At 71.3% G+C, this 57,671-nt stretch carries 52 protein-coding genes and 1 tRNA gene (1 of these 53 only partly in view); 17 read left to right on the top strand and 36 right to left on the bottom strand.

What is annotated here, in order from left to right; genetic code table 11:
* The 3 genes from LEL83_RS04690 to deoC all read right to left on the bottom strand — a co-directional run.
* Window positions 1–489 carry the 5' portion of a type IV toxin-antitoxin system AbiEi family antitoxin gene (locus LEL83_RS04690; RefSeq protein ID WP_225557950.1) on the bottom strand. Its footprint begins 90 nt before the window's first position, so only the first 489 of its 579 coding nucleotides appear in the window; the start codon lies at window positions 487–489; its stop codon lies beyond the left edge, outside the window.
* 149 nt (window positions 490–638) lie between these two features.
* Entirely contained in the window at window positions 639–1,592 is a 954-nt protein-coding gene (locus LEL83_RS04685; protein ID WP_225557949.1) for an ROK family protein, read from the bottom strand.
* 98 nt (window positions 1,593–1,690) lie between these two features.
* The gene (gene deoC / locus LEL83_RS04680) at window positions 1,691–2,422 is read right to left on the bottom strand and encodes a deoxyribose-phosphate aldolase (protein WP_198655867.1); all 732 of its coding nucleotides are present in this window, start codon (window positions 2,420–2,422) and stop codon (window positions 1,691–1,693) included.
* A 43-nt stretch (window positions 2,423–2,465) separates the two neighbouring features.
* On the opposite strand from deoC, the gene LEL83_RS04675 reads away from it, so the two are divergent.
* From LEL83_RS04675 to LEL83_RS04660, 4 genes are all read left to right on the top strand, one after another.
* Complete coding sequence (locus LEL83_RS04675; protein ID WP_225557948.1) at window positions 2,466–3,998, top strand: SDR family oxidoreductase; 1,533 nt, start codon at window positions 2,466–2,468, stop codon at window positions 3,996–3,998.
* Window positions 3,995–4,579, top strand: coding sequence for a GDSL-type esterase/lipase family protein (locus LEL83_RS04670; RefSeq protein ID WP_198655869.1), 585 nt, complete (start codon window positions 3,995–3,997; stop codon window positions 4,577–4,579). The genes LEL83_RS04675 and LEL83_RS04670 overlap by 4 nt, the downstream gene beginning before the upstream one ends.
* A gap of 47 nt (window positions 4,580–4,626) precedes the next feature.
* Window positions 4,627–5,016 (top strand): DUF6804 family protein, encoded by a 390-nt coding sequence (locus LEL83_RS04665; RefSeq protein WP_225557947.1) that lies wholly within the window; start codon window positions 4,627–4,629, stop codon window positions 5,014–5,016.
* Between the two features lie 115 nt (window positions 5,017–5,131).
* A complete protein-coding gene (locus LEL83_RS04660; RefSeq protein ID WP_225557946.1) occupies window positions 5,132–6,685 on the top strand; it encodes a stealth family protein in 1,554 nt (517 codons plus the stop codon).
* A 274-nt stretch (window positions 6,686–6,959) separates the two neighbouring features.
* Here the strand turns inward: LEL83_RS04660 and LEL83_RS04655 are convergent, their stop codons facing one another.
* The 5 genes from LEL83_RS04655 to ctaE all read right to left on the bottom strand — a co-directional run bounded on the left by LEL83_RS04655 (window position 6,960) and on the right by ctaE (window position 12,354).
* Window positions 6,960–7,919: a phosphodiesterase gene (locus tag LEL83_RS04655; protein ID WP_225557945.1), complete on the bottom strand. Its 960-nt coding sequence runs from the start codon at window positions 7,917–7,919 to the stop codon at window positions 6,960–6,962.
* Window positions 7,920–8,095: 176 nt separating this feature from the next.
* Entirely contained in the window at window positions 8,096–9,784 is a 1,689-nt protein-coding gene (gene qcrB, locus LEL83_RS04650) for a cytochrome bc1 complex cytochrome b subunit (protein WP_198655873.1), read from the bottom strand.
* Window positions 9,784–10,848, bottom strand: a complete 1,065-nt coding sequence (gene qcrA / locus LEL83_RS04645; RefSeq protein WP_198655874.1) for a cytochrome bc1 complex Rieske iron-sulfur subunit — start codon at window positions 10,846–10,848, stop codon at window positions 9,784–9,786. The genes qcrB and qcrA overlap by 1 nt, the downstream gene beginning before the upstream one ends.
* 33 nt (window positions 10,849–10,881) lie before the next feature.
* Entirely contained in the window at window positions 10,882–11,691 is an 810-nt protein-coding gene (gene qcrC / locus LEL83_RS04640) for a cytochrome bc1 complex diheme cytochrome c subunit (RefSeq protein WP_198655875.1), read from the bottom strand.
* A gap of 21 nt (window positions 11,692–11,712) precedes the next feature.
* The gene (gene ctaE / locus LEL83_RS04635; RefSeq protein WP_269802240.1) at window positions 11,713–12,354 is read right to left on the bottom strand and encodes an aa3-type cytochrome oxidase subunit III; all 642 of its coding nucleotides are present in this window, start codon (window positions 12,352–12,354) and stop codon (window positions 11,713–11,715) included.
* A 67-nt stretch (window positions 12,355–12,421) separates the two neighbouring features.
* Between ctaE and trpD the strand changes: the two genes are divergently transcribed.
* Complete coding sequence (gene trpD / locus LEL83_RS04630; RefSeq protein WP_225557944.1) at window positions 12,422–13,477, top strand: anthranilate phosphoribosyltransferase; 1,056 nt, start codon at window positions 12,422–12,424, stop codon at window positions 13,475–13,477.
* Window positions 13,478–13,969: 492 nt separating this feature from the next.
* Here trpD and glpK read toward each other — a convergent pair whose 3' ends face one another.
* Window positions 13,970–15,481, bottom strand: coding sequence for a glycerol kinase GlpK (gene glpK / locus LEL83_RS04625; RefSeq protein ID WP_198655878.1), 1,512 nt, complete (start codon window positions 15,479–15,481; stop codon window positions 13,970–13,972).
* Window positions 15,482–15,555: 74 nt separating this feature from the next.
* Complete coding sequence (locus tag LEL83_RS04620; RefSeq protein ID WP_225557943.1) at window positions 15,556–16,281, bottom strand: MIP/aquaporin family protein; 726 nt, start codon at window positions 16,279–16,281, stop codon at window positions 15,556–15,558.
* A gap of 315 nt (window positions 16,282–16,596) precedes the next feature.
* Here LEL83_RS04620 and dhaK point away from each other — a divergent pair, with 315 nt between their 5' ends.
* The 7 genes from dhaK to LEL83_RS04585 all read left to right on the top strand — a co-directional run bounded on the left by dhaK (window position 16,597) and on the right by LEL83_RS04585 (window position 24,182).
* On the top strand, window positions 16,597–17,598 hold the full coding sequence (gene dhaK / locus LEL83_RS04615; protein WP_198655880.1) for a dihydroxyacetone kinase subunit DhaK: 1,002 nt from the start codon (window positions 16,597–16,599) through the stop codon (window positions 17,596–17,598).
* Window positions 17,599–17,674: 76 nt separating this feature from the next.
* On the top strand, window positions 17,675–18,301 hold the full coding sequence (gene dhaL, locus LEL83_RS04610; RefSeq protein WP_225557942.1) for a dihydroxyacetone kinase subunit DhaL: 627 nt from the start codon (window positions 17,675–17,677) through the stop codon (window positions 18,299–18,301).
* Window positions 18,298–19,020 (top strand): dihydroxyacetone kinase phosphoryl donor subunit DhaM, encoded by a 723-nt coding sequence (dhaM, locus tag LEL83_RS04605; RefSeq protein ID WP_225557941.1) that lies wholly within the window; start codon window positions 18,298–18,300, stop codon window positions 19,018–19,020. The genes dhaL and dhaM overlap by 4 nt, the downstream gene beginning before the upstream one ends.
* Window positions 19,021–19,059: 39 nt before the next feature.
* Window positions 19,060–20,964: an ABC transporter ATP-binding protein gene (locus LEL83_RS04600; RefSeq protein WP_198655883.1), complete on the top strand. Its 1,905-nt coding sequence runs from the start codon at window positions 19,060–19,062 to the stop codon at window positions 20,962–20,964.
* Between the two features lie 234 nt (window positions 20,965–21,198).
* A complete protein-coding gene (locus LEL83_RS04595; protein ID WP_225557940.1) occupies window positions 21,199–22,230 on the top strand; it encodes an alcohol dehydrogenase catalytic domain-containing protein in 1,032 nt (343 codons plus the stop codon).
* Between the two features lie 105 nt (window positions 22,231–22,335).
* The gene (locus LEL83_RS04590) at window positions 22,336–23,175 is read left to right on the top strand and encodes a helix-turn-helix transcriptional regulator (RefSeq protein ID WP_198655885.1); all 840 of its coding nucleotides are present in this window, start codon (window positions 22,336–22,338) and stop codon (window positions 23,173–23,175) included.
* Between the two features lie 80 nt (window positions 23,176–23,255).
* Window positions 23,256–24,182 (top strand): SDR family oxidoreductase, encoded by a 927-nt coding sequence (locus tag LEL83_RS04585; protein WP_225557939.1) that lies wholly within the window; start codon window positions 23,256–23,258, stop codon window positions 24,180–24,182.
* A 162-nt stretch (window positions 24,183–24,344) separates the two neighbouring features.
* Here the strand turns inward: LEL83_RS04585 and LEL83_RS04580 are convergent, their stop codons facing one another.
* The 5 genes from LEL83_RS04580 to LEL83_RS04560 form a co-directional block, all read right to left on the bottom strand.
* Window positions 24,345–24,500, bottom strand: a complete 156-nt coding sequence (locus LEL83_RS04580) for a hypothetical protein (RefSeq protein WP_225557938.1) — start codon at window positions 24,498–24,500, stop codon at window positions 24,345–24,347.
* 148 nt (window positions 24,501–24,648) lie between these two features.
* Window positions 24,649–24,993 (bottom strand): DUF4190 domain-containing protein, encoded by a 345-nt coding sequence (locus LEL83_RS04575; RefSeq protein ID WP_225557937.1) that lies wholly within the window; start codon window positions 24,991–24,993, stop codon window positions 24,649–24,651.
* A 62-nt stretch (window positions 24,994–25,055) separates the two neighbouring features.
* Window positions 25,056–27,449, bottom strand: coding sequence for an ATP-binding cassette domain-containing protein (locus LEL83_RS04570; protein WP_225557936.1), 2,394 nt, complete (start codon window positions 27,447–27,449; stop codon window positions 25,056–25,058).
* A gap of 91 nt (window positions 27,450–27,540) precedes the next feature.
* Complete coding sequence (locus LEL83_RS04565; protein ID WP_225557935.1) at window positions 27,541–27,993, bottom strand: NUDIX hydrolase; 453 nt, start codon at window positions 27,991–27,993, stop codon at window positions 27,541–27,543.
* A 10-nt stretch (window positions 27,994–28,003) separates the two neighbouring features.
* Entirely contained in the window at window positions 28,004–28,765 is a 762-nt protein-coding gene (locus LEL83_RS04560; RefSeq protein WP_198655891.1) for an SDR family oxidoreductase, read from the bottom strand.
* A gap of 154 nt (window positions 28,766–28,919) precedes the next feature.
* Here LEL83_RS04560 and LEL83_RS04555 point away from each other — a divergent pair, with 154 nt between their 5' ends.
* The gene (locus LEL83_RS04555; protein WP_225557934.1) at window positions 28,920–29,393 is read left to right on the top strand and encodes an NfeD family protein; all 474 of its coding nucleotides are present in this window, start codon (window positions 28,920–28,922) and stop codon (window positions 29,391–29,393) included.
* Window positions 29,390–30,598 (top strand): SPFH domain-containing protein, encoded by a 1,209-nt coding sequence (locus tag LEL83_RS04550; protein ID WP_225557933.1) that lies wholly within the window; start codon window positions 29,390–29,392, stop codon window positions 30,596–30,598. Before LEL83_RS04555 ends, LEL83_RS04550 begins: the two co-directional genes overlap by 4 nt.
* 65 nt (window positions 30,599–30,663) lie before the next feature.
* Here LEL83_RS04550 and LEL83_RS04545 read toward each other — a convergent pair whose 3' ends face one another.
* From LEL83_RS04545 to LEL83_RS04505, 9 genes are all read right to left on the bottom strand, one after another.
* Window positions 30,664–31,014, bottom strand: a complete 351-nt coding sequence (locus tag LEL83_RS04545) for an RNA polymerase-binding protein RbpA (protein ID WP_198655893.1) — start codon at window positions 31,012–31,014, stop codon at window positions 30,664–30,666.
* A gap of 146 nt (window positions 31,015–31,160) precedes the next feature.
* The gene (gene lnt / locus LEL83_RS04540) at window positions 31,161–32,753 is read right to left on the bottom strand and encodes an apolipoprotein N-acyltransferase (RefSeq protein ID WP_225557932.1); all 1,593 of its coding nucleotides are present in this window, start codon (window positions 32,751–32,753) and stop codon (window positions 31,161–31,163) included.
* An 11-nt stretch (window positions 32,754–32,764) separates the two neighbouring features.
* Entirely contained in the window at window positions 32,765–35,203 is a 2,439-nt protein-coding gene (locus LEL83_RS04535; protein ID WP_225557931.1) for a DEAD/DEAH box helicase, read from the bottom strand.
* Complete coding sequence (gene tatC, locus LEL83_RS04530; protein ID WP_198658673.1) at window positions 35,200–35,952, bottom strand: twin-arginine translocase subunit TatC; 753 nt, start codon at window positions 35,950–35,952, stop codon at window positions 35,200–35,202. Before tatC ends, LEL83_RS04535 begins: the two co-directional genes overlap by 4 nt.
* 111 nt (window positions 35,953–36,063) lie before the next feature.
* Window positions 36,064–37,035 (bottom strand): helix-turn-helix transcriptional regulator, encoded by a 972-nt coding sequence (locus tag LEL83_RS04525; protein ID WP_225557930.1) that lies wholly within the window; start codon window positions 37,033–37,035, stop codon window positions 36,064–36,066.
* Window positions 37,028–38,062 (bottom strand): helix-turn-helix transcriptional regulator, encoded by a 1,035-nt coding sequence (locus tag LEL83_RS04520; protein ID WP_198655896.1) that lies wholly within the window; start codon window positions 38,060–38,062, stop codon window positions 37,028–37,030. Before LEL83_RS04520 ends, LEL83_RS04525 begins: the two co-directional genes overlap by 8 nt.
* A 71-nt stretch (window positions 38,063–38,133) precedes the next feature.
* Entirely contained in the window at window positions 38,134–39,060 is a 927-nt protein-coding gene (locus tag LEL83_RS04515) for an FKBP-type peptidyl-prolyl cis-trans isomerase (protein ID WP_198655897.1), read from the bottom strand.
* A gap of 42 nt (window positions 39,061–39,102) precedes the next feature.
* The gene (locus LEL83_RS04510; protein WP_198655898.1) at window positions 39,103–40,278 is read right to left on the bottom strand and encodes a tRNA (adenine-N1)-methyltransferase; all 1,176 of its coding nucleotides are present in this window, start codon (window positions 40,276–40,278) and stop codon (window positions 39,103–39,105) included.
* Complete coding sequence (locus LEL83_RS04505) at window positions 40,275–41,033, bottom strand: HAD family hydrolase (protein WP_225557929.1); 759 nt, start codon at window positions 41,031–41,033, stop codon at window positions 40,275–40,277. The genes LEL83_RS04510 and LEL83_RS04505 overlap by 4 nt, the downstream gene beginning before the upstream one ends.
* Before the next feature lie 147 nt (window positions 41,034–41,180).
* Between LEL83_RS04505 and LEL83_RS04500 the strand changes: the two genes are divergently transcribed.
* Window positions 41,181–42,116: a proteasome assembly chaperone family protein gene (locus LEL83_RS04500; RefSeq protein WP_225557928.1), complete on the top strand. Its 936-nt coding sequence runs from the start codon at window positions 41,181–41,183 to the stop codon at window positions 42,114–42,116.
* 290 nt (window positions 42,117–42,406) lie between these two features.
* Here the strand turns inward: LEL83_RS04500 and mshC are convergent, their stop codons facing one another.
* The 3 genes from mshC to LEL83_RS04485 form a co-directional block, all read right to left on the bottom strand.
* A complete protein-coding gene (gene mshC, locus LEL83_RS04495) occupies window positions 42,407–43,651 on the bottom strand; it encodes a cysteine--1-D-myo-inosityl 2-amino-2-deoxy-alpha-D-glucopyranoside ligase (RefSeq protein ID WP_225557927.1) in 1,245 nt (414 codons plus the stop codon).
* Window positions 43,648–44,478 carry an undecaprenyl-diphosphate phosphatase gene (locus LEL83_RS04490; RefSeq protein ID WP_225557926.1) on the bottom strand — a complete coding sequence of 277 codons (831 nt, stop codon included), beginning with the start codon at window positions 44,476–44,478 and terminating at the stop codon, window positions 43,648–43,650. Before LEL83_RS04490 ends, mshC begins: the two co-directional genes overlap by 4 nt.
* Window positions 44,479–44,540: 62 nt before the next feature.
* On the bottom strand, window positions 44,541–45,857 hold the full coding sequence (locus LEL83_RS04485) for a M20/M25/M40 family metallo-hydrolase (protein ID WP_225557925.1): 1,317 nt from the start codon (window positions 45,855–45,857) through the stop codon (window positions 44,541–44,543).
* A gap of 161 nt (window positions 45,858–46,018) precedes the next feature.
* Here LEL83_RS04485 and LEL83_RS04480 point away from each other — a divergent pair.
* Window positions 46,019–46,104: transfer RNA gene (locus LEL83_RS04480), tRNA-Leu, on the top strand.
* Between the two features lie 261 nt (window positions 46,105–46,365).
* On the opposite strand, the gene LEL83_RS04475 is transcribed toward LEL83_RS04480, so the two are convergent.
* The 7 genes from LEL83_RS04475 to LEL83_RS04445 form a co-directional block, all read right to left on the bottom strand.
* Window positions 46,366–46,950, bottom strand: coding sequence for a hypothetical protein (locus LEL83_RS04475; protein WP_225557924.1), 585 nt, complete (start codon window positions 46,948–46,950; stop codon window positions 46,366–46,368).
* 11 nt (window positions 46,951–46,961) lie between these two features.
* Window positions 46,962–48,101 (bottom strand): zinc-dependent alcohol dehydrogenase, encoded by a 1,140-nt coding sequence (locus LEL83_RS04470; RefSeq protein WP_225557923.1) that lies wholly within the window; start codon window positions 48,099–48,101, stop codon window positions 46,962–46,964.
* Between the two features lie 158 nt (window positions 48,102–48,259).
* Complete coding sequence (locus tag LEL83_RS04465; RefSeq protein WP_225557922.1) at window positions 48,260–49,588, bottom strand: NAD(P)/FAD-dependent oxidoreductase; 1,329 nt, start codon at window positions 49,586–49,588, stop codon at window positions 48,260–48,262.
* Window positions 49,589–49,620: 32 nt separating this feature from the next.
* Window positions 49,621–49,830, bottom strand: coding sequence for a hypothetical protein (locus LEL83_RS04460; RefSeq protein WP_198655905.1), 210 nt, complete (start codon window positions 49,828–49,830; stop codon window positions 49,621–49,623).
* A 7-nt stretch (window positions 49,831–49,837) separates the two neighbouring features.
* Entirely contained in the window at window positions 49,838–51,631 is a 1,794-nt protein-coding gene (locus tag LEL83_RS04455) for a DEAD/DEAH box helicase (RefSeq protein ID WP_225557992.1), read from the bottom strand.
* A gap of 161 nt (window positions 51,632–51,792) precedes the next feature.
* Window positions 51,793–53,037 carry a DNA polymerase IV gene (dinB, locus tag LEL83_RS04450; protein ID WP_198655906.1) on the bottom strand — a complete coding sequence of 415 codons (1,245 nt, stop codon included), beginning with the start codon at window positions 53,035–53,037 and terminating at the stop codon, window positions 51,793–51,795.
* Between the two features lie 79 nt (window positions 53,038–53,116).
* Complete coding sequence (locus LEL83_RS04445) at window positions 53,117–54,280, bottom strand: acyl-CoA dehydrogenase family protein (protein WP_225557921.1); 1,164 nt, start codon at window positions 54,278–54,280, stop codon at window positions 53,117–53,119.
* A 23-nt stretch (window positions 54,281–54,303) separates the two neighbouring features.
* Here LEL83_RS04445 and LEL83_RS04440 point away from each other — a divergent pair, with 23 nt between their 5' ends.
* Window positions 54,304–55,098: an SGNH/GDSL hydrolase family protein gene (locus tag LEL83_RS04440; protein ID WP_198655908.1), complete on the top strand. Its 795-nt coding sequence runs from the start codon at window positions 54,304–54,306 to the stop codon at window positions 55,096–55,098.
* 22 nt (window positions 55,099–55,120) lie between these two features.
* Here LEL83_RS04440 and LEL83_RS04435 read toward each other — a convergent pair whose 3' ends face one another.
* Both LEL83_RS04435 and LEL83_RS04430 read right to left on the bottom strand, forming a co-directional pair.
* Window positions 55,121–56,458, bottom strand: coding sequence for a serine hydrolase domain-containing protein (locus LEL83_RS04435; RefSeq protein ID WP_225557920.1), 1,338 nt, complete (start codon window positions 56,456–56,458; stop codon window positions 55,121–55,123).
* 33 nt (window positions 56,459–56,491) lie between these two features.
* On the bottom strand, window positions 56,492–57,671 hold a 1,180-nt coding region (locus LEL83_RS04430), incomplete at its 5' end, for a D-alanyl-D-alanine carboxypeptidase family protein (RefSeq protein ID WP_225557919.1).

Here is a 57,671-nt window from a genome sequence, read left to right as displayed (position 1 = left end):
GGCCAGGCGGTCCAGCACCTCGGTGAGGGATGCCGCCCCGGTCGCGAGCAGTCCGTGCACGGCGGTGGCCTCGACCCCACCGAAGCCGCCCGCGACGGTGGCCGGGGTGCGGAGCAGGTCGACCACCGTGCGGCCGGGGGACGAGACACGGAGATCCGCCACACGGACCACGTCGACGTCCTCGATCCGCACCTCGCGCAGGCGCACCTCCGCCCGCACTCGCACGCGGAGGCCGGCAGGCGTGCAGACCTCGAGCGGCTCCGGCGGGCGTGACACGGCGCCCCACACCCACGCCGCCGTCACCGTGCACGCGATGAGCCGCGGGTCGCGCAGTGCCCATGCGACCGCCGCCGCACGCAGGGCCACGGTCTGCGGCTCGGACGGCGACGCCCAGCACGGCCCGACGGCGACGAGCTCGCCGGCGAGCACCGCCGCGCGCAGCTCGGCCTCCGGCCAGTCGTCACCGGTGAGCAGTCGCGAGCGGGGCACCCGCACATCCTGCCGGATGCGCAGCCCCGGACCGTAGCCCTGTGGACAGCCCACGGGCGGACGGGAGGCGCGGGTCGGGCCCGACCCGCGCCTCCCGTCCGCCGCGCCGAGCGTCAGCGCCGCGCGGAACGTCAGCGCAGGACGGAACGTCAGCGCAGGACGTCGGCCCGGTGCACGAGTGCGGCGGCGCCGATGAGCGGACCGTCCTGCGAGAGCCCGGTCGGCACGATCCGCACCTTGGTGACGAAGCCGAACTCGACCCGCTCCGCCACGGCCTGGCGGGCGTACTCGAAGAGGTCCGGCGTGACGTGGGAGAAGCCTCCGCCGATCGCCACGACCTCCAGGTCGACCAGGCTCGTCGCGGCGGCGATGGCCTGCCCGAGCGCGCGCCCGCTGCGGCGGACGGCGGCGACGGCGATCTCGTCACCCGCGGCGTAGGCGGCGGAGAGCTCCTCGCCGGTCGTGCCCGCGAAGCCCTGCGCGCGCGCCCAGACCACGGTCTTCGGGCCGCTCGCGATCGCCTCGAGGCACCCGGTGCCCCCGCAGGCGCAGGGGTCGTCGTACCCGCCACACTCGACGTGGCCGATGTGCCCGGCGTTGCCGGTCGGTCCGCTCACGGTGCGGCCGTGCAGGATGAGGCCACCGCCGACACCGGTCGAGACGATCATGCCCATCACGTGGTCGGATCCCTGCGCGGCGCCGACCCAGTGCTCGGCGAGCGTGATGGCCAGGCCGTCCATCCGCAGCGTCGCCCGCACGCCCTCGGGGAGCAGTGCCTGCACCCGGTCGCGCAGCGGGTGCCCACGCCACACCGGCATGTTGAGCGGCGACACCAGGCCGTGCTCCTCGTCGACCGGTCCGGCCGAGCCGATCCCCGCGCCGACCAGGACCGCGTCGGCGGGCAGGGCGCCCAGCGCGGCCGTCACGACCTCGTCGACCGCCGCCTGCAGCTCGTCCGAGGTGCGCTGCGGCCCGGTGGGGCTGCGGAAGCGCGAGGCGGGCAGGACGACGCCCTGGTCGGTCACCAGGGCCGCCTCGACCTTGGTGCCGCCCAGGTCGACTGCCAGGGCGAGGACGGGGGACTGGGGTGCGTTGCTGGACATGCGCGCTCCGATGCGGCGGTCTGGAGGCGCGGCGCCGGTCACGGACGCGTCGTCGCGTCCGGTGGGCGTCGGCCTGGTCGAGGTGGCGGGGGTGGGACTCAGTAGGACGAGGTGTCGTCGCCGAGCGACGCGGCGGAGCCGGTCTCGGCGCGGTGCGCGACGTCGTCGAGGATGCGGGCGGACGCACTCGTCCCGATGCGGTCGGCGCCGGCGTGGACCATCGCGAGCAGGGTGTCGAGGCCGCGCACGCCGCCGGACGCCTTCACGCCGCTGTCCGGGCCGACGGTGCGGCGCATCAGGGCGATGTGCTCCACGGTGGCGCCCCCGCCGGCGAACCCGGTCGACGTCTTCACGAACGCCGCACCGGCACGCTGCGCGGCGCTCGAGGCCGCGACGACCTCGTCGTCGGTCAGGAAGGCGGTCTCGAGGATGACCTTGACGACCGTCGACCCGGCGGCGTCGACGACGGCGCGGACGTCACGCTCGACCCGCTCCCAGTCGCCGGACTTCGCGGCGCCGATGTTCTGCACCATGTCGAGCTCGAAGGCGCCGTCGGCCAGGGCCTGCAGCGACTCGGCGACCTTGGCCTCGGTCGAGGTGGTGCCGTGCGGGAAGCCGATCACGGTGCCGACGCCGACGCCCGTGCCCTGCAGGCGTCCGACCGCGTGCGCGACGTCGCTCGGGCGGACGCACACGCTGAACACGCGGTAGGCGGCGGCCTCGTCGAGCTGGGCGTCGACGTCCGCACGGGTGAGTTCCGGCTTCAGGATCGCGTGGTCGATGAGGCCGCGGACGGCATCGGCGGTGACGGGGAAGGCTGCGTTGTCCACCGGGCAAGCCTACCCGTCAGGCGCGCCGCGTAGCGTTCGACGCATGCAGGTCCTCGTCACCGGCGCCACCGGCTACATCGGCGGTCGTCTCGTCCCTCGTCTCCTCGAAGCCGGCCACTCCGTTCGGGTCTTCGTGCGCAACCCCCGGAAGCTCCAGGACGTCCCGTGGAGCGGTGACGTCGACGTCGCCGAGGGCGACCTCCAGGACGCCGAGGCGGTGCGCACCGCGGTCGACGGCGTCGAGGCGGTCTACTACCTCGCCCACGCGATGGGCGCCGACGGCGACTTCGAGGCCGCCGAGCGCCAGGCCGCCGAGACCATGGCGCACGAAGCGAAGGCCGCCGGGGTCAGCCGCTTCGTGTACCTGGGCGGACTGCACCCCGACGGCGAGTTGTCGAAGCACCTCCGCAGCCGCAAGGAGGTCGGCGAGATCCTGCTCGGGTCCGGGGTGCCGACCATCGCGTACCAGGCCGGTGTCGTCATCGGGTCCGGCAGCACCTCGTTCGAGATGATCCGCCACCTGACCGACGTGCTGCCGTGGATGCCCGCGCCGCGGTGGGTGCGCAACCGCATCCAGCCGATCGCCGTCCGTGACGTCCTGTACTACCTGGTCGCCGCACTCGACATCGCCGACGACGTCAACCGCACCTTCGACATCGGTGGCCCGGACGTGCTCCGCTACGGCCAGATGCTCAACGGGTACGCGGTCGAGGCGAAGCTGCCGCAGCGTCCGATCACGGTCCTGCCGGTGCTGACCCCGCGGCTCGCCGCCCACTGGTTCAACGTCGTCACGCCGATCCCGCGCAAGCTCGCGACCCCGATCATCGAGTCGCTGCAGTTCGAGTGCGTCCAGCGGGAGCACGACATCGACGACGTCGTGCCGCAGCCCGAGGGCGGGCTGACCTCGTACCGTCGCGCCGTCCGCCTGGCGCTCAACAAGATGCGGTCCGGCCAGGTCGAGACGAGCTGGCGCAGCGCGACGCTGTCGAGTGCGTCCGCCGACCCGATGCCGAGCGACCCCGACTGGGCCGGGCACACCGTCTACGTGGACGACCGGAAGCGGCACTCGAACGCCTCGGCCGCCGACGTCTGGCGCGTCGTCGAGTCGATCGGCGGCGAGAACGGCTGGTACTCGTTCCCGCTCGCCTGGGTCGCCCGTGGCTGGATGGACAAGATCGCCGGCGGCGTCGGGCTGAGCCGTGGTCGCCGCGACCAGCAGCGTCTGGAGCAGGGCGACGCGCTCGACTGGTGGCGCGTCGAACGGCTCGAGCGCGGTCGCTACCTGCGGCTCCGCGCGGAGTTCAAGTCGCCCGGCCGTGCCTGGCTCGAGATGACCGTGACGCCGAGCGACGACGGCGGCAGCGACTACCACCAGCGGGCGATCTACTTCCCGCAGGGGCTCGCCGGGCGTCTGTACTGGTACGGCATCCTGCCGTTCCACGGCGTCATCTTCCCCGGTATGGTCGAGCGCATCACCGCCGCCGCCGAGCGGGAGTCCGACAACACCGAGTCGACGCAGCGCAACCGGACCCAGCACAATGAGGACCCTGAGCCGGCGCACGAGGAGGCAGCATGACCGACGACCGCAGCCCCGTCCTCTTCCTGGGGGACAGCATCACCGCACAGGGGGACTGGGAGACCTGGCTCCCCGACGAGCACACCCTGAACCAGGGCATCAGCGGCGACACGACCGACGGGGTGCTGACGCGCCTGGACGCCGTGGTCGCTGAGCAGCCCGAGGTGATCGTCCTGCTCATCGGCACGAACGACTTCGGCAACCACCGCAAGAGCGCCGAACACGTCGTGCGCAACGTCGAGACGATCCTCGTCACGCTCCGTCGTGAGCTCCCCGGCGTCCGACTGCTGCTCGTGTCGATCCTGCCGCGGCAGGCCGAGTACGCCGCGAAGATCGAGGAGGCGAACCGGCACCTGCGGCAGTTCGTCGCCACCTGCCACGCGCAGTACCTCGACGCATGGCCCGCACTCGCCGACGGCGACCATCTGTCCGACCGCTTCACCGACGACGGCCTGCACCTGACGAGCGAGGGCTACCGCGCGTACGTCGACGAGCTCGTGCCGGCGCTCGAGCGCGTCCGCGGGCTCCCGCCGATGTCACGGTCGATCCAGGCGATCGACCTCGACGGCTCCGCGGACTGATGGCCGCGCGCAAGGGACGGCCCCCGGTGGGGTCGTCCCAGCACGGCGTGCCCGCAGCACCCGCCCGTCCGGCTCCCGCAGCTGCGCGCCGTACCGCCGAGACGCCCGGCTTTACCCGGCCCGCGCTGGCGCCGTCGCTCATCGCGGCGATCGTGCTGCTGTCCTGCGTCGCGATCATCGACTCGTCCGGCTTCGTCTACGCCCGCTGGGGCGTCACGGTGCTGGCGCTCATCGTGCTCGTCTTCGCCGTGCGGGGGCGGACCTGGTGGGCGGCCGTGCTCATGGTGGCCGTGGCCGTCTGCTGGAACCCCGTCGTGACCGTCACGATCCCCGGGCAGGTCTGGGCCGGCCTGCAGCTGGTGGCCGCCGGCCTGTTCGTGGTCGTCGGCATCGTCGTGAAGGTGCCGCGCGAGGCGGACACACCCCGGGCCTCCTGACCGGTCGGAGCGCGCCCCGAGGCGCGCGCACGGGCACGGACACCGCGGATGCGGGTGGACCGGTAGGATCGCTGGGTCGGGTACACGACCCGGCCGCACGATCCGAAGGGCATGGATGAACGACGAGACCGAGCCGGTGACCGAGAGTCCTCTGCTGACCCCTCGACCGTCCTCCGGCGGTCTCGACCGATCCGACGTCGTCGTCCGCAAGGGCCGCCTCACGCTGCTCAACGGGCACCTGACGCCGCAGCAGTCGATGATCGAGGACCTGCTCTTCCTGGACGACGCGCTCACCTCGGCCGACGTCGACCACCTGCTCATCCGCGGCAACGACCAGCGGCCCGTGATCGCCGTCGACGAGCGCGACCGGCAGCGGGCCGAGAGCGCCGTGATGGCAGCAGCGGTCAACGAGCCGTTCTACGCCAAGCCTCCGGGCGAGCCGGCCGTGCTCGTGCAGGACGACGGACTCGGCTCCGTCGACGAACCGGTGCTCCGGGTGTTCCGCCCGCGGCTCGAGCCGCTCGGGCGCCTGCGCTACGGCGCCGAGACCAGCGTCCAGCTCGAGTTCTGGCGGGTCACCGACACCGAGGTCCTCGCGCCCGTCGAGAACGCCCTGATGCGTCGCAGCCTGCCGATCGAGGAGTTCGTCCTCGTCGACATCGAGCGCTACGGCCGCACCTGGCGCACCGTCGAGCACATGTTCGACGACCACGTGTCGGACATCCGGTTCCCGATCGACATCGTCTTCTCGTGGGTCGACGGCAACGCCATCGAGTACCAGCGCGCCCGCCAGGCGGCGCAGTCGAACGCGGTCCTGGGCGAGGGCGACGACGCCCCGGCCCGGTTCCGGCAGATCGACGAGCTGAAGTACGCTCTGCGCTCGGTGCACACCTTCGCGCCCTGGATCCGGCAGATCTACATCGCCACGGACTCCCCGGCGCCGCACTGGCTCGCGGAGCACCCGAAGGTCCGGATCGTGCGCAGCGAGGAGTTCTTCGCGGACCCCTCCGTGCTGCCGACGCACAACTCGCAGGCCGTCGAGTCGCAGCTGCACCACATCCCGGGCATCAGCGAGCACTTCATCTACTCGAACGACGACATGTTCTTCGGACGGCTCGTCGATCCGTCGGTGTTCTTCAGCCCGGGGTCGGTGACGAAGTTCATCCTCGCCTCGACCCGGATCGGGCTCGGCTCGAACAACCCGGCACGCAGCGGGTTCGAGAACTCCGCGCGCGTCAACCGTCGTCTGCTGCAGCAGCGGTTCGGCGCGGTCACCACGCGGCACCTCGAGCACGCTCCGACGCCGCTGCGGTCGTCGATCATGACCGAGATGGAGCACGAGTTCGCCGACGAGTTCGCGGCGACGGCGGCCTCGCGGTTCCGTGCCGCCGACAACATCTCGGTGACGAACTCGCTCTACCACTACTACTCGCTGCTCACCGGTCGGGCGATCGTGCAGGAGAACGCCGAGGTGCGGTACATCGACACCACGATGCAGTCCGGACTCCGTGCCCTCGACGACCTGCTGAAGAAGCGGAACGCCGACTTCTTCTGCCTGAACGACGGCAGTTTCCCCGAGGTCAGCGACGAGGAGCGCACGCAGCGCGTCACGGACTTCCTGGAGCGGTACTTCCCGTTCCCGGCGCCGTGGGAGCGAGCCGGCGCGTAGGACGCGCCAGCGCCCTACCGGGCGGCGTCCTGGCGCGCCCGGCCGCCGCTCGCCGACCGGTCACGACCCGTCGGCGCCCGCGCCGCCGTTCGACGGGCCCTGACCAGTCGACGCCACCCGCGCGGTGCGTCGTTACCGGTCGGCGGACAGGAGGCTCGGTGCGCGGCCGCCACGGGCCTCCCGTCCGGTGCAGCCCGCGGCCACGCACGCATGGTGAGCAGAAGAGGTCGGGTCCGCAGTGCGGACCCGACCTCTCCTGCTCACGGAGTACTCGCTACCGGTGCACGGGGGAAACCGGCACCGAGTCGAGGGTGAAGACGGGGATGCTCGACGTCACCGGCGCCGGCTCGACCGCCGGCGGGATCGTGACGCCGTGGGCCGCCAGGCGCGCCTCGGTGTCGACGGCGGAGACCGGTTGGCCGACCGTGGCGTAGTGGCCGATGGGGACGACCGAGTGCACGACGTTGCGGCCGTACACGTGCACCAGGTTGAACGACTGCGCGCCGTCCCGACCACGCGTCCCGCCCTGGTACTCGGTGAGGTCCTGCGTGTAGCAGGTGGCACTCGCGACCGAGACCGGGATGCCGGCGAACACCGCGCTCGTCGAGTAGTGCAGGTGCCCGGCGATGATCGCGAGCACGTCGCTGCCCTCGACGACCTCGGCCAGGGCCTGCTGGTCGCGGAGCTCCACCAGGACCGTCAGGTCCTGCACGCTCGGCACGGGCGGGTGGTGCATCGCGAGGATGGTGCCGTGCGGCGCTGCCTCGGAGAGCACCTCGGCCAGCCAGTCGAGCTGCTCGGGGGAGACCTCGCCGTGGTGGTGGCCGGGGACGCTGGTGTCGAGCGTGATGACCCGGAGCCCGTTCACGTCGTAGACGAAGTCCACGGGCCGGTCCGTCGGCTGCAGACCGAACAGCTCCTGCCGGAACGCGCCGCGGTCGTCGTGGTTGCCCATCGCCCAGATGATCTGTGCACCGATGCGCCGCGCTGCAGGCTCCAGGATCTCGCGGACCCGGGCGTACGCACCGGCCTCGCCCTTGTCCGCGACGTCGCCGGTCACGACGATGGCCTCGGGGCGGGTCCCGGATGCTTCGATGTCCGCGACGATCTCCGTGAGCCGAGCGGCGGAGTCCACGTCGCCGTACAGGTCTCGATCGCCGGAGACGAGGTGGGTGTCACTGAGGTGGAGGAGGAAGTGGTTCGGCCTGGGGTGTTCGGCCGTCCGGCTGTCCATCGGGGTCTCATTCCGTTGGCGGATGCGTGGTGCAACACGTTGCCACACCGTCCTGGACGAGTCCAGCACGCGCCGGTGAACCAGCCGTGAACTGGGGGCGGCGTGTTGCCGCGCAACAGGGAAACCCCCCGCCCACGAGGTGGACGAGGGGTTTCCCTGTTGCTTGCCGAGGAGTGTCAGTGATCCCCGGGGCCGACCTGGGGAGCCTGGTGGCCACCCTCGAGGTCCGGGCCGTGGTGCGCTGCGTGCGCGGCCTCGAGCTCAGCCTTCGAGACCGGCTCGATGCGGTCCTCGAAGAAGAACCGGGAGACGCCGGCGCGAGCCTTCTGCAGACCGGTGATCTTGCCCTTGGCGTTCGGGCGGATCATCAGCGGCTTGTAGTCGTTGAACTGCAGGAGCTTCCACCGCTCGTACTCGTCGAGCTGCTCGTGCACCTCGATGTACTCGCCGTGGGGGAGGCGGACGATGCGGCCCGACTCGTAGCCGTGCAGGACGATCTCGCGGTCCTTCTTCTGCAGGGCGAGGCACACGCGCTTCGTGATCCAGAAGGCGACGAACGGCCCGAGGACCGTCGTGGCCTGGATCACGTGGATCACGTGCTCGATCGACACCATGAAGTGCGTCGCGATGATGTCCGACGAAGCGGCGAACATCAGGCTCAGGTAGAGCGTGATGCCGGCGGCGCCGATCGCGGTCCGGGTCGGCGCGTTGCGCGGGCGGTCGAGCAGGTGGTGCTCACGCTTGTCGCCCGTGACCCAGGCCTCGAGGAACGGGTACAGCAGGATCGCGAGGATCAGGCCGACCAGCACCGCGATGGGCACGAGGATGTTGAACGACACGGTGTAGCCGAACCACACGACTTCCCAGTGCGGCGGCACCAGACGGAGCGCACCGTCGGCGAAGCCGATGTACCAGTCGGGCTGGGTACCGGCGGACACCGGGGACGGGTCGTACGGGCCGTAGTTCCAGATCGGGTTGATCGTGAACAGCGACGCGATGAGCGCCAGGATGCCGGCGACGATGAAGAAGAAGCCACCGGCCTTCGCGGCGAACGCCGGGAGGATCGGGACACCGACGACGTTCTCGTTCGTCTTGCCGGGGCCCGCGAACTGCGTGTGCTTGTTGATGACGACGAGCACGAGGTGGACACCGAGCACCGCGACGAGGATCGCCGGCAGCAGCAGGATGTGCAGCGTGTAGAGACGACCGACGATGTCGGTGCCCGGGAACTCGCCACCGAAGAGCAGGTACGCGATCCAGACGCCGATCACCGGGACGCCCTCGATCATGCCGACGATGATGCGCAGACCGTTGCCGGAGAGCAGGTCGTCGGGGAGCGAGTAGCCGGTGAAGCCCTCACCCATGGCGAGGACCCAGAGCAGGAAGCCGAAGACCCAGTTGAGCTCGCGCGGCTTGCGGAAGGCACCGGTGAAGAACACGCGGGCCATGTGCAGCATGATCGACGCCACGAACAGCAGGGCCGCCCAGTGGTGGACCTGGCGGACGAAGAGCCCACCGCGGATGTCGAACGAGATGTCGAGGGTCGACTGCAGGGCGATCGACATCTCGACGCCCTTGAGCGGCACGTACGAGCCGTTGTAGACGACCTCGGCCATGGACGCCTGGTAGAAGAACGTCAGGAAGGTCCCGGAGAGCAGGACGACGACGAAGCTGTACAGCGCCACCTCGCCGAGCATGAAGCTCCAGTGGTCGGGGAAGATCTTGCGGCCGACCTCCTTGACGAGGCCCGAGATGCTGGTGCGCTCGTCGATGTAGTTGGCGGTGGCCCCGATGAGACGGGAACCGCGCTCCGGCGCCGGCTTGGTGGCCGATGCCGGTGCGGTCGTGGTGGTGGTGCTGGACATCAGCGTTCACGCTCCCAGAAGGACGGTCCGACCGGCTCGTGGAAGTCGCTCTGTGCGACCAGGTAGCCGTCGTCGTCGATCGCGATCGGAAGTTGGGGGAGGGGACGGGCGGCCGGGCCGAAGATGACCTCGCAGTTGTTCGCGACGTCGAAGGTCGACTGGTGGCACGGGCACAGCAGGTGGTGCGTCTGCTGCTCGTAGAGCGCGACCGGGCACCCGACGTGGGTGCAGATCTTGGAGTAGGCGACGATCCCGTCGTAGCCCCAGTTCTCCTGGCCCTTGGCGGGGTTGAGGTCCTTCGGGTCGAGACGCATGAGGAGGACGGAGGCCTTCGCCTTCTCCTCGAGCATGTGCTCCGACTCGAGCATCCCTTCGGGGATGACGTGGAAGACCGAACCGATGGTGATGTCCGACGCCTTGATCGGCAGACCCGTCGGGTCCTTCGTCAGGCGCAGGCCCTGCTTCCAGAACGTGTGGCGGAGCAGCTCGTTCGGGTCCTCGGCGGGGGCGAGGTCGCGGACAAGGACGATGCCGGGCAGCGGGAAGGCGGCCAGGGCACCGATCATCGAGTTGCGGATCAGCTTGCGACGGCTGAACCCGGACTCCTTGTCGGCGAGGCGGAAGGCCTCGACGGCCTTCGCGCGGGTCTCGTCGGTGCCACGGGTGCCGTGGCGGAGCTCGGTGATCTCGCGGTCGACGACCAGCGACTTCGACCAGTAGACGGCGCCGAGGCCGAGGGCGAGGAGCGCGAGGGCGATCGAGAGCCCGAGGAACAGGTTCGCGGTGCGGACCGTGCCGAAGTCGTCGGCGTCGATCGGGAAGGCGACGTACGCCGCGATCGACAGGACGCTGCCGACGATCGACAGGTAGAAGTACGCGGCGACCTGGCGCTCGGCCAGACGCTGCTTCTTCGGGTCGACGTCGGTGCGACGCGGGCGGTGCGGAGGCTCGCCCGGGTTCTCGAACGGGTCGGTCGGGAGGACCGCGATCCCGGGGGAGGTGGTCGTGCCGTGCTTCTCGACAGCCGAGGACGAGTTCAGCGTCTCGTCGTCGTGCTCTGCCATGGTGTTCCCTTCAGTGTCGTTCGACACGGACGATCAGTTGGACTTCGCGGTCAGCCAGACGGTCATCGCGACGACCGCGCCGAGTCCGAAGATCCAGATGAACAGGCCCTCGGCGACCGGCCCCAGGGAGCCGAGTGCGAAGCCGCCGGGGGACTTGTTGTCCTGCACGTACTTGAGGTACGTGATGATGTCGGCCTTCTGCTCCGGCGTAAGGTTCAGGTCGTTGAAGACCGGCATGTTCTGCGGGCCGGTGAGCATGGCCTCGTAGATGTGCTTGCCGGAGACCGTCTCGAGGTTCGGGGCGTACTTGCCCTCGGTCAGCGCGCCACCAGCACCGGCGACGTTGTGGCACATCGCGCAGTTGATGCGGAACAGCTCGGCACCCTCGGCCGCGTCGCCGTCCTCACCGCTGGTGAGCTCGGTGGACGGGACGGCCGGGCCGGGGCCCAGCGAGGCGACGTACTGGGAGAGCGCGTCGACCTGCTCGTCCGTGAACTGCGCGGGCTTCTCCTCGGCCTGCGGGCCCTGGGCAGCCATCGGCATGCGGCCGGTGCCGACCTGGAAGTCGACCGACGCGGCGCCGACACCGATGAGGGACGGGCCCTCGCTGGTGCCCTGGGCGGTCAGCCCGTGGCAGGTGGCGCAGTTCGACGCGAAGAGCTTCTCGCCCTCGTTGACCTGTGACTGGCTGGAGGCGGCGACGGTGCTCGCGCTGTCGTCGGCGTTCGCCGTCGAGCTGAACAGTGCGTACGCGCCACCCGTGGTCATGAGACCGACGACGATGAGCGAGACGGTCGCCATCGGGGAACGGCGGCCCTTCTTGGACTTGGTTCTGGTGAACATGTGCTGGGGGGTGTCCAGTTCCTACTTGATCAGGTAGATGACGGCGAAGAGGAAGATCCACACGACGTCGACGAAGTGCCAGTAGTACGACACGACGATGGCGGTGGTGGCTTCCTTGTGCCCGAAGTTCTTCGCGGCGAACCCGCGGCCGAGCGTGAGCAGGAAGGCGATCAGGCCACCGGTCACGTGCAGACCGTGGAACCCGGTGGTCATGTAGAACGCCGAACCGTAGGCGCTGGAGGAGAGCGTGACGCCCTCGTGCCACAGGTGGGCGTACTCGAAGATCTGACCGCAGACGAAGATCGCACCCATGGCGTAGGTGACGAAGAACCACTCCGTCATGCCCCAGTGGCGCGGGTTCCAGCTCGTGCGGTGCACCTGGAAGCGTTCGGCGGCGAACACCGCGAACTGGCAGGCGAAGCTCGACAGCACCAGGATGATCGTGTTCACCGACGCGTACGGGACGTCGAGCTTGGCGGTCTCTGTCGCCCAGAGCTCGGGGGACGTGCTGCGCAACGTGAAGTAGATCGCGAACAGGCCGGCGAAGAACATGACCTCGCTGCCCAGCCACACGATCGTCCCCACGGCCACGGCGTTCGGCCTGTTGAGGGCCGGCGCGCTGGCTGATCTGGAGAGAGAGGTGCTAGTCACGTCCTCCATTATGGCCGAAACCACTGACAGTGTTTTCGCAGCGGACTGGCGGGTCGCTCGAACTCACTACGATCGAGCCATGCCTGACGCACTCTCGTGGCCCCTGGTGATCAGCGCGCTCATGGCGCGCGAAGACCTGACGATCAGGCAGTCCACATGGGCCATGGAGGAGATCGTGGGCGGGCGTGCCACGCCGGCCCAGATCGCCGCCTTCGCGGTGGCCCTGCGCGCCAAGGGCGAGACCGTCGACGAGGTCGTCGGCTTCCGCGACGCGATCCTCGACGCCGCCGTCCCGCTGGACGTCGACCCGATGGCCCTGGACATCGTGGGGACCGGCGGCGACGTCGTCGGTACCGTGAACGTGTCGACCATGGCCGCCATCGTCATCGCGGCGGCAGGCGTCCCCGTGGTGAAGCACGGCAACAAGGCCAGCTCGTCGAAGTCCGGTTCGAGCGACGTGCTCGCCGCGCTCGGTCTCGATCTCACGATGGACGCCGCGCGTGTCGCCGAGACGTTCCGGCGTGTCGGGCTGACCTTCGCCTTCGCCAACGCGTTCCACCCCGGTTTCGCCCACGCCGGAGCGGTCCGCCGCGAGATCGGTGTGCCCACCGTCTTCAACTTCCTGGGCCCGCTCGTGAACCCGGCTCGCTGCGAGGCGAACGCCGTCGGTGTCGCGCAACTCGACCTGGTGCCGATCATCACCGGCGTGTTCCGGACACGCGGGGCGACGGCGCTCGTGTTCCGTGGGGACGACGGCCTCGACGAGCTCACCACGACCGGCCACAGCCACATCTGGGAGGTCACCGGCGGCCGCATCACCGAGCACGACCTCGACCCGCGTGACCTCGGCATCGCCCGGGCGCAGACCTCGGACCTGCTCGGCGGCGACCCGGAGCACAACGCCGCGGTCGTGCACCGTGTGCTCGCGGGGGAGACCGGCCCGGTTCGCGACATCGTGCTGCTCAACGCCGCAGCGGGCTTGGTGTCGTTCCGGCTCGCGCAGGACCCGGGGGAGTCCGACCGTCCGATCCTGCACCGGTTCCGCGAGCAGCTCGTGGTCGCGGCCGACGCGATCGACTCGGGCGCGGCGTCCCGCAAGCTCGCCGACTGGATCGGCGCCGCTCCCACCGCCTGACCTCGGGTCGCCGGATCGACCCCGGCTCGACCCTGACGGGCCGCCGGCAGGACGCCGGCGTGTTCGTCCGACGCCTCCGAGCCGCCGAGACGCCCCCGGGATCGGCGGCGTCTCGCGATCATCGCGGCGCCTCACGACGACGCCGGCGTGTTCCGACGGACCCCGACGTGACCCTCGGACGACGCCGAGCCGCCCGGCAGGACGCCGGCGTCTCCGTGTCACGCGTCCGAGCCGCCGAAACACCCCCGGAACCGGCGGCGTCTCGTGCGCCCCGCGGCGTCTCACGATGACACCGGCGTGTGCGCACCACACCGGCGTGTGCGCACGCCGCCGGCGTCCCGCGTCGACACCGGCGTCCCGCCTCGACGCCAGCGCGTTGCGACCGACGTGCAGTGGCCGCAACCGACAGGAGGCCCGGTGCCGGTTCCAGGAACCGGCACCGGGCCTCCCGGCAGTGCGTTCAGTGCACGCGGTCAGCGTGCGCCGCTGTTGCTACTGCACGTCCTCGTCGACCCAGTCGAAGGTCTTCGTCACGGCCTTCTTCCACAGACGGAGCGTGCGCTCGCGCTCCGCGGCGTCGAGCTGCGGCTCCCAGCGCTGGTCCTCCTGCCAGTTGGCACGGAGCTCGTCGAGGTTGGCCCAGAAGCCGACCGCGAGACCGGCGGCGTAGGCTGCACCGAGCGCCGTCGTCTCGGCGACGACGGGGCGGACGACCGGCACGTTGAGGATGTCGGCCTGGAACTGCATGAGCTCGCTGTTCGCGGTCATGCCACCGTCGACCTTGAGCTCGGTCAGGTCCACACCGGAGTCGGCGTTGACCGCGTCGAGCACCTCGCGGGTCTGCAGCGCCGTCGCCTCGAGGGCCGCACGCGCGATGTGCCCCTTGTTGACGTAGCGGGTCAGGCCGACGATCGCACCGCGGGCGTCCGGACGCCAGTACGGCGCGAAGAGCCCCGAGAACGCCGGCACGAAGTAGACGCCACCGTTGTCCTCGACGGTCTTGGCCAGGGCCTCGACCTCCGGGGCGCTGCCGATGAGGCCCAGGTTGTCGCGGAGCCACTGGATGAGCGACCCCGTGACGGCGATCGACCCCTCGAGCGCGTAGTGCGTGTCCTGGTCGCCGAGCTTGTAGCCGACGGTGGTGAGCAGCCCGTTCTCGGAGCGGACGATGTCGGTACCGGTGTTGAAGATCAGGAAGTTGCCGGTGCCGTAGGTGTTCTTCGACTCGCCCTGGTCGAACGCGGCCTGGCCGAACGTCGCGGCCTGCTGGTCGCCGAGGATGCCGGCGATCGGGACCTCGCGCAGCAGGCTCGAGGACTCGACGTGGCCGTAGACCTCGGACGAGCTGACGATCTCGGGGAGCATCGACTTCGGCACCCCGAAGTCCGCCAGGATGTCGTCGCGCCACTGCAGCGTCTCGAGGTCCATGAACAGCGTGCGGGACGCGTTCGTGACGTCGGTCTTGTGCACGCCGCCGTCGACGCCACCGGTCAGGTTCCAGAGGACCCAGGTGTCGGTGGTGCCGAAGAGCAGGTCGCCCGCCTCGGCCTTCTCACGCGCGCCCTCGACGTTCTCGAGGATCCACATGATCTTGGTGCCCGCGAAGTACGTGGCGAGCGGCAGGCCGACGATGGCCTTGTACTTGTCGGTGTCGCCACCGGCGAGCTGGTCGACGAGCGCCTGCGTGCGGGTGTCCTGCCAGACGATCGCGTTGTAGACCGGCTTGCCGGTCGTCTTGTCCCAGACGACGGCGGTCTCACGCTGGTTCGTGATGCCGACGGCCGCGACGTCGTGCCGCGTGATGTCGGCACGCGACAGTGCCTGACCGATCACCTCGCGGGTGTTGTCCCAGATCTCGGACGGGTCGTGCTCGACCCAACCGGCGCGCGGGAAGATCTGCTCGTGCTCCTTCTGCCCGGTCGAGACGATCGAACCGGAGTGGTCGAAGACGATGGCTCGGGTGGAGGTCGTGCCCTGGTCGATGGCGACGATGTAGTCGGCCATTGGTGCTCCTTACGGGTGTTCGGTGCGGTGAGCGGCCGGCCGTGACCGGCCGCTCATCCCTGGGTTGGGTGTGCTCAGCTGACGACGGGCAGCAGGGCGTACGAGAGGCCAGCGGCGAGGGCGCCACCGACGAGGGGGCCGACGACCGGCACCCAGGCGTAGGCCCAGTCGCTCGAGCCCTTGCCCTTGATCGGGAGCAGGGCGTGCGCGATGCGCGGGCCGAGGTCACGTGCCGGGTTGATGGCGTAGCCGGTGGGGCCACCGAGGCTGACACCGATCGCGATCACGAGGAAGGCGACGGGGATCGCGCCGAGTTCGGACGGCGTCTGGCCGTTGGTGAAGGCGATGACGACGAAGACCAGCACGAAGGTGCCGATGATCTCGGTGACGACGTTCCAGCCGTAGGAACGGATCGCGGGGCCGGTGGAGAAGACGCCGAGCTTGGCGGCGGAGTCGGGCTCCTCGTCGAAGTGCTGCTTGTACGCGAGCCAGACGATGACCGCACCGATGATCGCGCCGATGAGCTGGGCGACCCAGTACAGGAGCATCGCGCCGACGGTGATGTTGCCGAGGATCGCCTGGGCGAGGCTCACCGCGGGGTTGAGCTGACCGCCGGACTTGTACGACACGGTGACGCCGGCGAAGACCGCGAAGCCCCACCCGATCGTGACCATGAGGAACCCGGCGCCGAAGCCCTTCGACTTCGTCAGGGAGACGGCGGCGACGACACCGCCACCCAGGATGATGAGCATCGCCGTGCCGACGAGCTCGGACAGGAACTTGACGCCGATGTCGTCCATCGGTGACCTCCAGTGCGTGAGGGTTGGGGGTCCGGTGGTGCTGCGCCGCACTCCCCGTTGAGTGATTGAGGCCGAGCATAGTGACGGGGTTCACGGCGGCGCGATCCATCCGCGCGGCGATCCGGTCAACGTGCACGAACGTGCACGGCTCGTGTGCCTCGCACGATCTGCGGCGGGTGACACGTCCTCGGTGCGGTGCACGAACGTGCAGTCCGACGGGACGCCCGCCCGTGCCGCCGATGTAGATTGGCCCCACTCCGGTCGACGACGGCGGTGTGACCGCCACGGCTCGACCCCGTACCCGTGGAGGCACGCATGAAGAAGCTCATCAACGACCCGCAGGCCGTGGTCGACGAGACGGTCCGGGGCTTCGCCCGGGCCCACGCCGACCACGTCGTCCTGGTCGAGGACCCGATCCACCTGCACCGCGCCGACGCCCCGGTCGCCGGCAAGGTCGGCATCGTCAGCGGGGGCGGCAGCGGGCACGAGCCGCTGCACGCGGGGTTCGTCGGGTACGGCATGCTCGACGCCGCCGTCCCCGGTCCGGTGTTCACGAGCCCGACCCCCGACCCGATCGTCGCCGCCACCAAGGCCGTCGACGGCGGCGCCGGGGTGCTGCACATCGTGAAAAACTACACCGGCGACGTCCTGAACTTCGAGACCGCCGCCGAGCTCGCCGCGATGGACGACGTCCGTGTCGAGTCGGTCGTGGTGGACGACGACGTCGCCGTGCAGGACTCCCTGTACACCGCCGGTCGGCGCGGGGTCGCCGGGACCGTCGTGGTGGAGAAGTGCGCCGGTGCCGCCGCCGAGCGCGGGGACGACCTGGACGCGGTCGCCGCCGTGGCCCGGCACGTCAACGACGTCACCCGGTCGATGGGACTCGCACTCGCGTCGGGCACGGTCCCGCACGCGGGGGAGCCGTCCTTCGTGCTCGCCGACGACGAGGTCGAGCTCGGCATCGGCATCCACGGCGAACCCGGTCGCGAGCGGATCGCGATGGCACCGGCCGACGAGCTCGTCGATCGCGTGCTCGAACCGATCCTCACCGACCTCGACGCCCCGGCCGGGTCGCAGCTGCTGCTCCTGGTGAACGGCATGGGCGGCACGCCGCTGTCCGAGCTCTACATCGCCTACCGCCGCGCCGCCGAGGTGCTGACCGACCGCGGGTTCACCGTCGCGCGTAGCCTGGTCGGCGACTACGTCACGTCCCTCGAGATGCAGGGGTTCTCGCTCACCGTCACGGTGCTCGACGACGACCTCACCGCCCTCTGGGACGCCCCGGTGGAGACCCCGGCCCTGCGCTGGGGCCGCTGAACCACCGCAGGACCACCGGGGGACACCAGCACCACCAACCGCGCCCGCCGGGCCGGACACGCAGAAGGGAACCGCATTGGCGCTCGACACCGCATGGGCCATCGACTGGGTCCGTCGCACCGCCGCGACGATCGACGAACACCGGGCAGAGCTCGTCACGCTCGACCGCGAGATCGGTGACGGCGACCACGGCGAGAACCTCGACCGTGGCTTCCGTGCCGTGCTCGAAGCCGTCGACGGCGGGTCCTTCGACACGCCGGGAGCGGTCCTGAAGACCGTGGCGACCAAGCTCATCTCGACGGTGGGCGGTGCCGCCGGTCCGCTGTTCGGCACCGCGTACCTGAAGGCCGCCCAGGCCGCCGGCGACGCGACCGACCTCGACGCCGACACCCTGGTGGCCGTGTTGACCGCGGCGCGCGACGGCGTCGTGTCCCGCGGCAAGGCCGCCGTCGGCGACAAGACGATGGTCGACGCGTGGAGCCCGGCGGTCGACGCAGCGGCCGCTGCCGCCGCAGCCGGCGCCGACCCGCGGGCCGTCCTGACCGCCGCGGCCGACGCCGCAGCGCAGGGCGCCGCCGACACCGAGCCGCTCGTCGCCCACAAGGGCCGGGCGAGCTACCTGGGCGACCGCGCGATCGGGTACCGGGACCCCGGCGCACAGTCGACGGCGTACATCCTGCGCGCCGCGGTGGACGCCGCGTGACCGTCGGCATCCTCGTCGTGTCGCACAGCGCGGCGGTCGCGACGGGCACCGTCGAGCTCGCGCGGCAGATGGCCGCCGACGTCCCCCTCGTCGCGGCCGGCGGCACCGAGGACGGCGGGATCGGCACCTCGTTCGAGGCCATCACGGCCGGCATCGAGGAACTCGCCACCGCGGACGCCGTCGTGGTGCTCTGCGACCTCGGCTCCGCCTACCTGACCACCGACACCGCGCTCGACTTCCTCGACGACGACCTCCGTGCCCGCGTGCACGTCTCGCAGGCCCCGCTGGTCGAGGGGACGGTGGCCGCGGCCGTGGCCGCGCAGACGGGTGGCGACGCGGAGGCGGTCCTCGCCGCTGCGGCGTCCGCCGCAGCCTCCGCGGACGACGCGAGCACCGCCTCCCGTCCGTCCGGTGACCAGCCGGGAGGCCCGGTGCCGGGTGCCGGGGCCGCCGGCGTCGACGACGTGGCCGCGTCGGAACGCGTCGAGCTGGTCAACGAGACCGGGCTGCACGCCCGCCCCGCGGCGGAGTTCGTCAAGACGGCGGCGAAGTACGACGCCGCGGTGCGCGTGAACGGCGTGGACGCGAAGAGCCTGCTCGCCATCATGGCCCTGGCGCTGCCGAAGGGCGCGACGGTGTCCATCGAGGCGACCGGTGCGGACGCGCAGGACGCGGTGGACGCGCTGGCCGAGCTCGTGCGCAGCGGTTTCGGCGAGTAGCCGACCCGGCTGCCCGTCCCCGACGGAGGAGGACCTGCCATGAGCATGGAAGGCGCGGCCTGGAGCTCGCTGTACAAGATCTCGACCGCCAGGGACGGCAAGCACGGGTTCTCCCGGGAGTCCCTGCGGCGGATCATGACGTTCGCGGTGCCCTACCGGTCGAAGCTGGTGGTCTTCATCGCCCTGTCGGTCGTGGGCGCGTTCCTCGCCGTCGCGACGCCGGTGCTCGCCGGCCGGGTGGTCGACGTCATCGTCGCCCGGGGTGCGGTGTCGACGGTCGTCTGGCTCGCGGTCGTCATCGCCCTCGTCGCCGTGGCCGACGCGGCGGTGTCGCTCCTGACTCGCTGGTTCTCCGCGCGGATCGGTGAGGGCGTGATCCTGGACCTGCGGACCGCGGTCTTCAACCACGTGCAGAAGATGCCGATCGCGTTCTTCACCCGCACGCGGACGGGCGCACTCGTGAGCCGGCTGAACAACGACGTGATCGGCGCCCAGCAGGCCTTCAGCGGCACGCTGTCCGGCGTGGTCACGAACCTCGTGGCGCTCGTCCTCACGCTGACCGTCATGCTCAGCACCTCGTGGCTCGTGACGGTGCTCGCGGTGGTCATGCTCCCCGTCTTCCTGGTGCCGGCACGCCGGATGGGCAGTCGACTCGCCGCCCTGCGTCGCGAGGCCGCCGACCACAACTCCGCCATGAGCACGCAGATGACGGAGCGGTTCTCGGCACCGGGCGCCACGCTGGTCAAGCTGTTCGGCCGACCGGACGACGAGGCCGAAGAGTTCCGCGTGCGCGCCGCCCGTGTGCGTGACATCGGGGTCCGCACCGCGATGCTGCAGTTCGTCTTCGTCACGGCGCTCATGCTCGTGTCGGCGCTCGCCCTCGCGCTCGTGTACGGCCTCGGCGGCTTCCTTGCCCTCGCCGGCCAGCTGGACACCGGAGCGGTCGTCACGCTGGCGCTCCTGCTGACCCGCCTGTACGCGCCGCTGACCAGCCTGGCGAACGCACGCGTGGAGATCATGAGCGCCGTGGTCAGCTTCGAGCGGGTGTTCGAGGTCCTGGACCTCCGCCCGCTCATCCAGGAGCAGCCCGACGCCGTGACGGTGCCCGAGGGGCCGGTGTCCGTCGAGTTCGACGACGTGCGGTTCGCCTACCCCTCCGCCGACAAGGTGTCCCTCGCCTCGCTCGAGGAGGTCTCCACCCTGGACACCCGGGGCGGCGAGGAGGTCCTGCACGGCGTGTCCTTCCGGATCGAGCCGGGGCAGACCGTCGCACTCGTCGGGTCCTCCGGAGCGGGGAAGTCCACGATCGCGCAGCTCCTGGCACGCCTGTACGACGTCGACAGCGGCGCCGTCCGCCTGGCCGGGACGGACGTCCGCGAGGTCACGTTCGCCTCGATGCGGCACACCATGGGCATGGTGACGCAGGACGGCCACCTGTTCCACGAGACCATCCGGTCGAACCTGCGGCTCGCGCGCCCCGAGGCATCCGACGACGAGGTGTGGGACGCCGTCCGCCGCGCGCGGCTCGAACCGCTCATCCGGTCCCTGCCGGACCAGCTCGACACCATGGTGGGGGAGCGCGGCTACCGACTGTCCGGCGGTGAGCGCCAGCGGATGACCATCGCGCGCCTCCTGCTCGCGCAACCGCGGGTCGTCATCCTCGACGAGGCGACCGCGGCACTCGACTCGACGTCGGAGGCGGCGGTGCAGGCGGCACTCAGCGAGGCGCTCGAGGGACGGACCGCGATGGTGATCGCGCACCGCCTGTCGACCATCCGCAGTGCCGACCTGATCCTCGTGGTCGAGGACGGCTCGATCGTGCAGCGGGGGACGCACGAGCAGCTGCTGGCCGCGGGCGGACGGTACGAGGAGCTGCACCGGACACAGTTCGCGGTGCAGCAGGACGTCGCGGCGGACGCGGGGGCGCCGAGCGGCGTGTCGTGAGCCGCGGCGTACCCGTTGCCCGGCGGCTGCCTTGCCCGTCGGGAGTTTCCCGTCGACTGTTCCCTGTCGAGTGAGCAGAAGACGTCGGGTCGCACGTGCCCACTCGACGTCTTCTGCTCACTCGGGGGGCGGCGGTGGGGGATGGGCGCGTCGGTGCGGGGGCGTTCTGCTTCTGCTTCTGCTTCTGCTTCTGCTTCTGCTTCTGCTTCTGAGCGCATCTGCCAGGATGGCGGGATGCGCGCTGTCCAGTACGACCAGTTCGGCTCCGTCCCCGCGATCGTCGAGGTCGCCGAACCGGTGGCGCCGGCCCACGGCGTGGTCGTCTCCGTCGCCGCGACCGGGGTGTGCCGCAGCGACTGGCACGCCTGGAAGGGACACGACGAATCGGTCCGGCTGCCGCACGTGCCCGGGCACGAGTTCGCCGGGGTCGTCCGGGCCGTCGGGTCCGAGGTCCGTGGCTTCGCCGTCGGTGACCGCGTCACGGCGCCCTTCGTCTTCGCCTGCGGCAGCTGCCCGGAGTGCCTCGACGGCGCGACCCAGGTCTGCACCCGGCAGCAGCAGCCCGGGTTCGACCTGCAGGGCTCCTACGCCGAGGCGGTCGTCGTCCCGCACGCCGACGTCAACCTCGTCGCCCTGCCCGACTCCGTGGGCTTCGCCGTCGCGGCCGGGCTCGGCTGCCGGTTCGGCACGGCCTTCCACGCGCTGCACGCCCGAGGACGGGTCGCCGCAGGGGAGTGGGTCGCGGTCTACGGCTGCGGCGGCGTCGGGCTGTCGGCCGTCCTCGTGGCGATCGCCGCGGGCGCCCGGGTGGTGGCCGTCGACGTGTCGGCAGCCGCCCTCGAACGGGCTGCCGCGCTCGGCGCCGAGACCGTGCCGATGGACGACGACGCCGTGGCGGCGGTCCGCGCCCGCACCGACGGGGGAGCCCACCTGTCGATCGACGCCTACGGCAGCCGGGCGACGTCGGTGGCAGCGGTGGGTTCGCTCCGCCCGCGTGGCCGCCACGTGCAGGTCGGGCTGCTGCTCGACGACGAGGCCGCACCGGCGATCCCGATGGGACGCGTCATCGCCGACGAGCTCGAACTGCTCGGCAGCCACGGAGCGGCGGTCAGCGAGTACGGCGCGATGCTCGACGCGGTCGTCGCCGGCACGCTCCGACCCGAGGAGACGATCGGTCGCACCATCGGCTTCGCGGACCTGCCCGACGCGCTCGTGGCGATGGACCGCCCGGCGACCTCGTCGGGCATGACGGTCGCCGTGTTCTGACCAGCCGAGCCGACCGGGCCGCTTTCCTGGTCGCTGTTCCGTCCCACCCGTGAGGTGGATCGGCGAACCGTGGATACGGGCGATGCATCCGTGTAGGAACGTGTCGTGATCGATCGTCAGTCCCTTGCGACGTTCCTGCGTCGCCGTCGCACCGCCCTGCAACCCGAGGACGTCGGGCTGCCGCGTGGTCCCCGTCGACGGACGGAGGGACTCCGGCGTGAGGAGGTCGCGAGCCTGAGCAACATGTCGACCGACTACTACGCACGCCTCGAGCGGGGGACCGGCCCCGCTCCGTCCGCGCAGATGATCGCCGCCATGGCACAGGGGTTGCACCTGTCGGTCGACGAGCGTGACCACCTGTTCCGGCTCGCGGGCCACCAGCCACCGGCACGGGGGACCGTGAGCGAACACGTCGCACCCGGCATGCTGCGGATCCTGGACCGGCTGGTCGACACACCCGCAGAGGTCGTCACCGAACTCGGGGAGACGCTCCGTCAGACGCCGCTCGGGCGGGCGCTGACGGGTGACGCCGCTCGGCGCACCGGCAACGCGCGCAGTCTGGGCTACCGGTGGTTCACCGACCCCGCCGCACAGCAGGCGTACCCGCCCGCCGAGCGAGAGCACCTGTCGCGTGTGTACGCCGCCGGGTTGCGCGAACTCGTCGCCCTGCGCGGCCCGGAGTCGCGTGCCGCAGCGATGGTCGAGGCGCTCCAGGACAACGCCCGGTTCCGCGAGGCGTGGGAACGGCACGAGGTCGGCGTGCAGCTGCCCGACCGGAAACGGTTCCTGCACCCGATGGTGGGGCCGCTCGAACTGTCGTGCCAGACGCTCGTCGACCCGGAACAGTCGCACCGGATGCTCGTCTACACGGCGGAGCCGGGGAGCGTCAGCCACGAGCGTCTGCAACTGCTCGCGGTGGTGCATCCACAGGAGCTCAGCCACTGACCAGCAGGCCCTGGATGTCCCGGACGGCTGCCAGGAGCATGGGCACACGCCCACGCTTCACTGACCACGGAGGACCGACCATGTCGACCACACCCCGATTCGACGTCCCTGACCGCACCGGCACGCTCGCCGTCGTGACGGGCGCCAGCGACGGCATCGGTGCCGTCATCGCACGCCGGTTGGCTGCGGCGGGCGCCGAGGTCGTCATGCCCGTCCGGTCGACCGAGAAGGGTGAACGGGCCGCCGCGCACATTCGTTCCGTCGTGCCCGGGGCGACCGTCCGGGTCACCGCGCTCGACCTGGCACGGCTCGACTCCGTCGCGGCGTTCGTCGCTGCGCTGCGGGACGAGGGGAGACCCGTCCACCTGCTCGTCAACAACGCCGGCGTGATGCGCCCTCCGGTCCGACAGGAGACCGAGGACGGGTTCGAACTCCAGGTCGGGACGAACCACCTCGGGCACTTCGCCCTCACCCTCGGACTCCTCCCGCTGCTGCGCGCCGGACGCGGCCGGGTGACGCACCAGACGAGCGTCGCCGCCCGGCGTTCCCGCCTCGAACTGGACGACTTCGCACAGCAGCAGCAGCGGTACGACGTGATGCGCGCCTACAGTGCCTCGAAGGTCGCCATCGGCTTGTTCGCTCGAGAACTCGACGCGCGGAGCCGAGCCGAGGGCTGGGGGATCAGCAGCAACCTGGCGCACCCCGGCGTCTCGCCGACGAACCTCCTCGCCGCCCAGCCAGGGATGGGACGCGAGCGAGCGGGCGGCGAGCAGCGGATCGTCGAGGCCCTGTCCCGCGTCGGCGTGCTCGGTACGGTGGAACGCGCTGCGCTCCCGGCACTGCTCGCAGCGACCGGCCCCGACGCTCGCGGCGACGAGTTCTACGGACCCCGCCGCATCGTGGCGGGCGCTCCGGCACGGCTGCGGATGTGGCCCTCGTTCACCGACGATGTCGCGGCCCGGGAACTGTGGGACCTGTCGGCCGAGGTGACGGGGACGCGGGTCTGAGTGGTCACGAAGGGACCGTCAGGCACCGGCGGGAAGCGCTGAGTTGACATAATATGCATTATCGGCGCACCGCCGGACGTACCGAACGAGCGCTGAGAGAGCAGAAGAGGTCGGGTCCGACGAACGGACCCGACCTCTTCTGCTCACTGGATGACGACGGTGTCAGTCCGCCGGCTGCGTGGGGACGTCGTCCGCGTCGATCTCGAGCGCGGCCGGCTCGCCGCCCTGTTCCTCCAGGTTGCCCTGGTCGGTGTCGGGCTGCTCCGGCGTCTCGCTCTGGGTGGTCTCTTCGGCTGGGTCAGGCTGGCTGTAGCTCATGCGCCGCACGCTACGCCGATCGGCCTGAGGGCGGCTCCCGGATGCGGGTGTGCGCCCTGGTCCGACCTTCGGTGAGCAGAAATGGTCGAGTCCCCCGAAAGGACTCGACCATTCCTGCTCACGATGCGGCAATCGCCGCGAGGTGGTGTCAGTTCGACATCGCCGGCACGACGACGGCCAGCGCGATGATGATGAAGATGATCGACAGGACGATGGCGATGATGCTGAGCACGATGCCGGCCAGGACCATGCCGCGGCTGCCGACACCGCGACGGCGGGCGACGAAGCCGAGCACGAGACCGATGATGCCGGCGATCAGACCGATCCAGACGAAGAGGAACGCGAAGACGACACCGACGATGCCGAGGACGAGCGAACCGACGGCGAGGCCGTTGCCACCGGTCGTGGCGGGTGCGTTGCCGGGATGGGACATGGTGGAGCTCCTTCTGGTCAGGACGCCGATCCAGGCCGGGTAGCCGATCGTGAGCGTCATTCGGAACGGTAGTCCTCGAACACGGCAAACGCCCAGATTCGCGCGCATCCCTGTTCTGCGACTCAGGGACCGACGTACGCCGCCAGGTGCTCACCGGTGATCGTCGACTGCGCGGCGACCAGGTCGGCCGGCGTCCCCTCGAACACGACCCGCCCGCCGTCGTGACCGGCACCGGGACCGAGGTCGATGATCCAGTCGGCGTGCGCCATGACGGCCTGGTGGTGCTCGATCACGACGACCGTCCGACCGCCGTCCACGAGTCGGTCGAGCAGACCGAGCAGTTGCTCGACGTCGGCGAGGTGGAGCCCGGTGGTCGGTTCGTCGAGCACGACGACACCGCCGCGGTCACCGAGGTGCGTGGCGAGCTTCAGCCGCTGCCGCTCTCCCCCGGACAACGTGGTGAGCGGCTGCCCGATCGTCAGGTACCCGAGCCCGACGTCGGCGAGCCGGGCGAGGACGGCGTGGGCGGCCGGCAGTGCCGACTCCCCTGCCGCGAAGAACGCCAGCGCCTCGGTGACGGACATGGCGAGCACCTCGCTGATGTCCTTGCCGCCCAGGTGGTAGCCGAGCACGGACTGGTCGAACCGCTTGCCGTCGCACTCGACGCACGGGCTCGCGACGCCCGCCATCATGCCGAGGTCGGTGTAGACGACACCGGCGCCGTTGCACGCCGGGCAGGCGCCCTCCGAGTTGGCGCTGAAGAGTGCGGGCTTGACGCCGTTGGCCTTCGCGAACGCCTTGCGGATCGGCTCGAGCAGGCCCGTGTACGTCGCCGGGTTGCTCCGCCGTGAGCCGCGGATCCCGCTCTGGTCGATGGCGACGACGTCGTCGCGTCGGGCCAACGACCCGTGGACGAGCGTGCTCTTGCCGGATCCGGCCACTCCCGTCACCACGGTGAGCACCCCCGTCGGGACGTCCACGTCGACGTCGCGCAGGTTGTGGGCCGAGGCGCCGCGGATCGGGATCGCTCCGTCGGGCCGGCGGACCTCGGACTTCACGGAGACACGGTCATCCAGGTGCCGACCGGTGACGGTCCCGCTCCCGCGCAGCCCGTCGACGGGCCCCTGGTAGCAGAGCGTCCCACCGCCGGAGCCGGCCCCGGGCCCGAGGTCGACGACGTGGTCGGCGATCGCGATGACCTCGGGCTTGTGCTCGACGACGAGGACGGTGTTGCCCTTGTCGCGCAACCGGACGAGCAGACCGTTCATCCGTTCGATGTCGTGCGGGTGCAGCCCGGTGCTCGGTTCGTCGAACACGTAGGTGACGTCGCTGAGCGAGGAGCCGAGGTGCTTCACCATCTTCACGCGCTGCCCCTCTCCCCCGGACAGCGTGCCGGTCGGGCGGTCGAGTGACAGGTAGCCGAGTCCGATCTCGACGAACGACTCGAGCAGGTTCCGCAGCCCCTCGAGCAGCGGCGCGACCCCCGGGTCGTCCAGGCCCTGCAACCACGTGACCGCGTCGGTGATCTGCATCGCGCAGACGTCGGCGATGCTGCGGCCCCCGATCGTCGACGAGCGTGCGGTGTCGTTCAACCGGGTGCCGTCGCAGGCCGGGCACGTCGTGAAGGTCACCGCACGGTCGACGAAGGCCCGGACGTGCGGCTGCATCGCCTCGCGGTCCTTCTGCAGGAACGACCGGCGGACCCGGTGCACGAGCCCCTCGTAGGTCATGTTGATGCCGGCGATCTTCCGCTTCGTCGGCTCGCGGTACAGGAAGTCCTGCCGCTCCTGCTCGGAGAAGTCGCGGATCGGCGTGTCCCGGTCGAAGTAGCCCGACTCGGCGTACAGCCGCACGTTCCACCCGTCGGTGCCGTAGCCGGGGATGGTGAGCGCGCCGTCCCCGAGCGACTTCGTGTCGTCGAACAGCTGCGTCAGGTCGATGTCGTGCACCGACCCCCGCCCCTCGCAGTCGGCGCACATGCCGCCGAGCCGCGTGTACGAGACCTTCTGGGCCTTCGCGTCCGCGCCCTTCTGCACGGTGATCGCTCCCCCGGCCGTCACGGTCGCGAGGTTGAACGAGAACGCGTTGGGCCCCCCGATGTGCGGCTGGCCGAGCCGGCTGAACAGCACGCGCAGCATCGCGTTCGCGTCCGTGGCGGTCCCGACGGTGGACCGCGGGTCGGCGCCGATGCGCTCCTGGTCGACGACGATCGCGGTGGTCAGCCCGTCGAGCAGGTCGACGTCCGGCCGCGCCAGCGCGGGCATGAACCCCTGCACGAAGGCACTGTACGTCTCGTTGATCATCCGCTGCGACTCGGCGGCGACGGTGCCGAACACGAGCGAGCTCTTGCCCGAGCCGGAGACCCCGGTGAACACCGTGAGCCGCCGCTTCGGCAGGTCCACGTCGACGTCGCGCAGGTTGTTCGCGCGGGCACCGCGCACCCGGATGCGGTCGTGCCGGTCGGCAGGGTGCGCGTCGGGGCCGGTGGGGTCGTCGTCGACCGGATCGCTGTGCATGCGGGTCAGCGTACCGACGGGAGGCCCGTGGCGGGGCCGCCACGGGCCTCCCGTCCGGTCCGTGGTCGGCCCACGGGCCGTGGTGCGGCGCTCAGGCGCCGTGACGGCGGACCAGGTCCGGCAGCTCGGCGGGTTCGAACGGCTCGTCGGTCGCGTCGAGTTCGTCGGCGGTCCACCAGCGCGAGGCGAGGATGTCCACCCGCTCGTCGTCGGTCCACTCGGCGTCGGACAGTTCGAAGCCCGCCGTGCGGACGACGTAGAACTCGGCGTGTCCGCGGTCGTGGTCGGCGAGGTCCCACTCGACGTCGAAGTCCCACGACCACACCGACTCCCCCGGCTCGTCGATGACGATGCCGGTCTCCTCGCGGAGCTCCCGGACGGCCGCGTCGCGGTGGGACTCCCCCGGGTCGACACCGCCGCCGGGCGTGATCCAGCGGTGGGCGCCGTCGGACGACGGGGACTTCGTGTCCATCAGGAACACGCGTCCGTCGGGGTCGAGCAGCAGGATGCGGGAGGTACGGCGCAGGCCGGGCTTGGCGGTCACCGAGCCGACGCTAGCCGACGAAGCCGCTGACGTCGCCGACGAGCTTGGTGTGGTCGGCCGGGATCGGCTCGACGGCGGCGAGGGCGATCTCCGCCGCGAACTCGGACACGCTGTACAGCTTGCCGACCTCCTGCCGGCGGCCCTCGATCGCGCCGGGGTTCAGGCGGTTCAGCAGGGTGGCCGTGATCGTGCCCTCGATCATGTCGCCGGAGACGACGACGAACTCGATGCCGGCGGCCTCGAGCTGCGGGATGAGTTCGCGCAGCGCCAGCTCGCCGGCACGCTTGCTCTTCGCCACGGGGACGTACTCGTCCATCGTCTCGGCGGTCTCGACGAAGTGCGCCTGGTGGCTCGTGACGAACACCACGCGGGAGCCGGCGGGCATGTGCGGCACGGCGGTCTGCAGCATGTCGACCTGGGCGTCGCGGTTCAGCCGGAGCGCGTAGTCCTCGCCGAGGCCGGACTCCATGCCCCCCGATGCGTTCAGGACGAGCAGGTCGATGCCGCCCCACTCCCGCACGACCGTGTCGACCATGGCCTGCACCGAGTCGTGGTCGGTGAGGTCGGCGCCGACGGCCAGTGCGGACCCGCCGTCCGCGACGATCTTCTCGGCGATCTGCTCCGCACGCCTGGCCTTGTTGCGGTAGTTCACGACCACCTTCGCGCCGGCCTCGGCCAGGTAGCCGACGGTGTCGGCGCCGATGCCGCGCGACGAGCCGGTGACGACGGCGCGCTTGTCGGTGAGGGATCCGGGGGCGAGGGGGTTGGTCACAGTCGTGTTCTCCAGGTCTGGTTCCGGCCGGTCGGGCGCACCGAGTCTACCGACGGGCCACGCCGCCGTCGGACGCTCCTGATATGTTGAACGGAGTTGTACCGGCCGTCGCGACGCAGCAGGCCGCCGCGCGTGACCGAGGGAGGGAGATCACGTGAACGGGATCGATTGGATCCAGACCACCGTCTGGATCGGACTGGTGTTGGTGCTCGGCGTGGTCGAGATCTTCACCCTCGACTTCATCTTCATCATGCTCGCGGCCGGCGCCGCCGGAGGATTGATCGCGGCGCTGCTCGGCGCGCCGTGGTGGCTCTCCGCCGTCATCGCCGCCGTGCTCGCGCTCGTGCTGCTCTCGCTCGTCCGGCCCCGCCTGCTGGTGGCCCTCGGACGCAACGCCGACCCGCACCGCACCAACGTCGAGGGGCTCATCGGCCTCCCCGGCACCGTCGCGGTCGCCTTCACCGCTTCCGCTCCCGGCCAGGTCCGCCTGGCCAACGGCGAGACCTGGAGCGCACGGTTCGCCGTGGGTTCCGTCGACCGCACACCGCCACTCGGCACCCCCGTGGTCGTCGAGTCGATCGAGGGGTCGACCGCGGTCGTGCGCCTCGCAGAAAGGGCCACACCGTGACCATCTCCGCAGGGACGATCGCACTGATCGTCCTCGTCCTCGTCGTCGTCATCTTCGTGATCGTCGTCCTGGCGAAGGCCATCCGCATCGTCCCCCAGGCCACCGCCGGGATCGTCGAGCGCCTCGGCAAGTACCACAAGACCCTCAACCCGGGTCTGAACCTGCTCGTGCCGTTCATCGACCGTCTGCGTCCGCTCCTCGACATGCGCGAGCAGGTCGTGTCCTTCCCGCCGCAGCCCGTGATCACCGAGGACAACCTGGTGGTCTCGATCGACACCGTCGTCTACTTCCAGGTGACCGACGCCCGTGCTGCCACGTACGAGATCGCGAACTACCTCGGCGCCGTCGAGCAGCTCACCACCACCACGCTCCGCAACGTGGTCGGTGGGCTCAACCTCGAAGAGGCCCTGACGAGCCGCGACAACATCAACGGCCAGCTCCGCGTCGTGCTCGACGAGGCGACCGGCAAGTGGGGCATCCGCGTGGGCCGGGTCGAGCTGAAGGCCATCGAGCCGCCCGTGTCCATCCAGGACGCCATGGAGCAGCAGCTCCGCGCGGAGCGCAGCCGTCGTGCCGCGATCCTGCAGGCCGAGGGCACCAAGCAGTCCCAGATCCTCGAGGCCGAGGGCCAGCGGCAGGCCGCCATCCTCGCGGCAGAGGGTGACGCCAAGGCCCAGGTCCTGCGTGCCGAGGGCGAGGCCCAGGCCATCGCCACCGTGTTCGAGGCGATCCACACCGGTGACCCCGACGAGAAGCTGCTGTCCTACCAGTACCTGCAGACCCTGCCGAAGATCGCCGAGGGCACCGCGAACAAGCTCTGGATGATCCCGAGCGAGTTCACCGAGGCCCTGTCCGGCATCGCGAAGGGCTTCAGCGCCAGCCGTGGTGGCGGCGCCGGCCCGGTCAGCGGTGCCGCGGGTGGCACGGACTTCCTGTCACGCATCTCCAAGCTCGCGAACGAGAGCCTGGCGAACACCTCGGCAGGCGCTGCGGCCGAGACGACCATGCCGCGTGCGGACGCCACCGCAGCCGACATCGTCCCCGAGTCGGACCTCGACGCCCGACTGGCCGAGTCGAACCGCAGTGTCGACGCGCACCTGGCGGCAGCCGACGACGCGACCGCCGAGCAGGTCGACGACGCCCCATCCACGCCGGGCGACGACGCCTCCGGGCACCGGTCGACCGACGGTTCCGGTCGGCGCTGACCCAGAGCACCACGAACGACGACGCCCGCCCCGGGGAACCGGGGCGGGCGTCGTCGTTCGTCGTGTCAGGCGCCGCGTCGGGCGCGGAGGAACTGCAGGCGCTCCTCGAGGAGTTCCTCGAGTTCCTCGCGCGAGCGGCGCTCGAGCAGCATGTCCCAGTGGGTGCGGGGTGCCTTCACGTCCTCTTCGGCGACCTCGACGGGGATGCCGTCGTCGCCGAGCAACCGACCCTCACGACCGGAGCGGGGCTCCGACCAGATCTGTGGGACGTCCGCGTCGGCGGAGAAGACGATGTCGAACGTCTCCCCCGAATCGGTCTGGTAGACCGCGCGCTTGCGGTCCGAGAGCTCGACGCCCTCTTCGCTCTGGAGGCTCTGACTCCCGAGCCGCATGCCGCGGAGACTCCGATCAGCCATGTGTGTGCTCCTCTCGCTCGTCTGCCCTTCTCAACACTGTCCCACGCACGATGCATCCCGTCCCGGCGCATTCACAGTCCGTTCCCAGTGCGAGGTCCGGGGCGGACCCCGGCGGAGCGGGCGCGAGCGGTCCGCGTCGTGCCCGGTCAGCGTCGGGTGCGGCGACCCCATGGTGCGCAGGCGAGCAGCACGAGCAGGCCGCCCAGCGAGACGAGCAGGGTGATCGCCCCGGACGCGAGGGTCGCCGGCGTCGTGGAGGTGCCGAGTGGCACGTCGGTCACCATCGAGGTGGCGGTGTACTCGGGCACGCGGTCGATCGTGCGTCCGGCCGGGTCGATGACCTGCGACGCACCGACGGTCGAGATGTTGACGAGCGAACGCCCGGTCTCGATCGCCCGCATCCGCGCGATCTCCAGCTGCTGCAGGTTCTCGTCGGTGCCCGAGAAGTCGGCGTTGTTCGTCTGCGCGAGGATCACCTGCGCTCCCCCACGCGCCATGTCGGCGGTGAGCCCGTCGTCGACGATGTCGAAGCAGATCGAGATCCCGGCGCGGATGCCCGCCACGGAGAGCACGTTCGGCTTCGTCCCCGGCGTGTAGTCGCGCTGCAGCAGCCCGATCAACGACGGCGCCAGCTTCGAGTAGAACCAGCGGTCCGGCACGTACTCGCCGAACGGCACCGGTCGCTTCTTGTCGTACGACGACTGCCAGCCGTCCTCGGTCCAGACGAACGACGTGTTGTGCAGCACGCCCGACGGTGTCTGCGTGATCGCTCCCGCGACGATCGGTGCACCGGTCGACCCGACGACCGCGTCGAGCGCAGAGGCGATTGCGGGCTGCTGTCGCGGGTCGTACTCCGCTCCGGCCTCGGGCCAGACCACCAGGTCGACCCCCGTCGCGTCGACGTCCGTCGCCGCGACCTGCGCGGCCAGCACGTCGCCGGGCTGGGCACGGTCGAAGTACCCGGCCGGACCGTTGCCCTGCACCGACTCGATGCGGATGGTGCCGTCGGTCGCCGTCGGCCACGCCGGGACCGCCAGCACGGCCGTGACGAGCAGCCCCGCGGTCGCGATGCGTGCCGGGACCCGGGCGGTCGCACCCGGGGTGCGCGGGGTCACCAGGGCGAGCGACACGACCACGGCGACGCAGTAGACGACGATGAACGACAGGCCGAGCACGCCGACGTAGGCCGCCAGGTGCGTGAAGGGTCCCTGCGACTGCGACAGGCCCACCCGGCCCCACGCGAAGCCGCCGTACGGCCAGCTGCCCGAGAACCACTCGCGTCCGGTCCACAGTGCGGCGACGACGGCCGGGAGGCCCCACACCCGTCCGGCGGTGGACCGCACCACCCGGGCGACCCAGCGGTACGCCAGGGCGATCGCCACGCTGCCGAGCGCGAAGAACGCGGCTTCCAGCAACGCGAGCGCGAACCACGGGACGGGTCCCAGGTAGCGTCCGGCCCAGGAGATCGCCGGGATCCAGAACGCGGCGCCGGCGATGTACCCCAGCCAGGCCGCGCGGCGGGCGCGCTGCCCCATCGCGGCGAGCAGCAGGCACGCCAGCGCCGGGTAGGCGAGGAACCACCAACCGGGCGACGGGAACGCGAGCGCGAACAGCAGCCCCCCGATGACGGCGAGCGGCAGGGCGGTGCCCAGCGGCAGGGCCGCGAACGGCCCCGTCGCGACCGCACCGCGGCCGACGCGCGTGGCCTGCCCGGGCACACCGGTCTCGGGGATCCGCACCGTGCCTCCCGTCAGACCGTCGCGTAGGCGACGATGCCGCGGCGCACCGCGTCCGTCGCGCGCCGCGCGGTCTGGGCGAGGTCGTCGTCACCGGCGTTCCGGATCTGGTCGAGCAGGTCGATGACCTGCTTCGACCAGCGCACGAAGTCACCGGCCGGCAGGTCGAGCGTGCGCAGGACGTCGTCGAGGGCCGAGCCCGAGGCCCAGCGGAACATGCCGACCGCCATCGCCGGGGTGGGCGGCTGCGAGCCGGCCAGGCGCGCGGCGCGTTCGACGTCGTCGAGTCGCGACCAGATGGTCAGGGTCTCGTCGAGGGCGGGGCGGAAGGCGCCGCGGGGCAGCGCGTGCTCGGTGCCGGGGGCGTCTTCGCGTCGGGGCTGGTAGACGATCGTGGCAGCCATCGCGGCGAGCTGCGCCGGGGTGAGGTCCTTCCAGACCCCCGCCTCGAGGCACTCGGCGACGAGCAGGTCGCGGTCGCCGTAGATGCGCTGCAGGCGTCGCCCGCCCGCGGCGACCGTTGCCTCGCCGTTGCCCGCGTCGACGAGGTACCCGAGCTCGAGGAGCACCTCGGTCACCCGGTCGAACGTCGTCGCCACGGCGCCCGTACGGGACCGGATCTGCTGGACCAGCTTGTCGTTGGCGCGCTTGAGCTTCCACCAGCGTTCCGACCAGCGCGCGTGCGCCTCGCGGTCCGGGCAGGCGTGGCAGGGGTGCCGCTGGAGCTGCCGACGGACCGCCGTGATCGCCGCCTGGCGTTCCTGCCGTGCGCCGTGCGAGGCCTCGCGGCCGCCGGGCACGTTGGTGCGCTCGAGGTCGGACAGCTCGCGACGGAGCGAGGAGTACTCGGTGAAGTCACCGAGGTGGCACTCCATCGCCTGGCGGTAGCCGTCCAGCGACTCCTGCTGGGAACGGACCTTCCGCGCGAGGTCGACGACGGACCGGTCTGCCTGGAACTGCGCGAACGAGGTCTCGAGGACCTCGCGCGTGCGCTGCCGACCGAACTGTTCGATCAGGTTGACGGCCATGTTGTACGTCGGCCGGAACGACGAGTTGAGCGGGTACGTCCGGCGGCTCGCGAGTGACGCGACGGCCTGCGGGTCGAGGCCGTCCGTCCACTGGATGACCGAGTGCCCCTCGACGTCGATGCCACGACGGCCGGCACGACCGGTGAGCTGCGTGTACTCCCCCGGCGTGATCGGCACGCGCGCTTCGCCGTTGAACTTCTCGAGCTTCTCGAGCACCACCGTGCGCGCCGGCATGTTGACGCCGAGCGCCAGGGTCTCGGTCGCGAACACGACCTTGAGCAGCTTGCGCTGGAAGAGGTTCTCGACGACCTCCTTGAACGCGGGCAGCAGACCGGCGTGGTGCGCGGCGACGCCACGCTCGAGCCCTTCGAGCCACTCCCAGTACCCGAGGACGGCGAGGTCCTCGTCGAGCAGCGTGCGGCAGTGGTACTCCGCCGTCTCGCGGATCTCGTTGCGCTCCTGCACGGTCGTGAGCGAGAGCCCGGAGCGCAGCACGTTGCGGACGCCCTGGTCGCACCCGTTCCGGCTGAACACGAAGAAGATCGCGGGCAGCAGCATCCGCTCGTCGAGCATGTGCGCGATCTGCTCGCGGTGCACCTTCTCGGTGCGCGGGCCACGACGTTCCGGGTAGCCCCCGCGTCCGCGACGGCCGCGGTGTCCGCCGCCGTGCCGTTCGCTGCGTGCACCGCCGCCGACCATGCGGAGCAGCTCGGGGTTCACGCGGTTCGTCGCCGCGGCGCCGCTCGAGTCGAACAGGTCGACCATCTTCGAGCCGACGAGCACGTGCTGCTCGAGCGGGACCGGGCGGTCCTCCGACACGATGACGTCGGTGTCGCCGCGGACGGTCTGCAGCCAGTCGCCGAACTCCTCGGCGTTGGACACCGTGGCGCTCAGCGAGACCAGGCGCACCTCGGTCGGCAGGTGCAGGATCACCTCTTCCCACACGGCCCCGCGGAACCGGTCGGCCAGGTAGTGCACCTCGTCGAGCACGACCCAGGCGAGGTCGTCGAGCAGGTCGGAGTCCGCGTAGATCATGTTGCGCAGGACCTCGGTCGTCATGACGACGACGCGTGCGCGGGGGTTGACGTTCGTGTCGCCCGTCAGCAGCCCGACCTCGGACTCCCCGTACACGTCGACGAGCTCGGCGTACTTCTGGTTGCTCAACGCCTTCATCGGCGTCGTGTAGAAGACCTTGGCGGTCGGCTGGCGCATCGCGAGCCAGATCGCGAACTCCGCGACGATCGTCTTGCCGGCACCCGTCGGGGCGGCGACGAGCACGCTGCGCCCCTGGTCGAGCGCGTCGCAGGCGGCGAACTGGAACGGGTCGAGGTCGAAGCGCAGGTCGGACCGGAACAGTTCGAGGTTGCGCGAACGGTTGCGGACCTTGGCCGCGGCGAACCGCTCGGCCGCGCTGGCACCCGTCACAGGCCGTACTCCTCGTCGAGCTTGGCCTGGCGCTTGGCGACCCGGCGGTCGTGGATCCACGTCACGAGGCACGCGGCGAGGTAGAGCACCAGCATCGGGACCGCGAGCAGGAACATCGAGATGATGTCCGAGCTCGGCGTGACGATGGCGCAGAAGACCAGGATGCAGAGGATCGCGACGCGCCAGCTCTTGATGATCGAAGCGGCCGTCAGCACCCCGACGAAGTTGAGCAGGACGAGGAAGACCGGCAGGACGAACGCGATGCCGACCGCCACGATGAGCTTGATGACGAAGTCGTAGTACGCCTTCGCGTCGACGATCGAGGTGTCCTCGCTCGAGACGAAGCTGCCGAGGATGCCGACCACGTGCGGCAGGATGAACCACCCGAAGTAGCAGCCGCCGAAGAACAGCGGGATCGCGGTGCCGAGGAAGCCCCACACGTACTGCTTCTCGCGCCGGACCAGCGCGGGGACGATGAACGCCCAGATCTGGTAGAGCCAGACCGGGCTGGCGAGCACGATGCCGATCGTGATCGCGATCTGGAGCTTGAGGTCGAACGCCCCGGTGATCATCGGGAAGTTCAGCTCGGCGGTGTGGCCACCGACCTCGGCGAGCTGCGTCACCGGCGCACGGAGCGCGTCGAGCACGAACGGGGTCAGGAACCACCCGCCGATCGCACCGACGACGATCGCGATGACTGCGCGGAACAGGCGGTTGCGCAGCTCGATGAGGTGCTGCCCGAGCGACATGCGGCCTTCGGCGTCGGTCTTCTGGCGCCCCTGCCGCTTCGCTCGCCCGCGCGCGGTCGTCGAAGCCATGTCGTCGATCTTACGGGGTCCGCACCGACAGTCCGCCGCGGGTCAGCCCGCGGCGAGGGCACCTGCGGCGAAGTCCCGCACCGCCGCCCGCGCGGCCGGCGGGTCGAGGACCACCGCCCGCCCCGGCAGCCCTGCGACGAGCCGCACCACCCCGTCGAACCCGTGCGACGCGGCGAGCCGGATGCGCACCCGCCCGTCGGCGTCCGGCGCGTCGGCGGTGTCGGCGAGGAAGTCGGCGACCAGCGGCAGCGACGTCGAGTCGAGCTCGACCGTGACGATGACGTCGTCGGCGGCCTGCTGGAAGAGGGTGTCCGGGATGACGACCTGGTCGATCGTCTTCTCGGCGGGACGCTCGTCCACGCACACCTCGGACATCCGGTCGAGCCGGAAGGTCCGGAGCGCCTGGCGGTCGAGGTCCCAGGCTCGGAGGTACCAGTCGGTGTCGATCGACTCGACGCGCAACGGGTCCACCCGGCGGGTACCGCCCTGCGTGCGCGGTCCGGCGTACTCGAACGTCAGCCCACGACCGTCGGACATCGCCCGGCGGATGGTGGCCAGCGCGACGTCGTGCAGGTCCTGCCCGACGGCGACGGTCGACGCCGCTCCCCCGGCCCCGCGCGACAGCTTCGCCATGAGCGCGCGGATGGCGTCACGGTCGGCGGCCTCGGGCAGGGCGGACAGGTACTGCAGCCCGGCGATGAGCGCCGACGCCTCGCGAGCGGACAGCCGAGGCGAGTCGTCGATCGCCACCAGGTTGGTGAGCACGATCATGTCGTTCTGGTCGAAGTCGTCCCAGGCGATGTCGAACAGGTCACCGTGCTGGTACTGCATCGTCTCGCCCGGGACGCCCGACACGGCGATGAGCTCGACGGCGCGTCGGATGCGGGCCTCGGGCACACCGAAGTGCCGAGCGGCCTCGGCCACCGAGACGCGTTCACGGTCGATCAGGTAGGGCACCAGGGCGAGCAGGAACGCGAGCTTGTCCTGCGCCTGCAGGGGTTGGGCCTCAGCCACGGTCGGTGTCCTCTCCGGCATCGCTGTGGTCGCGCACGAGGGCGCGCAGCCGCTCCTCGACGCGGACGCGCAGGTCGTCTGGCTCGAGCACCCGGACCTCCGGTCCGAAGGCGGCGAGTTCCTCGGCCAGGATCTGCGGGTCGACGTGGTGGAGCACGAGGGCGCCGTCCGCGTCGGTCTCGGTGTCGCGACGGCGGGTGAGCCGGCGCTCGGCATCGGACCCGGGGGTCACGGCGATGCGCGCGGTGCGTGCGGCCCAGACGTGCTCGAGGCCGGCGAGCGTGCGCTCCCCCGCCCCCACGGGAGCCGTGTGCTGGCCAACCTCGTACTGGGTCACCGGCCCGACGATCCGGGACAGCAGGTAGTTCTTGTCGGAGTCGGTGGCGAACTCGTGGGCGGCGAGCATCCACCGGCCGCCGTGCTGCACGAGGGCGAGCGGCGCGACCGAACGTCGCCGGGCCTCGTGCTGCCCCGGGGTGATGTAGTCGAAGCGCACCGCGGCACCGCGGTCCAGCGCCGACCGGAGCGGCTCGAAGGACGCGTCACGGGCACGGAGCCGCGGCGCGTAGGCGTCGACGCCGAGCTGCAGCGCGCCGTCGTCGTCCTCGGCACCGGCGGAGCGCACCTTGAGGAGCCCCCGTCGGGAGTCGGCGGACAGGGCACCCTCGCGCCAGGCCATCGCGGCCAGGGACAGCAGTGCCGACTCGTCCGGGGTGAAGCGGACGTCGACGGGCAGGTCGTACTCGCCCTTCGGGATCCGGTACCGCAACGTCTGGTTGTTGCCGGCGGCACCGGGGGTCTCGATGGTCTCGAGCGGGATCCCGAGCTCGCGGACGTCGTCCTTGTCACGCTCGAACTGGCGCTCGAGCGAGGCGTTGTCGCCGCCCGGCGTGAACCGCTGGCGGTAGCCCTGCACGTTCGCCAGGATCTCGCCCTTGGTCAGCCCCGACTCCGTCGAGAGCAGCGCGAGCACGAGGCTGAACAGCCGCTCCTCGGCGGGCACACGGGGCACTCGGGTCGCTGGCACGAGCCGATCCTACGGCAGCGCGGGTGCACCGGAGTGCACCCGCGCCGCGGTCCGTGGAGGGTCGACCGGGGTCAGTTCGACATGGCTCCGAGCACGTCGATGACGTACGCGTACGCGGTGCCCTGCTGGTTCACGACGGCGAGGACCTGGTCGCCGACGCGGTGGCCGACGACGGCCTTCCGGACGCCCTCGTCGACCTGGCCCTCGGCGAGCGGGATCGTCTGCGCGCCCGAGCCGTCGGTCCAGCTCGAGCCGGCCACCGTCGGGTCGGCACTCCACGTGACCGCGGTGTACTTGATGACCGCGGTGTCCTCCGCGGTGAGCTTCCGACCGTCGCCCTTGCGGAGCAGGTGGGTCTCGTTGCCCTTCGGCGCCGTCCACGACGGGATCGTGATGCCGGGGGCCCCGGAGGGCGCGAGCACGACGGCCGGCATCCGGTCGCCGGCGAGCTGCGGCGTGCCGGTGGCACGGGCGTCGAACGCGCGCTTGACGTCGATGACGGCGATGACCGCGTCCTCGGTCTCGTCGGACGAACCGCTGCCGGCGGCGGCGCCGTCGGGCGTGCTGCTCAGGGCGCTCTTCGGCAGGGCCACCGCGAGGCGGTCGCCGACACGCGCGCACTGCAGCGAGTCGCCGAGCGCTCCGTAGTTGCTCGCGCCGGCCGTGATCGGGGCGGTCTGGCCGGAGTAGCCGCTCGTCTGGGCGACCTGTCCGGTGGTGCCGTCCACCAGGGTGTACTCCACCAGCACGGGCGTGCCGTCGTCGATCGTGCGCCCGCTGCCCTGCTGCAGCACGGACACCTGGGTGCCCTTCGTCGTCAGTCCCTTCGGCACGGTGACCTTCGGCTCCGAGCCGAACTTGCCGGTGGCGGTCACCGCTTCGGACGCGGCACCGGGGGCGGCACAGCTCGAGGGCGTGGTACCGGCACCGTTCGACGCGCAGGCGGTGAGCGACGCGGCGAGACCGATGGTGACCAGGAGTGCGGGGATGGTGCGCACGGACCCTCTTTCCGTTCGATGCAGGACGGGCACGCCGTCAGCCTACCGGTCGTCCTCGTCGGCCCCGGACGCGGCCGGAGCGGCGTCGGGCGCCGCCGGAGCAGCCCCGGACGCGGCCGCAGCAGCGTCCGATGCCGACGCCGCCTCGGCCGCCGCGACCTTGCGCGCCTGCGCCGCCGACTGCCGGGCGACCTTGCGGAGCTTCTTGTCGCTCGTGGCCCGCTCGCCGACGGCACCGGGGGTCCAGGCCTCGATGTCCTCGTCCGAGAACTCGACCTTGCCCGCGCGGCGCTTCAGGTTCGGCAGCACCGTGCCGTCGGCCAGGCGCCTCGCGGTGATCAGGAAGCCGGTGTGCCCGACCATGCGGTGGTCCGGGCGGACGGCCAGGCCCTCGACGTGCCAGGTGCGCACCAGGGTCTCGCTCGGCATCGGGTCGGTGAACCGGCCGGTGTCGCGCAGCGCCTCGGCCGTGCGGGACAGCTGGGTGACGGTCGCGACGTAGCAGACGATGAGTCCGCCGGGCACGAGGGCGTCGGCTGCGGCGTCCACGCACTCCCACGGCGCGAGCATGTCGAGCACCACGCGGTCGACGCTCTGCGGCTCGGTCGCCTCGGGCAGGGCCTCCACGAGGTCGCCGACGGTGACGGACCAGTTGTCCGGGACGGCCCCGAGGAACGTGCCGACGTTGCCCTTCGCGATGGCCGCGAACTCCTCGCGGCGCTCGAACGACTGCAGCTGACCGGTCGGGCCGATCGCGCGGAGCAGGAAGAGCGACAGCGCGCCCGAGCCGACGCCCGCCTCGACCACGCGGGCCCCCGGGAAGACGTCCGCGAAGGCCACGATCTGTGCGGCGTCCTTCGGGTAGACGATGGCCGCGCCGCGCGGCATCGACATGACGTAGTCGTTCAGGAGCGGTCGGAGCGCCAGGTACTCGTCGCCCGTGCTCGCCCGGATGACGGAACCGTCGGGCTGGCCGATGACGTCGTCGTGCCGGAGCACCCCGCGGTGCGTGTGGTACTCGCCGGCGGTCTCGAGCGACAGCGTCGTGAGCTTGCCCTTCGGACCGGTCAGCTGCACGCGGTCGCCGGCCCGGAACGGGCCGCGGGGCGGCGTGTGCGGTGCGCCGCCCGCGGTGTGCGGGAGCGCTGCGGTCGGGTCGGCGGTCGGACGGGAGGCGCGGCTCGCGTCCGCCTCGTCGCGTGCGTCGTCGTGGTTCATCGGGTGACCCCCTCGGTGTCCGCAGCGTGCGCCGGGTCCGGCACCGCGCCTCCCGGCTCTCCGGCTCGAGCAGCCAGGGCCGGCGTCGTCAACTCGACCAGACGGTCGACGTCGACGTCCGCCAGGGTGGTCAGGTGCACGTCCCCGCCGGCGATCTCGGACAGCGGGACGATGTGCTCGACGGCGACCGTGACGGCGCCGGAGGCGACGGCCGAGGCGACGCCGGTGGCGGAGTCCTCGATCGCGACGCAGGCGGTCGGCTCGACGCCGAGCTGCGCGGCGGCGGACAGGTAGGCGTCCGGGAAGGGCTTGGGACGGTCGACGTCGTCACCGGCCACCACGACGCGGAAGCCGTGCGCGCCCAGCGCCTCGGCGGCCACGAGCGCCATCCGGCGCCGGGACATCGTGACCAGGGCGGTCGGGATGCCGCGGTCGTGCAGCTCCTCGATCAGCTCGCGGGCGCCGGGCCGCCACGGCAGGTCACCGCTGCGCAGGCGCTCCATGACGTAGTCGGTCATCCACTCGACGATCTCGTCGACCTCCATGTCGACGCCCTTGGCGCGCAGGAGTTCGCCGGAGCGCTCGAGGCCGCTGCCCACGAGGGACAGGCCGTCCTGCTCCGTCCACTCGGCGCCGTACCGGGTCGTCAACTCGACCTGGGACCGCTGCCAGATCGGCTCGGTGTCGATGATCGTGCCGTCCATGTCCCACAGCACGGCTGCGGGCAGGACGAGGGCAGGAGGTTGCGCGGTCACGGGCGACGAGTCTACCGGGGCCGTTCCGCTGGGCGCGGACGCGCGCGTGCGGGGACACCCCCTGGGCCTACAGTGGATGCCTGAATCGTGTCCGGCCGGGGGCACCGCTCCCGCCCCGCCCCGCTCCACCACCAGGAGGTCCGCTCCGTGCCACAGCACACCCCCTTCAGCGACGGCCGGTTGCTCGTCGTCGCCTTCGAGGGTTGGAACGACGCCGGCGAGGCCGCCAGCGGACTCGCCCGCCGCATCGTCGACTCCCTCGGACTCGAGGAGCTGCGCGAGCTCGACGGTGAGCGGTACGTCGACTACCAGTTCAACCGGCCCACGGTCGGCACCGACGAGAACGGCGACCGGGGCGTGCAGTGGCCGCGGATCGTGCTGCACGGCCCCGGTGCCGAGGGCCGTCCGGTCATCGGCGCGACCGGTTCCTCCACCGACCGCGACGTCTACGTGCTCGTCGGTCCGGAGCCCTCGCGCACCTGGCGCGGCTTCTGCGCGGAGATCATCGACCTGGCGGACGTCTACTCCATCGACGCGGTCGTGTTCGTCGGGGCGATGCTCGCCGACGTCCCGCACACGCGCCCCATCTCGGTGTTCGTGTCGAGCGAGGACGCCGGCGTCCGCTCGGCCTTCGACGTCGACCGATCGTCGTACGAGGGCCCGACCGGGATCCTCGGGGTCCTCGCCGACGCGATGGACAAGGCCGGGCTGACCACGCTGTCGCTCTGGGCCTCGGTGCCGCACTACGTGCACAACTCGCCCTCGCCGAAGGCCACGCTCTCGCTGCTCGACAAGATCGAGGAGCTCGCCGACGTCACGGTGCCGCGGGGCTCGCTGCTCGACGATGCCACCGAGTGGGAGGAGGGCATCGACGCCCTCGCCGCCGACGACGAGGACATGGCGTCCTACATCGGGCAGCTCGAGCAGGCGCGTGACACGGTCGACTCCCCCGAGGCCTCGGGCGACGCCATCGCGCAGGAGTTCGAGCAGTACCTGCGCCGCCGGGAGCGCAAGGACGGCAAGGACGGCGGCACCGCCGGTGGCGAGGGGCCCTGGCGCCCCCAGCAGCCCCCGCAGCAGTAGGGCCGGGGGCGGGGCCGGGCACTGAGGTCGCACTCCGGCCGGTATCCGCCTGCGAGTTCCGGGCCGAAGTGCGATCTCATCGGTGCACGCGACGGGCACACGCGACAGCAACCGCCGAAGTGTCACGAACCGTCGCCCGGAGCGCCGTCGAGCGTCACGTCGTGCGACCCCGGCGAGACGCATGCGGCGCGTCGTGACCGCTCGACGAAGACAGGCGGGTGCGCTGAGGTCGCACTTCGGCCCGACTCCGGCTGTGTGATCCGGGCCGAAGTGCGATCTCACCGGTGCCGTCAGGCCAGGCGGATACCGAGCAGGGCGTCGATCAGGTCGACGAGCTCGGGTGTGCACGCCGTCCCGCCGGCGATCGCGGTGTCCACCGCAGCGACGGCCCCTGGCGTGTCCAGGTCGTCCGACACCCGCGCACGGATCCGGACCGCGACGTCCGGCGCATCGTCGGCGTGCCCGGCCGAGGCGCCCGACGCCCAGTCGACCCACCCCGACAGGCGGGTCGTGGCGCTCGTCAATTCGCTGTCAAACCACTCCCAGTCGTCGGAGTACTTGTGCGACAGCAGCGCGAGCCGGACGGCACGGGGGTCCGCACCACCGTCGAGCAGTCCGCGCACGGTGACGAGGTTGCCGAGCGACTTCGAGATCTTCGTGCCCTGGTACGCGATCATCCCGGTGTGCACGAAGGCGTTGGCCAGGGGCTGGTGCGCCAGTGCCGCCGCGTGGCCGGCACTCATCTCGTGGTGCGGGAAGACCAGGTCGCTGCCGCCACCCTGCACGCTGATGGGCAGACCGAGCTTGTCACCGGCGATGACGCTGCACTCGATGTGCCAGCCGGGTCGGCCCGGTCCGAGCTCGGTGTCCCAGCTCGGTTCGCCGTCGCGGGCCGCACGCCAGAGCAGCGGGTCGAGCGGGTCGCGCTTGCCCGGTCGTTCGGGGTCCCCGCCACGTTCGGCGGCCAGGGCGAGCATGGTCTCGCGGTCGAGGCCGCTCTCGTCGCCGAGCGTCCAACCGTCGGCGGCGTGGTTGACGTCGAAGTACAGGTCGTCGCCCTCGGCGTCCTCGGTGGGGACCTCGTAGGCGGAACCGGTCTCCTGCAGGAACGAGACGGCCTCGGCGACACGCTCGACCTCGTCGGTGACGGCCACGAAGTCGTCGGGCGGCAGGATGCGCAGGGCCTCCATGTCACGACGGAACAGGTCGACCTGGGACGCGGCGAGTTCGCGCCAGTCGACGCCGTCACGGGCGGCACGTTCGAGCAGCGGGTCGTCGACGTCGGTGACGTTCTGCGCGTACTCGACGTCGAGTCCGGCATCACGCCAGGCGCGGCCGAGCGTGTCGAACGCCAGGTACGTCGCCGCGTGCCCGAGGTGCGTGGCGTCGTAGGGCGTGATGCCGCACACGTACAGCGCGGCACGGTCCTCGTCGCGGGCGGGGTCGACCGGCTTGCCCGTGGCGGTGTCGTGCACGACCGGTCGGGGCGCGGAGCCGGGGACGTCGGGGACGGACGGGGCCTGCCAGGCCCTCACGGCTGGATCACTCCGAGCGACAACAACACGATGAGCACGATACCCAGTGCGATCCGGTAGACCACGAAGGGCATGAAGCTCCGCTTGCTGATGTAGTTCATGAACGCCGCGATCACGACGAAGCCGACGACGAACGCCACGGCCGTCGCGATGAGCGTGTCGACGAGTCCGAACGGCGACCCGTGGTCGCCCAGGCTCGTCGCGGCCTCGTAGAAGCCGGACAGGAACACCGCGGGGACGGCGAGCAGGAACGCGAAGCGCGCCGCCGCCGGGCGGGTGTAGCCGAGGGCGAGCCCCATCGAGACCGTGGCCCCGGACCGGGAGACCCCGGGGACCAGTGCGAGCATCTGCGCCAGACCGATGAGCAGACCGCCCTTGAAGGTCATCTGCTCGATCCGGCGTTCCTTGCGCCCGACCCGGTCGAGCACCCCGAGCACCACGCCGAAGACGATGAGCACGATCGCCACGATCCAGAGCGACCGGAACGTCGTCTCGATCGAGTCCTTGAGCAGGAGTCCGGCGATGCCGATCGGGATCGTGCCGAGGATCACGAGCCACCCGAGCCGGACGTCCGGGTCACCCTTCGGCACGTCGCGCTTGACCACCGACCGGAACCACCGCCCGATGATCCGGGTGATGTCCTTCCAGAAGTAGATGAGCACGGCGGTCTCGGTGCCGAGCTGGGTCACCGCGGTGAACGCCGCACCCGGGTCCTTCGCGTCGGGCAGGAAGAGCCCGACGATGCGCAGGTGTGCGCTCGACGAGACCGGCAGGAACTCGGTGAGCCCCTGGACGAAGCCGAGGAAGATCGCCTCGAGGATGTGCATCGCACGGGCCTTTCGGGGGGAGGTCGGTCAGGGCACCGCCACGACGGCGACCATGCACAATATCAGTACGTGGCGAGGAGGTCGCCGAGGACACGTCGGCCGAACGCCAGGGCGTCGAGCGGCACCCGCTCGTCGACGCCGTGGAACATCGCCGGGAAGTCGACACCCGCCGGCAACTGCAGCGGGACGAACCCGTAGCCCGCGATCCCGAGGGTCGACAGCGCCTTGTTGTCGGTACCGCCCGACAGCAGGTACGGCAGCACCGGCGCGCCAGGATCGTGGCGGCCGAGGACGTCCCGGACGGCGTCGACCAGCGGGCCCCCGAAGTCCTGCTCGAGCCCGATGTCGCGGAAGGACGTCACGACCTCGACCTCGTCGCCCGCGAGCTCACGGACGCGCGCGAGCACGGTCTCCTCGTCGCCGGGCAGGCAGCGGATGTCCACCAGCGCCTCGGCCCGGTCCGGGATGACGTTGTGCTTGTAGCCCGCGGTCAGCACCGTCGGGTTCGAGGTGGTGTGCAACGCGGCGTGGATGAACCGTGACGCCGAACCGGTGGCCAGCGCGACCTCGTCCGGGCCGGTGACCGTCGGATCGACCCCGAGGAACCGGGCGACCTCGGCGACCATCGCGTCCGTCGTGGCCGAGAGCCGGACGGGCCACTCCTCGCTGCCGATCCGGGCGACCGCCGCGGCGAGCTTCGTGACGGCGTTGTCGCGGATCACGTGCGAGCCGTGGGCTGCCGTGCCGCGAGCGATGAGCTTCACCCACATCAGCGCCTTCTCGCCGGTCTGCAACAGGTAGGCGCGGCGATCACCGAGCGTGATCGAGTACCCGCCGACCTCGCTGATCGCGGCGGTCGCCCCGGCGAAGACCTCGGGGTGCTGGTCGACCACGTGGTGCGAACCGAGCACGCCCCCCGCTTCCTCGTCGGCGAAGTACGCGATCACCAGGTCCCGCTCGGGTGCCCCGTGCTGGTCGATGACGTCCCGCAGTGACGTGAGCATCATCGCGTCCATGTTCTTCATGTCGACCGCGCCCCGACCCCACAGCGAGCCGTCCTTGACCACGCCGCCGAACGGGTCGACCGACCAGTTCGCCGGGTCGGCCGGCACGACGTCGAGGTGCCCGTGCACCACGAGCGCCGGCTTGTCGCGGTTGCGCCCGGGGACCCGCGCCACGACGCTCACCCGGTCCGGCTCGGACTCGAACAACTGCGGCTCGAGGCCCAGCGCCCGGAGCTCGTGCTCGACGTAGTGGGCGGCCTCGGCCTCACCGCGGGACTTCCCCTCGCCCCAGTTCGTCGTGTCGATGCGGATGAGGTCACGGGCGATCGCCGCGGTGGCCTCGAGCTCGGGCACGGTCGGCTCCGGGTTCGTCATGCGACCACGCTACCGGTCGACACCGACGCCACCACGGGCGGGACACCTCCGGGACTCGCCCGGGATGCGTGACCGTGTTCATCGCGCGTTCAGACCCGTGCTAGTGTCTTCTCTCGGCAGGAACGCCGGGGAAAACCCGGGAAACAGACACCAGACACCCTGTCCGGGTGGCGGAATTGGTAGACGCGCTAGCTTGAGGTGCTAGTGCCCGTATTAGGGCGTGGGGGTTCAAGTCCCCCCTCGGACACAGGAATGCGTGCCCCCTGACCTTTCGGTCAGGGGGCATTTCTGTTGTGTTCTCCCGGCGAGTGCCGCCGTCGCTCCGCTCGGGGCGTCACCGCCTCGGCCAGCTCGCTTCGCTCGCGGCCCCCTCCGGTCAGCTGGTCGGTCGCACTCCCTGCGGTTGACGGACCAGCTGGGTCGGTCCCACTCCCGGGGGATGGCGACGGAAGCACGGGCGGACGGGAGGCGCGGGGCGGGGCCGACCCGCGCCTCCCGTCCGGCGGCGTCAGCGCGCGCGCAGGACGCGGCGCGCCACCAGGACCACCGCACCGACCGCCGCCAGCCAGCCCCAGTTCGCGACGACCGGGTCGAGCAGCTGGTGCCGCCAGTCCGTCCGCCCCGACCCGAGGCGCGACGCGACCGGGTGCGTCCCGGCCTCGGCCCGGACGCCCGTCTCCCGGATCACCCGGTCCGGTCGACCGCGGAGCGCGGCCGTCACCCGGTGCCCGGCGACGTCGAGCCGGTCCCCCACCACCAGGAGCGCCCAGTGGGCGAGACGCCCCTCACTGAAGCGCTGGTACGCGAACCGACGAACCAGTCCGGGGAGCCCGCGGAGCGGCTGCGCCGTCCCGAACACGGGCGTGACGTGCGCGTGCTCGATCGAGCGTTCGCGGCCCTCGGCACCGGGCTGCTGCTCCGGCACGTCCCAGTGGGCGCCGGACGCGAACCCGGCCTCGCGGGACAGCTTCGGCACCGAGGGGCGGTCCTCGAGGTCGAGGTCGCTCCCCCACCCGGGGATGCGGGCGCGGAGTTCGTCGGCCGGCGGCACCCGTCGCGGCGGGTCGGCGATGTACGGGGTGTGGTCGGACACGGGGTGCTCCTTCACGGGACGATGACGGGCTTGATCATGCCGTCGAGCTTCGCCGAGAACAGGTGGTAGCCCTCGGCGATGTGCTCGAGCGGGATGCGGTGGGTGATGATGTCGCTCGGCTTGAGGTGCCCGGCCTGGATGTGCTCGAGCAGGCGGGGCCACTGTCGCTTCACGGGGGCCTGGTTCATGTGGATCGTGACGCCCTTGTTCATCGCGTCGCCGAACTTCACCAGGTTCGGGATCGGTCCGTACGCGCCCATGGCCGACACCGTGCCGCCCTTGCGCACGCCGTCGATCGCCCAGTTGAGCGCCACCGGCGAGCCGCCCTGCAGCTTGAGCTTCGACGCGGTGACGTGCTGCAGGAAGCTGCCGTCCGCCTCGGCCCCGACGGCGTCGATGACGCTGTCCGCGCCCAGGTGGTCCGTCTGCTTCTTCATCTCCACCACGACGTCGTCGACCTCGGTGAAGTTGATGGTCTCGGCGTGCGCGAACGTCCGCGCCTTCTCCAACCGGTACTCGAGCTGGTCGACCACGATCACGCGGCCGGCGCCCATGAACCACGCCGACTTCGCCGCGAACAGCCCGACCGGACCGGCGCCGAGCACCACGACCGTGTCGCCCTCGCGGATGGAGGCCAGCTGCGCGCCGAAGTAGCCGGTGCCCAGGGCGTCCGTCATCATCAGGGCGTCGTCCGGGTCGAGCCAGTCCGGGATCACCTGCGGGCCGACGTCGGCGTACGGCACGCGCACGCGTTCGGCCTGCCCGCCGTCGTAGCCACCCGTGGTGTGCGAGTACCCGAAGATCCCACCGACCGCGGTCGCGTTCGGGTTCACGTTGTGGCAGTTCGTGAACAGGCCCCTGGCGCAGAACCAGCAGCTGCCGCACGAGATGTGGAACGGGATCATCACGCGGTCGCCCACGCTGAGGTTCTGCACCGAGGAACCGATCTGCTCGACCACCCCGATGAACTCGTGGCCGAACGTGTGCCCGACGCGGGTGTCGGGCATCATGCCGTGGTACAGGTGCAGGTCGGAACCGCAGATCGCGGCCCGCTCGACCCGGACGACCGCGTCGTTCGGGTGCTCGATCCGGGGGTCGGGCTTCTCGTCGACGCGGATCCGGTAGGGCCCGCGGTAGGTCATGGCGCGCATGTCGCGCTCCTCTCGCTCGTCCGTCAACGCTGACGGCAGGCGCGTGGGAGCGGACACAGGACCGCACATGCCGGCTACTGGGGTGGACGGTGCGGACGGACGGACGGGAGGCGCGGTGCCAGCTGGCACCGCGCCTCCCGTCCGTCTGGTGGTCTCGACTAGCTCTTCGACGCCTCGACGAAGTTGCGGCGCGGGTCCGTCTCCTTGATGAGCGAGGTCGCGTCGCGACCGGACACCGCACCGGTGATCCAGCCGATGACGATGCGGGCCTTCCGGTTCAGCGTCGGCATCGCGTACACGTGGTACGAGCGGTGTGCGAGCCAGGCGAACAGGTTCGTCATCTTGACGCCCTTGATGTTCCCGGCGCCCTTGCCGACACCGTACGACGCGACCGTGCCGATGGAGGGGTGGCGGTACTCCTCGAGCGGCTTGCCGGTGATCGACGCCACGATGTTGTCGGCGGCGACGACGGCCTGGCGCACGGCGTTCTGCGCGTTCGGCGGGTAGTACGCCGGCTGCTTGTCGGCGGTCAGGTCGGGGACCTGCGCGACGTCACCGAGACCCCAGACGCCCGGCACGACCTCGTGGGTGTCCTCGGCCTCGACCTGCAGCTTCGCGTTCGCGGCGAGGTGGCCCTTCGGGCCGCGCGGCAGGTCGGAGGCGTCGAGCAGCGGGTTCGGCTTGACGCCGGCGGTCCAGACGAGCAGACCGGTGGCGAACTCATCGCCGTCCGAGAACCGGACTACACCGCCCTCGGCGCTCGGCATGGTGGTCTTCAGGCGGACGTCGATGCCACGGGCGCGGAGCGACTCGAGCGTCCACTTGGACAGCTCCGGACCGACCTCGGGGGCGACGCGGTCGAGCGCGTCGATGAGCACCCAGCGGGGCTGCTCGCCGGCGAGCGACGGGTAGGTCTTGATCGCGGCCTGCGACACGTCGAACAGCTCGCCGATCGCCTCGACGCCGGTGTAGCCACCGCCGACGAAGACGCTGGTGAGCAGACGGCGACGCTCGTCCTCGTCACGCGTGGCGGCGGCCTTCGCGATGTTGTCGAGGAGCTTGGCGCGCACGTAGGCGGCCTCTTCGACACTCTTGAACCCGACGCCGTACTCCTCGAGCCCGGGGGTCGGGAACGTACGGGTGACGGAGCCGAGGGCGACGACGAGGTGGTCGTAGCCGAGGGTGCGGTCGTCGCCACCGGCGGTCGCGATCGACACGGTCTTGTCGGCCGACGAGATGCCGGTGACCTTCCCCTGGATCACGCGGGTCTTGCGGAGCGCACGGCGCAGTTCGACGGTGACGTCCTTCGGCGCGATGTGGCCACCGGCGACCTCGGGCAGGAACGGCAGGTAGGTGTAGTAGGTGTTCTGGTCCACCAGGGTGATCCGCATGGGCACCGTGGCCGCGTGCTTCTGGAGCTGCTTGACGGTGCCGTAGCCGGCGGAGCCACCGCCGAGGACGAGGACGTGAGGGATCGAGTCTGCCATTCCTCCGGTCTACCGGACTTTGCCTCGACGCGTCATGAGCTGCGCGGCCTGTCGCGGAGCCGCCACCACGCGGTCTCGGCGAGTTCCGGGCCGGTGAAGACGCCGTGCGGGGTCCGTCGCGACTCGGTGAGCGAGAACCGGCGCAGGCGGTAGCCGCCCCCGAAGCGGTCGATGATCGCCTCGGGTGACGCCTCGGGGTCGCGCTTGACGTACCAGGTGCGGTCGTCGACCGGCTCGATCACGCGAGGGTCACCGACGCCCGCCGATGCGGGAGCGCAGGACGTCGATGCGCTTCTGGATCTGCTCGATGCTCGCCTGCGCCACGGCCGGACCACCGCTGATCCGCCGGAGTTCGGCGTGGATCGCACCGTGCGGCTCGTTCGAGTGCCGCGACCAGATCGACACGAGCCGCGCGAGCTCGGTGCGCTGCTCCTTGATCGTCATGTACATCGGGCGGTTCTCGGGCTCGGCGGCCTTCGGCTGCCCGTCCTTGACCGTGCGGCCCTTGGACCGCTTCGCCTGGGTCGCCTGCCGTGCGCGGAGCAGGTCGCGCACCTGGTCGGGTTCGAGCAGGCCGGGTATGCCGATGAAGTCGAGCTCCTCGAGGGACCCGACCTCGCCGCCCGTCCCGAACTCACCGCCGTCGTAGAGCACGCGGTCGAACGATGCCTGCGAGTCGAGCGCCTCGAACGGCTGCACCTCGAGCAGGCTCTCGGACGCCCGGTCCTCCTTGTTCGCCTCGGCGACCATGGCGTCTTCCGGATTGTAGAGCCCGTCGTCGGCGTCCTTCGGCCGGTCGAGGGCGTGGTCGCGCTCGAGCTCCAGGCTCGCGGCCAGCGCCATCAAGCCGGGCACGCTCGGCAGGAACACGCTCGCGGTCTCCCCGCGACGTCGGGCCCGCACGAAGCGGCCGATCACCTGGGCGAAGAACAGCGGCGTGCTCGCGCTCGTGGCGTACACGCCGACGCACAGCCGTGGGACGTCCACGCCCTCGGACACCATGCGGACGGCGACCATCCAGCGCGACGTGTCGGCGGCGAACGCGCTGATGCGGCTCGACCCGGCGGCCTCGTCGGACAGGACGACGGTGGGGCGCTCCCCCGTGATCTGCTGCAGGATGCGGGCGTAGGCGCGCGCCGTCGTGGTGTCCGTCGCGATGACGAGCCCGCCGGCGTCGGGCACGCCCCGACGGACCTCGGTCAGGCGCTTGTCGGCAGCGCTGAGCACGGCCGGCATCCACTCGCCCTCGGGCGACAGCGCGGTGCGCCACGCCTGCGCGGTGATGTCCTTCGTGACCTGCTCGCCGAGGGACGCCGACATCTCGTCGCCCATCCGGGTCTTCCACCGCATCTGGCCGGCGTAGGCCATGAACAGCACCGGACGGACCACGCCGTCCTTCAGGGCGCGGCCGTAGCCGTAGTTGTAGTCGGAGATCGAGGTCCGGATGCCCTGCTCGTCGGGGGCGTACTGCACGAACGGGATCGGTGCGGTGTCGGAGCGGAACGGGGTCCCGGACAGCGACAGACGGCGGGTCGCGCCGGTGAACGCCTCGCGGATGCCGTCGCCCCAGGTGAGCGCGTCGCCGCCGTGGTGGACCTCGTCGAGGATGACCAGGGTGCGGCCGCCCTCGGTGATCGTCTTGTGGACCTCGGGGTTCATGCCGACCTGGGCGTAGGTGATCGCGACGCCCTGGTAGTGGCGGCCGAACATGCCGTCGCCGTTCTTGAACATCGGGTCGATGCGGATGCCCACGCGGTCGGCGGAGTCGGCCCACTGCCGCTTGAGGTGCTCGGTGGGCGCGACGACCACGATCCGGTCGACGGTGCCGCGGGCGAGCAGTTCCGTCGCCAGGCGCAGCGCGAAGGTCGTCTTGCCGGCGCCGGGCGTGGCGGCGGTCAGGAAGTCGCGCGGCTCCTTCTCGAAGTACTTCGTGAGCGCTTCGACCTGCCAGGCGCGGAGCTTCGACGCGGTCCCCCACGCGGCGCGGTCAGGGAACGCGGGAGAAAGGTGCTGGACGGCCGCGTTGCCGGCGGCCTCGGCCAGTGCCGCTGCGTCGGCCTCGTCACGTGCGGCGTCGCCGTCCACCGACCGTGACGACCCCGCACCGCCTCCGGCCTGGTCGTCCCCCGACTCGGCCCACAGCGTGGCGGGCTGCTGCTCTTCGTACTCCGCTGCGCTCACTGGATGCGATTCTACCGCCACCGTCAGTCCTGTCTGGCGTGCGGGACGTGACCGTCCGGGGTGCGCCGGACCAGCGACGCCGGGCGCAGCACGCCGGCGCCGAAGCGAGCCGCCACCGCGTCGACGGTGGTCTCGGTCTCGCGCCACGGCGCGTCGTCGTCCCACAGGGCGTTGCTCGCCGCGGCGGGGACGAGGTTCTCGCCGCGGACCCCGATGAGCCGGATCCGGTTGCCGGGACGGTGCAGCACGTCGTACAGCTCGACGGCTTCTCGGTGCAGTCGCTTCGCGACGTCGGTGGGTTCGGCGAGCGTGCGCGACCGGGTCAGCGTGGTGAAGTCGGTGTAGCGGACCTTGAGCGCCACGGTGCGGGCCTGCACCTCGGCGTGGCGGAGCCGGACGGCGACCTTGTCGGCCAGGCGCAGGAGCTCGCGAGCGACGTCGTCGCGTTCGGTCAGGTCGTGGCCGAACGTGACCTCGTGCCCGATCGACTTCTCGCCGACGCCGGTGTCGACCACGCGGGGGTCGCGCCCCCACGACAGGTCGTGCAGGCGCTGCCCACCGGCCGGACCGAGGGCGGACACCAACGAGCCGAGCGGCGTGTTGGCCAGGTCGCCGACGGTGCGGATGCCCCGGCGCTCCAGCGTCTCCTGCGTCTTGCCACCCACGCCCCACAGCGCGGAGACCGGCTGGGGGTGCAGGAACGCCACCGTGTCGGCCGCCGGCACGACGAGCAGGCCGTCCGGCTTGGACCGGCTGGACGCCAGCTTCGCGACGAACTTGGTCGACGCGGCACCGACCGAGCAGTGCAGTCCGGTCTCGGCGAACACGGTGCGCCGGATGGCCTGGCCGATCTGCCACGGGGTGCCGTACAGCCGGAGCGCGCCGGCGACGTCGAGGAAGGCCTCGTCGATGCCGAGGCGTTCGACGCGCGGGGTGAACCGGTCGAACACCGCCATCACTGCGGCGGACTTCGCGCGGTACTTCTCGAAGTGCGGTTCGACGATGACGGCGTTCGGGCAGCGGCGCTTGGCCACGGCCATCGGCATCGCGGAGTTGACGCCGTACTTCCGGGCCTCGTACGTGGCGGCGGTCACGACGGACCGGTCGGAGTCGTGACCGACGATGACGGGCAGCCCCACGAGGTCGGGCCGGTCGAGCAGCTCGACGGAGGCGAAGAAGGCGTCCATGTCGACGTGCAGCACGGTCGCCGAGACGTCGTCCACCGGTGCGTCGGAGACGAGGCGGTTGCGTCCGTCCTGCTTGCTCACACCGCGATGATGCCAGGCGCCGCCGACATCGCCGCGACGAGCGCCCCGCCCACCCCGCCGGTACCGCCCGCCCCGTCCGTCAGCCCAGGGGCCCGAGCACCGACGCCGCGATGGTCCGCGCCGCCGAGTCCCGCGTCGACGGGTGGTACTGCCCGGCCCGGACGTCACGGGCGAGTCGCGCGAGCTCGCTCGTCGACCGGAAGGCGGACCCGCCGACGACCCGCATCGCCTCGTCCACCACGTGCTGCGCCGTGTCCACCGCGCGGGCCTTCGTGCCGACGAGCAGCGGGAACCACCGCGCCCCGAGGTCGTCCTGCTCGTCGACGGACCGTGTCAGCGCGTCGACCTGCAGCGTCACGGCGTCGACCGCGCCACGCAGGTCGGCGACCGTCCGGCGCGCGTCCGGGTCCTGCGACCGCGGCGTGCCGTCCGCCGCCGTCCGTGCGGCGACAGCCTCGGCCGCCAGGGTGATCGCCCGCTCGGCGATGCCCACGTACACCGACGCGACCAGGAGCTCGAACGCCGCGAAGATCCCGAACACCAGGGGGTCCTGGGTCGGTCCGACCGGCAGTACCCGGACGATGCGCTCGGCGGGCACGTGCGCCGCCCGCAACCGTGTGGTGCGGCTCTGCGTCGCCCGCATCCCGAGGGTGTCCCAGTCGTCCAGGTGCTCGACGCCCCCGTCGGAGCGCAGCAGGAACCCGTGCACGAGCCGCGGCTCCGGTCCGGACGTGTCCTTGCCGAACACGCTCAGCACGTCCCACGCCGGCGCGAGCGACGTGGACACCTTGGTGCCGGTGAAGCGGTACCCGCCGTCGCCGTCCGGCTCCGCCGTCGTCGACGAGTCGAACAGGACGGCGTCGTTGCCGGGTTCGCTCACCCCGAAGGCGAGCAGGTGGTCGTCGGCCGCGTGGTCGGTGACGGCCTGGAGGAACGCCCCACCCCGCGCGGTCACGCTGCGGGCCGCCTGCACCCACACCTGGTGCATGCCGAGACCGAGCGCCGTCGCCGGCGCGGCCTGGGCGAGGGTCCGCTGCACCTCTGCGGTGGCGCGGAGCCCGAGCCCGGACCCGCCCTGCTCGACGGGCACCCCGATCCGCAGGTACCCGGCCGCGCGCAGCTCGTCGAGGTCCTCGGCGCAGAACGCGTTGGCGGCGTCGTACCCGGGCGCGCGTCCGGCGATGCGGGTGAGCAGTCCCTCAGGGACCGACCATCCGGCGGCATCCGTGTTGGCCTTCGTCATGGCACGAGACTATGGTCCGAAACGTGTCAGATCGTCATCCGTGGACCAGGTACGTCGCGATCGGTGACTCGTTCACCGAGGGCATCGGTGACCCCGACCCGACCGTGCCCGGCGGCAACCGCGGCTGGGCCGACCGGGTCGCCGAGGTGCTCGCGCACCAGACCGAGGACTTCGCCTACGCGAACCTGGCGATCCGCGGGCGGCTGCTGCAGCAGATCATCGACGAGCAGGCCGAGGCCGCCGTCGCCCTGCACCCCGACCTCATCACGGTGTCCGCCGGCGGAAACGACATCATCCGCCCCGGCTCCGACCCGGACGAGCTGGCCGAGCGCGTCGACCGGCTCGTCGCCGACCTGCGCCGGGACGGTGCGACCGTCGTGCTGTTCACCGGCCCGGACGTCGGCATGACGCCGGTGCTCGGCATGGTGCGCGGCAAGACGGCGATCTACAACGAGAACCTGCACGCCATCGCGCTGAAGCACGGCGCCCTGATCGCGAACACGTGGGCGCTCCGCGTGCTCCGGGATCCGCGGATGTGGGCACCGGACCGGCTCCACCACTCCCCGATGGGCCACGCCACCATCGCCGCCGCCGTGCTCGACACGCTCGGCGTGCCGCACGGCCTCGAACCCTCGAACCCGGAGCCGCTCGAGGCCCGGCCCTGGCGCGAGGCCCGCGCCGAGGACCTCGGCTGGGCGAAGGAGTACCTGGTGCCGTGGGTGGTCCGCCGCATCCGGCACACGTCGTCCGGCGACGGGGTCTCCGCGAAGCGTCCGGAGCTGCAGATCGTGACCGAGCACCCGTCCGACACCCCGTAGCGATCGACCGCGCGGGACGGGCTCAGTCGGCCGGGCGCCGCAGCGTGAGCGGGCCGTCGTGCAGCGGCTGGGTCTGCCACGCGGTCGTCGCCGCGCCCGTCGCCGGGTCGACCCGCACGTGCAGCAGGTGCGGGGTCTCGACGAACCGCACGTCCACCCGCAGCGTCCCGTCCTGGTCGGCCGCCCCGCTCGCGGCGAGCGGCCCCTCGACCGTCCACTCCCCCTGCCCGACCGGCACCGACAGCGTCCCGCCGTCGACGTCGACCGTGAGCCGCCACGCGTCGCCGTCGCGCGCCAGCGGACCGGCGTCGGCCGTGCCCTGGAGCGACCCGCCGACCAGGGCGGGCAGCCCCAGGGAGGCGAGCCGGGCCTCCAGGGCGCGGTCCGCAGCCGCGTCGGACGAACCGTCGACGGCGGGCAGCAGGTGCTGCCAGACCGCGTCGAGGACCGCCTGCATGTCGAGGCTCTGCCCGGTCAGGGCGAGGACGACGTCCTGCTCGGGCAGGACCACGCAGAACTGGCCGTACGCGCCGTCGCCGCGGTAGCCGTGCCGGGCCATCCAGAACTGGAACCCGTAGCCCTGCGACCAGTCCGGGTTGCCCTCGTCGGGGTTGGCGACCTGCGTGCTCGTGGCCTGCGCGACCCAGTCCTCGTCGAGGATGCGCTCGCCGTCCCACACGCCGCCCTGCAGGTACAGCTGCCCGAGCTTCGCCACCGCGGACGTCGGGGCGTAGCAGCCGCTGAAGCCGAGCTCGGCACCGGTGTCGTCCCGACGCCAGGCCAGGTCGACGATGCCGAGCGGGTCGAGCAGGTGCGGACGCAGCCAGTCCACGAGCGAGCCACCCGTCACCCGTCGCACGATCGCCGCGAGGGTGTACGTGCAGGGCTGGTTGTAGGCGAAGACCGTGCCGGGCTCCTCGTCGGGCGGGAGCAGCAGGAAGCCGCGCACCGTGTCCGTCGGGTCGAGTGCCTCGGCGCGGTCGAGCGTCTCCTCGCGGTGCCCGCTCGCCATCGCGAGCAGGTGCCGGACGCGGATGCGGCGGCTGCGCTCGTCGGTGACGTCCGCGTCGAGCTCGGGGAAGTACGACAGCACGGTCGCGTCGAGGTCGACCAGACCGGCCCGGACGGCGATGCCCACCCCTGCGGCGGTGAAGCTCTTGCTGAGCGAGTACAGCAGGTGCACGCGCTCGGCGGTGTACGGCTGCCACCAGCCCTCCGCCGCCACCTGACCGTGCCGCAGCAGCACGATGCTGTGCGGTTCCACGTCGGGTGTGGACTCGAGTGCGTCGAGCAGGGCGGTCACGCCCCGGGCGTCGATGCCGAGCGCGGACGGGGTGGAGGCCGGGAACGTCGTCGTCACGCGTCCGACCCTACGGCTGCGACCGCCCGGGCGTCACGCCCCCTGGAACGGGTTCGTCCAGCGCCACCAGACGCCGGGATCGTCGATCGTGCGCTCGAGCACGAGCGGCACCGTGACCGGGTCGTGCTCGGAGATCCGGAACCGGACCTTCCCGACCCGCTCGCCCTCCGTGCCGACGGTCACCTGTTCGAGCTCCGCCTTGGCGGTGACGGTGGTCCTGCCCCACACGAGCACCTCCGCCGCCGTGGTCGTGACCGCGTCGGCCTCGTCCTGCCACGGTGTCGAGAACGTCCCGAAGGTCTGGCCCTCGTGCGCGAGCGTCACCACCTGGAAGTTGTCCGCCACCGAGCGGAGCAGCCGCTGCACGTCGATGTCGAGGGAGTCGTGGTCGACGCCGCCGAGCATCACGCCGACGACCGTCACGTCGCGTCCGCCGCGTTCGTAGGTGGCGGCGAAGAGCAGGCAGGCACCGGCCTCGTCGAGGGTGCCGGTCTTGATGCCTTCGATCCCGTCGATCCCCAGCAGCTTGTTCGAGTTCTCGATCTCGCCCACCGTGGGGATCGTCACGTCCTTCGTGCCGACGATCTCGTGCACCACCGGGTCCGCCAACGCGAGCTGGCCGAGTTCCACCAGGTCGGTCGCGGTCGAGGTGTTGTCCGGGTCGAGGCCGGTCGGCTCGTGGATCGTCGTGTCGTCCAGGCCGTGCTCGTCGAGCCAGGCGTTCGCCGCACGCTCGTACGCGGCGATCGAGCCGAAGGCCCAGATCGCCAGGGCACCCGCGTAGTTGTTCGCCGACTCCATGAGCATCACCTGGAAGGTCTGGTGCTGGGTGAGCTCCAGACCGGCGGGCATCGGGGCGACCTCGCCGTTCTGGGCCGCGTACTTGGCGTACAGGCCCTCCATCTGCTTCGTGAAGCGGATCGACGCCCCGGACTCCCCCGCCGCCATCGGCTTCTCGTCGAGCACCACGAGCGCCGTGAAGACCTTCGTGATGCTCGCGATCGACCGCGGCTTCGTGTCCCCGCTGGTGCGCAGGCTCTCCGGGAAGTCGGTGGCCTCGACGGCGGTGGCGCCGTACCCGGGGAAGCTCAGCTCGGGCACGGTCGTCTTCGGTGCCGAGTACGTCGTGGTCGAGGCGCTCGCCGGCCCGAACGGCACGATGGCCGCGGCGACGAGGTAGCCGACCACGAGCACGAGGACGGCGACCACCGAG

This window comes from Curtobacterium oceanosedimentum, from assembly GCF_020297365.1.
Taxonomy (GTDB): domain Bacteria; phylum Actinomycetota; class Actinomycetes; order Actinomycetales; family Microbacteriaceae; genus Curtobacterium.
This window is presented reverse-complemented; position numbering and strand designations above follow the sequence as displayed.

What these genes read in the sequence shown, in the direction of transcription:
- LEL83_RS04600 (WP_198655883.1), top strand. Translation starts at nt 19,060, where the DNA reads ATGAGCATGGAAGGCGCGGCCTGGAGCTCGCTGTACAAGATCTCGACC.
- LEL83_RS04570 (WP_225557936.1), bottom strand. Translation starts at nt 27,449, where the DNA reads ATGCACAGCGATCCGGTCGACGACGACCCCACCGGCCCCGACGCGCAC.
- LEL83_RS04655 (WP_225557945.1), bottom strand. Translation starts at nt 7,919, where the DNA reads ATGGACAGCCGGACGGCCGAACACCCCAGGCCGAACCACTTCCTCCTC.
- LEL83_RS04620 (WP_225557943.1), bottom strand. Translation starts at nt 16,281, where the DNA reads ATGGACGACATCGGCGTCAAGTTCCTGTCCGAGCTCGTCGGCACGGCG.
- LEL83_RS04585 (WP_225557939.1), top strand. Translation starts at nt 23,256, where the DNA reads ATGTCGACCACACCCCGATTCGACGTCCCTGACCGCACCGGCACGCTC.
- LEL83_RS04445 (WP_225557921.1), bottom strand. Translation starts at nt 54,280, where the DNA reads ATGACGAAGGCCAACACGGATGCCGCCGGATGGTCGGTCCCTGAGGGA.
- qcrC (WP_198655875.1), bottom strand. Translation starts at nt 11,691, where the DNA reads ATGTTCACCAGAACCAAGTCCAAGAAGGGCCGCCGTTCCCCGATGGCG.
- tatC (WP_198658673.1), bottom strand. Translation starts at nt 35,952, where the DNA reads ATGTCGCTCGGGCAGCACCTCATCGAGCTGCGCAACCGCCTGTTCCGC.
- LEL83_RS04595 (WP_225557940.1), top strand. Translation starts at nt 21,199, where the DNA reads ATGCGCGCTGTCCAGTACGACCAGTTCGGCTCCGTCCCCGCGATCGTC.
- dhaK (WP_198655880.1), top strand. Translation starts at nt 16,597, where the DNA reads ATGAAGAAGCTCATCAACGACCCGCAGGCCGTGGTCGACGAGACGGTC.
- qcrB (WP_198655873.1), bottom strand. Translation starts at nt 9,784, where the DNA reads ATGTCCAGCACCACCACCACGACCGCACCGGCATCGGCCACCAAGCCG.
- qcrA (WP_198655874.1), bottom strand. Translation starts at nt 10,848, where the DNA reads ATGGCAGAGCACGACGACGAGACGCTGAACTCGTCCTCGGCTGTCGAG.
- LEL83_RS04545 (WP_198655893.1), bottom strand. Translation starts at nt 31,014, where the DNA reads ATGGCTGATCGGAGTCTCCGCGGCATGCGGCTCGGGAGTCAGAGCCTC.
- LEL83_RS04465 (WP_225557922.1), bottom strand. Translation starts at nt 49,588, where the DNA reads ATGGCAGACTCGATCCCTCACGTCCTCGTCCTCGGCGGTGGCTCCGCC.
- LEL83_RS04670 (WP_198655869.1), top strand. Translation starts at nt 3,995, where the DNA reads ATGACCGACGACCGCAGCCCCGTCCTCTTCCTGGGGGACAGCATCACC.
- LEL83_RS04660 (WP_225557946.1), top strand. Translation starts at nt 5,132, where the DNA reads ATGAACGACGAGACCGAGCCGGTGACCGAGAGTCCTCTGCTGACCCCT.
- LEL83_RS04485 (WP_225557925.1), bottom strand. Translation starts at nt 45,857, where the DNA reads ATGACGAACCCGGAGCCGACCGTGCCCGAGCTCGAGGCCACCGCGGCG.
- trpD (WP_225557944.1), top strand. Translation starts at nt 12,422, where the DNA reads ATGCCTGACGCACTCTCGTGGCCCCTGGTGATCAGCGCGCTCATGGCG.
- LEL83_RS04685 (WP_225557949.1), bottom strand. Translation starts at nt 1,592, where the DNA reads ATGTCCAGCAACGCACCCCAGTCCCCCGTCCTCGCCCTGGCAGTCGAC.
- LEL83_RS04490 (WP_225557926.1), bottom strand. Translation starts at nt 44,478, where the DNA reads ATGCACATCCTCGAGGCGATCTTCCTCGGCTTCGTCCAGGGGCTCACC.
- LEL83_RS04575 (WP_225557937.1), bottom strand. Translation starts at nt 24,993, where the DNA reads ATGACGCTCACGATCGGCTACCCGGCCTGGATCGGCGTCCTGACCAGA.
- LEL83_RS04470 (WP_225557923.1), bottom strand. Translation starts at nt 48,101, where the DNA reads ATGCGCGCCATGACCTACCGCGGGCCCTACCGGATCCGCGTCGACGAG.
- LEL83_RS04510 (WP_198655898.1), bottom strand. Translation starts at nt 40,278, where the DNA reads ATGAACCACGACGACGCACGCGACGAGGCGGACGCGAGCCGCGCCTCC.
- glpK (WP_198655878.1), bottom strand. Translation starts at nt 15,481, where the DNA reads ATGGCCGACTACATCGTCGCCATCGACCAGGGCACGACCTCCACCCGA.
- LEL83_RS04580 (WP_225557938.1), bottom strand. Translation starts at nt 24,500, where the DNA reads ATGAGCTACAGCCAGCCTGACCCAGCCGAAGAGACCACCCAGAGCGAG.
- LEL83_RS04675 (WP_225557948.1), top strand. Translation starts at nt 2,466, where the DNA reads ATGCAGGTCCTCGTCACCGGCGCCACCGGCTACATCGGCGGTCGTCTC.